This is a genomic window from Methanoculleus frigidifontis (assembly GCF_030464345.1).
Classification (GTDB): Archaea; Halobacteriota; Methanomicrobia; order Methanomicrobiales; family Methanoculleaceae; genus Methanoculleus_A; species Methanoculleus_A frigidifontis.
The window spans coordinates 1-57671 of record NZ_VCYH01000002.1; the positions used below are offsets into that span (position 1 = coordinate 1).

Genomic DNA, 57671 nt, shown 5'->3' on the forward strand with positions numbered 1-57671 from the left:
CCGAGCGGTAGCTCTCGAGAAAATCCAAAAGAACCCCTAAAGGCAAGAGTTCAGGAAGAAAGCGGCTCAGCAGTGGCGGAACGAAAGAGCAAATCCTTGATGGAAGAGAGGGTTAATCGCAATTCTCATCTGATTGATAAAAAAAGTCCTCGTTATGTGTCGCTCAAACACGTAACGATGAAGGGCTTGTTTCAAATATCCGATATTTGGCAACTAAATCGCGATTAAATCCCTATTGTGCCCCCCTACTTTTACATTGTTATGTGTGACGGGAATCCAGGATTCGCAATTCTCTCTCAAATGCCCTTGTAATAATGGCGGCAAGTTGCTCACGGCTCATAATAGGGAGAGTAATGGGTTCATCGTAATTCCTACTTATTTATATTTTGATATCTCCAACTAACCATATGGATGTAATAATTCTTGGGGGGGGACTGGCAGGTTGTAGTACAGCATATTACCTTAAACAAATGGGGAATGAAGTTACCATAGTTGAAAAAAATAGAATTGGAGGCCTTTTAAACCAAATTCATTTCCAAAATTCAGAATGTTATTGTGATTTGGGCCCTCATTTTTTATTTTTAGACAAAGACATTGATGATGTAAGAAAGTTATTTTCGCAATATTCAGAATTAATCAAGGTAGAACCTTACGCATGCACGTTTCCCACGGGTAATTTAACAGAACCTCATGATTATCCAATATCACATTCAAACATTGAGAGATGGATCGATAAAGAGCAAATAAAAAAAGAAATTAATCCCACCCCTAATTCATCAAATTTTGCCAATTTCAAGGATTTCGTGGTACAACAATGCGGTATGACACTATACTCGCGGTATTTTCAAAACTATACGAAAAAGTTCTGGGGAATGGATCCTGCTGACGTTGTTGGAGATTGGATTGGAAAAAAAATCAAGTTTCCAAGAGGGGCTACACCTTTTTTCGGCGAAGATGAGGTCTTTTATCCAAAGGAAAAATATGAAAATATATTGAGCAATATGATACAGGACTGCAACATAATATACAATGAAGTTGACAAAATTAAAACTTCACAAGGTAAGATTGTGTCAGTTGCAACAAAAGAAAAAAAGGAATTAAAAGGCGATATTTTTGTATCAACGGTCGAACCAAGCATCCTTGTAAATGATAGATTCCATATCCCTGAGTATCGCTCAATGATAATTGTTGCAATTTTAGTTAGTATTAAGTCAGACAAAATATTTAATGAAAATGTATTATGGGGATACTTTCCTAATCACTACCACTTCACACGATTAACCAATTATGCCCATATAGCTCAGATTCATAAGAGTGACTTAACTCTTGTATCCTTTGAATTCCCATGCTTTTTTCGGGACGGTTTGTGGGGAAAACCTGACGATTGGTTTCAAAGTTACGTAACACTTTTTTTAGCTAATCAAAACGTGGTGTTTGAACTCATTGAGTGCAGTGTTCAACGAATAGAAAAAGCTTACCCGATTCCCTCCATCAGTGAAATAAGGAAGTTTAATGCAATAGAAGAATATTTTCAAGATTTTTCAAATATTTCTTTCATTGGAAGAATAGGCAGTTATAAATATACTTGGATGAGAGACATAGTTCAAGAGGCAAAAGCTCTCAGTGAGCACTTAACCTCCAGGTGAATCAAGTGAATTGTCTTGTTACTGGTGGGGCCGGCTTTATCGGTAGCCACATTGTTGATCAATTAATTGGAAGTGGTCATTCAGTTACAGTAATAGATGATTTATCTGGGGGCTATCTGAGTAATATCAATGAGAAAGCAAAACTCATCCAAAAGGATCTGACAGCCCTAAAAGCAGATGACCCAATTCTTAAGGACATTGAAATTATATACCACTTGGCTGCATTTCCTGCTGAAGGACTAAGCGTTTTTACGCCAGAATATGTGACCCAACGTAATTTAACCGCATTTATAAAACTACTTACCGCATCCATTAATAATCAGGTAAAAACATTTTCCTTTGCGTCAAGCATGTCGGTATACGGAAACAATCCGAATTGTCCTTTTGATGAAACCCATCCGCGAAATCCAACTGATCCTTACGGAATCTGCAAGGCTTCGTGTGAGCGCTATCTAGAGATATATGGGGTCGAATATAATTTTAACTATAACATAATCAGACCCCATAATGTATATGGCATTCGGCAAAACCTGAATGACCCTTACAGAAACGTCATCGGCATCTGGATTAACCGGATTTTAAATGGGAAAAATCCTATAATATATGGAGATGGAGAACAACTTCGCGCTTTCAGTTATATTCAGGATGTTGCTTCTTGTATGGCGGAGAGTGTATTTATTGAGGATTCATTTGGTGAAATAATAAATCTTGGAGGAGCTAAGCCCTATAGAATTGTTGATGTTTGTTATTCAGTTATCGATGCTTTCAAATTAGATATCGAACCACTGTTCTATCCTCCACGACCAATGGAAGTAAAGAATGCTTATTGCACTACTGAAAAAAGTGAAAAAATTCTTGGATATAAAGAAAGCAAAAACCTTGAGGAAGGCATAAGTGAAATGGTTGCTTGGGCAAAAACGCTCCCAAAACCAAAATTCAAGTATTTGAGCAATAAGACATATGAAATTACTGAACATATGCCAAAGACATGGCTGAACAGGGAAATGTAATAGACTTATCCCTATACATGAGATCATGAAGACAAAATGCCAATAAGAATCTATTTGTTTTACAGTGGGGAAAGGTAACCATGAAGATGATTTTTCTTTGCCATGACTTCACTGGTTCACCTGATATATATGACAGCACTCTTTGGAGTACAATAATGAATTGTCATATGGGTGTTCCTTTAGACATTAACGGTACTTCGTTATTTGAAAATTGGAGAAAATCGCTGGATTCATGGTTTTCACAATATTCCAAATATTCACTATCGTGTACAGGTTACTGTCATCTATCTGGAAGCGTATTTCAAGATCATGTCCTAAACAGAGAAGAGAACTATACGCCCGATATAATGTTGTGTGAAAGGTTTGGGGGAAAAATTGTTTCTTTGGATGACTATGATATTATTTTCATCATATGTCAATCGGCACTTTATGGATATATCCGATATATCCGCTCAAGGTACCCTAATAAAATAATCATTGGAATTCAAGATGATTCTCTTCAGGAATTGCAGCTTTTTGATACGAAAGCAAAAATTGTAGTCCATGACGCACTCTGCTCTCTCGATGGGTTCATTGCATATAACACGCAGATGAAGAGCTGGATGGAGGGCTTTGACACTAACACAGTCCTCTGTCACCATCCGATAACAAAACAGTACATCGAGCAAATCCGGGATAAAACGGCATCCATTCATAAACAAGATCGAATATGCCTAGGCATCACCAACTGGAACTATGATCACACGAACTTTTTATCTAATATTGTTGTCTTAAAAAATCTCCGCAAAGACTATCCAAGTCCATTAAAAGGCGAATTCATTGGGGTAAAGGACTACAAAATCGCTGATCTAAACTTGTTTGCATCGATATGCCCAGACATTGAAATTTTGGGATATCTAAAGGAAGATTATTATCAAACGTTGAAATCATACAAACTGATCATTCAGATGGGGACACGCGCGGTAGCAGGAAGACCGTGCGCTGAAAGTGCTGTTGTTGGCACACCTATGATTGGAACGAGGAATGCAGATATGCAAGAATATTGCTGGCCAGATATATCAATCAATGAATTTGATATAGCGCAGGCAATTACATTGGGAAAAAAGTTACTAAGCGATACCGAATTTTATGCGCAGATATGCGAAAAAGCATATGAAAATTTGGTACTTTTAGCCAAGGACACCCAATTATACACTAAAATGATTAATCAATGGATTGCAGATGATATGTCACTTAAATAAGAGGTAACTGATCTCAACCAGAAGATTGTCACTTTAAGAACTCTCATTATCTTCCTCGGCTTCACTATCGTACTTGTATGAGACATATAAGTGATAATAATTAGTACCTGGCCATAGCTGTCCAATATGTTGTATTACACCTTCATTACGAATGTTGTTATCTCTAGAGCGCGGCGGATATTGAAATTGTCGTATGTTCTTAAATATCTTTAGTAAATCTTTAACTATCATCAAAATTTTTTTGACGTAAAGTAGCAATAAGTTTATTTATTTTACCCTCCGTTTGCGCTACCCTCCTGTCAACGTCGGAATATCATTCCTCGCCCCACTTAAATGCATCGTCAATTTTCTGCTAACCATTTGGAAACCTCATATCTGCCAGTTTCTCCTGCTCTGTCCATAATTTGTGCTTTTTCCGGTCTTTCATGCGATAACTCTCCCCGGATATTCACGGTGGTACAGCGATGCAGGATCCGATCGAGCAGTGCCGCGGCGATGACATGATCCTGGAAGATTTCTCCCCATCGGCGAACGTGTCACCGTCGGGATAAGATTCCCCAGTTTCGTCGGTGTAAGATTCCCCACTTGCGTCGGAATAAGATTCCCCAGTTTCAGCGGAACAGCATTGCCCCGTCCGGTACCACAGAGTACCGGGTTGAAGCCGCATGGTCGACGCGGAGGATTATTTCATGCTCAAGGATCTCGCTCGTGAACAGGAACAGACGACAGGACGGATCAACATTAGCGAACTCTCCCGTGAGACCGGATTCGATCGCAAAACCGTGAGGCACTACCTCGCTCGTGCCAGTCGGTAGCGTCTCAAATTTTCTGTAATTTGCCCTGTGCCTTGAATCGCCTCTGATCATTCCTCGTCCATTTGCAAATACTTTTTGCCGGTGACCCAGTCCTCATTGACGTCCATGAGGATCGAGCCTACCAGTCGAAAGAGTGATTCTTCATTGGGAAATACCCCGACGACCTTTGTTCTGCGTTTCAGTTCCCGGTTTGTCCGTTCCATCATGTTCGTGGTTCGGATCCGTTTCCAATGCCGTTTGGGGAATGCGGTATAACTGATGAGTCCCGGGAGGAACCGCTCGATGGTATTGGCCGCCTTCCGGTATCCGCGTTCGTTCAGATCATCGGCGGCGTCCTGGAGTTTCTGCTCATCACCGTATGCTTCCCGCAGACGTTCAACCACCTCTTTCTGGCCTTTCCTGGGAATATTCTTCAGAACCGCCCGCGTGCAGTGGACTTCACACATCTGCCAGGACGCCCCGAGGAAGGCGGCCTCGGCCGCTTTCTGGATGCCGGCATGGCCGTCGGAGATGATCAGCTGGACGCCGGTGAGTCCCCGGTCTTTCAGGTCTTCGAACAGTCCCGACCAGAATTCCTCATTCTCGCAGTCGGTGATCCGGGCTCCCAGGATCTCCCGGTAGCCGTCGTCACGGACGCCGGCAACCACCAGAACTGCTTTGGTGACGTATCGCGCTCCGTCGCGGACTTTGAAGTAGGACGCGTCCACGTAGAGGTAGGGGATCGCCTGCTCGATCGGGCGCATGAGAAATTCGCTGACTTGGTCGTCGAGTTCTTTTGCCATCCGGGAGACGGAGGCAGACGAGAGCTGTTCAATGCCAAGATGCTGGACGATAGCCTGAACGCGCCGGGTCGAGACACCCTGCAGATAGGATTCGACAACAGCATTCACCAGTGCCTTCTCCACCCGGGCGTAGCGCCCGAAGACCTGCGTCTCAAACGGAAATTCACGAAACTGCGGCTTTTTCAGCGTTGCATTCCCATACCGGGTCTTTAGAGACCGTTCTTTGTAGCCGTTGCGGTGAGCCTTCCGCGTCTCGGATCGTTCATATTGCCCTGCTCCGACCTGCTGGTCGGCCTCATGCCGCAGCACCTGGTTCAGGAACCACGTGAGGACACTCAGCATGCCGGCCTGCTCATCGGAAAGATAATCTTCTATGAATGCTAACGGTATCATTGCCCTGTTTCTCCTTTCTGCAATTCAAGGTTGGATTCAGGGCATCTTTACTTTCCATGAAAAACCCGGTACATCGGTGAACTCTCTCATCTGCTTGTGTTGGCCATGATCTTACGTTGTTCCTGGGTGAAACTTATGTGGATAGAGCTGGCACTGACGAGCACGACTATCATTTCTCCTGGAAACAGTTGTTCTAGGAGAGAGCCTTCACTCAAGCAGGCAACCGGATTGAGGTTTCTCCTCAAGACTCCCGGATAAAACTTTGTCAGGCTGGATCCGGATCTCGCTTATTGAGGAGATGTACTGCCTCTGCTACCATGCCGAGCACCTCTTCGAGCGTGTAGTGTGGTGAGACAGGAATACGAATCGTGTGGACCGTTTTGGTTTCTGTCTGGCTGGGATCACTATACCTATCGACATACTCCTCATCATTGACGATGAGATGCCAGATGATGACGATCATTTTACGTGCCAATGCAATGGTTGCTTTCCCTGCTCCGATCACGCGTTTTTTCGTTTCATACCATTCACGGAGGAGATTCTTCCGTGATTTTGCAGCAGCGTGAGCGGCCTGGGTGATCATCCCCCGTGCATGGCGAGAACCTCGTTTCGTAATGGATCGCTTCACGATATGGTTTGCGGATTGATGGACTCTCGGTACAATGCCAATCCAGCTGGCAAGTTTCTCACCGGAGATGAAATCCCTGAAATTTCCGATCTCAGCGATAAGAGTGATAGCAGTGATATCCCCGACTCCGGGAACCGTTCGGAGAATTGCATACTCTCGGGGATAGTTTTGAAGCGTATATGCTTGAACCTCTTCGGTAATCTGGCCAATTTCTTCATCAAGGTGTTTGATGACACGGAGGCAGTGACGCAGCTGCAGGAGAGCACCGCGTGACATGTTCTGATCGATCAGTGCACGAATCTCATTTTCCTTCTTTAACCGTGTCCGCAGTGGAATGGACTTGAGAATCTCGTCAGCAGATGCACCACGAAGGATGCCATGCAGAATGCGCTGTCCCGAAACACCAAAGATGTCGGTGAGAATCGTTGCCAGAGGAAAGAGTTCACCGTCAAGAATACTGTGGATCCGATTTTTGATATCTGTCCGTTTTTCTACAAGAAAATGTCTCAGCCGAACCATCTTCCGGAAATCGCGATGGTAGCGAGGCATCACCCGAGAGGGGGAGATCATCCCTTTGAGGGCAAGCTGCGCGATCATCTCGGAGTCGATCTTGTCGGTCTTCTTGTGGGAGAGAACTTTGATGTCGTGAGCATTTCCGACAAGCACCGGAACGTGATCGATCAAGAGGTCATAGATATGAACCCAGTAGTCGGATGTGGACTCACAGGCAACCACATCGCATTTATGTTCGAGGATCCAAGCCTTCAGTGCAAGTGAGTCTTGCACAGTTCGTTCAAACCGCTGCTGGATCTTGGTTCCATTTGCCCAGAAAGTGTAGCTACGATGAACTTCTTATGGATATCAAGGCCAGCGGCGACATGATAGTCGCGTGGTGTCACGTTTTATTCCTCCACGGAGAATGTCTGGGCAGATGAATTTCCTTGAAGGTCCCTTTTCCATACGCGATCCTGGTCGCAGTTCAGCCTTCGAAGCAATTCAACGGTTAGTTTTACAGACGGAGTCATGCTCCCAAAGTAAAGCAACCTGCTCTGCCCGGAAAGGGAGTATGTGTACGGGGGTTCTTGTGGTTTTTCATCAGTTAAGCCTGAGGCTCCCTGCCTCGTAAGGGTTTTACAGAAATTTCGTTACGCTACCTCCTGGGCAATACAGACGTCCCTGAAGACGGTATGCTGTTTCCATCGCCGAACCTCCCGCTTTACGGTGGAGTAGCTGATCTCTGTGCCGGCATACGTGAGTAGCTGAAATATCTGGTGTGCATTCAGTCGCTGTTTCTTGGGTTTTTTCTGATTTTCTTCAAGATACCTATGTATTTTAGTGACGACAGCATCAGACAGTGCCGGTTTTGTTCTGTGCAGATTTCTCGGTGAGGGAAAGATCCTGTTGCCAGTGTCGTTCTGACAATCTTCAAGTTTATTCAGATATTTGGTGACGGTATTTCGGGAAATTCCCATGATATTTGCCACTTTTCTGCATGACCCGGTTTCCTGATAGAGCTGACGAATGCGGTCAACATCTTCCATTGTTTTCACCTCCGTGAGTATGTTTTGCAGGCAGTTTCAGTTACTGCCGGTGGTACTGAGGTGGATCACTTTTTAGTGAGCGTTTTCGCGAAAAGTGGATCAATTCTTAGTGAGCGTTTACATATGACCAGAGAACCCTCTCTGAGCCGGTCGCGTGACTGCCGATAGGTCTTCTTGAAGTGGGTCTGGTCATTGAGATTGCCGGGTTCGATCGTCATCCCGATCGGGACATTGATCGGGTCGGCAAGTTCTGTGACGCCGACGGTGATCTGTTTCTTATCCGGCCGGTGATCCCGGCTGTAGCCATACTTTCCGAGCTTCGCCGCAGTGCCGTGGAGGACGATGCTGGTCCAGTCCATGTTGATGTCGGTATGCTCAAAGTCATACCGCGCAAAAAGGACGTCCTGGATGTCGGAGATGATCTCATCCCGGTTGGCACCCAGGGTTTCAAGGACATGGTAGAGGGTTCGTTCGCTGAAGGATGGGAGGTTGAATTCGGCACGAACTTCCGGTCGGGTGATCCAGTCGTGGGATCGCTTGATGCTGAAGTTATCCGTCAGTTTGTAGCTGATCAGGGCGCGAAGCAAACTATTGATATCGATACCCCGCGTCTTGTGTTTCCCGAAAACATCATGAAAGTTCAGGACGTCATACAGCCGTTCAACGAGGAAAATGGTGCCGATAGGAAAGGATATATTGTCAGTCGGCTCAATGTCATTGGTTCTTAGTCGTGTTTGCATTTTAGTCGATCAAACATCACTGAGAACACTCTTATGTCTTGCCAACTGGCAAAGTTGGGCTGCAGGATCTCACGGATCGTATCCATGACTGCAAGTAGGTCGACGAAACTGCGATAGTCCAGTTCCAGATCTTCTTTAAGCAGCAAGAGAACCAGCAGTTGGTGCTGGGTGTAGGTTTTCTTCGAGTATTTGCAGGAATAGAGCGGAATGTGGGACGCCTTGACGGCAGACAGAGCTGCCTCGGTTAATCTGATATACTGGGACGATGACACTAAGAGTAGCTCCTTGCTTTTGTCTTTGGTCGGATAAACAAGGAGCTCCCATTCTCATAACAACTTCGCTGAACTCACCGGGCAAGCCCAAGTACGATTTCTACAAAGCCAATATTTCTTTCAGTATCCTTGAAGCTGCATATCTAATTGCTGGATTATCATCTTCTAGCCCCTTTTTTAAATTTTCTTTTCGATTTTCACTTCCCTTTAAATGATTTGTCGCCTTACAATTTGAGCATGTTTGACATTCAATGTAGTTTCTTGTCCCACAGATGTAGCAATCATACCACTTCATAGAATCACCTAGTATGGAGATAGCAGTTGACCACAGCCAGCCTCAATATTCAGTCCAAGGCTATCAAATACAACTGTTATTATCCCGTTGTTTTCCAATTCTTCTTTAAATAGATCTCTTTTTTCAATTGGACTCTTTGAAAGATTAATATTCGGAATTGGATTGTATGAGGCAAGAGTGAGGATAATATCCCTGTCACGCAACAGATTAATTAAATTTTCCAAATCTGTTCTCTCATCATTCACCCCTTTTATCATAGTGTAGTTTAGACGTACCCACGTTCCGGTCACTTCTGAAAAGTAGTCGAGAGAACTCATAAGTTCTTCTAATGGATAGATTCTATTTATTGGAATAAGTGCATTTCTTGTCTCATTATCAGCTGCATGCAGCGATACTTGAAGTTTAATATGCAGCTTATTATCTGCCAGTTGTCGAATTTTTGGTGCCACTCCAACTGTTGATATGGAGCAATACAAATCCTCATCAATCGTATCCCTAACAAAATTCATGGCTTTAACTAATTCTTCGTAGTTATTTAGTGGTTCACCAATGGAATCAAAATGCCACTGATTATCAAGAGTAGTGGGAGTCAGTAAATCAAACATTTGAATGTACTGATCAGCAATTTCACTCCATTGAAGGGGTCGGACATATGGGTAATTGGATGTAGCACACATCTTGCAGTTTAAATTGCACCCAACATGGGTTGACGAGCAAAAGTGACTCATAAAGTCATCCCATATTACAACTAAACTCTCAATTTGATGACTATCTGACGTCTCCCAGATGAATTTAACGCACTGATCTGATGAGTTCAGCTGCTTTTTCAATTTTAATCTGTTCATAGAAAAAAAACGGAAACTCTGTATTTAATAATTACGAAATGCGTGCCCTATATAATCTCGGCTGCTTTGTTGCACAATCCCCCAAGGGTTCCTCAACAGATATTCCTGCGGCGGCTTCGCTCGAGCCACCGTAGCAAACAGCGTGGTGTAAAAGTTTACTTTCATCCTAATCTCACGGAACATTCTCTCCCGGAACTTTGCGCGCACCCCTTCCCCACAATTCGTTTGAAACTGAAGAAGTCCCTTTTGACCCGAACTCCGCATGATTTAGGGCATATACTTCCTTCTTCGCGTTCTTTTTCGGCATTCCCTGATGCAGAAGGAAAGATCTATATATTCATAATCCCTAATATTATATCATATGGATGCGTGGGTCCGGGCATGGCTGGAGGAGCAGCGGCGGCAAGGGGAGAGGTGCCTTGAGATCAAGGAGATCCAGGGCAAACCCTACGTCTACCGGTCGACGAGCGTTTACGACAAGACAACCAAATCGCCGAAGAAGGTCAGCACATACCTTGGCAGGCTCACGAAAGATCAGGGTCTCCTCGCCAAAGGAAAAAGAGGGCAGAGCATCCCGATGTCTCCCCGCAGCGTTCGTGAATACGGGAATGCCGCTCTGATGGCCGAGGAGTTCGGGGAGGTGCTCCCGGTTCTCCGGGAAGCGTTCCCGACCTGCTGGCAGGAGATCGTTGCTCTCACCTTCACCCGGATCGCCGGGTATACCCCACTCTCGCGAGTGGGGGATGCCTGGGAGAAACTCGACAACACCCTTGCCCTCTCCGCGGACTGCGACCCCCGCACCCTCGCCCGGGTTCTCACCGAAGTCGGCGGCGACCGCGCCGCCCAGCAGAGGGTGTTCCAACATCTCTCCTCGCAGGCGCAGCAGCTCGTCTACGACCTCTCGTTCATCTTCTCTCACTCCGATACCGTGAACCTCGCCGAGTTCGGCTACAACGCCGAAGGCGTCTGGTTGCCGCAGGTCAACATCGCACTCTTCAGCGCGACGGACACCGGCCTTCCCGTGATGATCCGTGCCCTGCCGGGCTCGGTCAGGGATGTCGCCACCCTCGTCGGATCCCTCGCCAAGATCGATACCGCCAGGACGACCCTCGTCCTCGACCGGGGTTTCGTCTCGGAGAAAAACGAACAGATCCTGACCGAGGCAAAGATCCCGTTCGTCCTCCCCCAGCGGCGCAACAGTGTCCGGTATGCAACGCGGATCCATCTCACCGACCACTTCTTCTACCACAAACGGCTCATTCATGCCGGAAGATGCGAGGTTGATGGCTTGACACTCTACCTCTACGAAGATGCCGATCTCGCGGTGGAAGAGCAGAAGACCCTCTACCGCCTGCTGGAGGAAGGAGAGATCGATCGGGAGACGTTGAACCAGCGGCTGAAGCGTGCCGGCAGGGTCCTGATCCTCTCCTCGATCACGGCACCGCCGCAGGAGATCTATGAACTGTATAAGTCCCGAAATATGGTCGAGAACCATTTCGCTGCGTTCAAGAGCCTGATTCAGGCAGACAAACTCTATCTCCGGGATGCCACGGCAGTCTTCGGCCATGTCTTCATTGGATTCCTCTGTCTCTATCTCTACTGCCGGATCCTGAACCGGATCAAGCAGGCAGGGCTGTCAGCCCACCTCTCACCACAGGGACTGCTCCTGAAACTCTCAAAGGTGTATGCAGTGATCTACGAGAAGGAGAGACGGATGACCGAGGTGCCAAGACAGGTGCGGGGAATCGCCGAGAAGCTCAACCTCGGCATATTCCCTAATAGGTGAGGAGTTTGGGTTCTATCGTATGCACCACCTATAAGCACCTGATATAACGGTGCTCCTCGCTGCAGTGGTGCTGCACCAGGTCAAGAAGGCAGGTGAACATCCGATCGTCCTGCACCAACTCGTCGGGGATTTCCAGATCGAGAACCCGAACGTGTACGACTGCACAGCATAAAAAACGAGGGAGGAGGGCATCCCCCTCGCTCAGACTCATGCCCACCGCCCATCAGAACAGTATGGGCATGAGCCGTATTCTATCGTGTGCCCGGGAACAGGAGATGCTGCTCGCTTCCGCAAAACCCAAAAAGAGCCCCCGCATTTCATCGCTCTCATCAGGCTTCCGGCGGCCTGCCGGCATGCACCTTCCGGAGCAGGGCTCCCCCACCCTGTCCGCGCCCGCTGTTGCATGCCGACCCTGCCGTACATCAACCTCTCCCGGACACACACACCCTTACCGCACTCACTATACTTAAACGTTCAAGTGGCCTGGAAGGCGGGTTGCTCCACGACGACCCGGTGCACGGTGCAGGGACAAACCACCGGATACACCGGTATAGCAGGGAAAATACTCCCGAAAACAGCACGGACCAAAAAGGAGCGGCCACTGCAGTGAGTGCTGCAGCACGGGGGTGTGGGAATGGCAGAAGGCTGCCCTCACCGAAACCACCCGTGCCGGCCGTTCACAAACCGCGTATCAGCTCGTATTCGCGGCACCCATCGTCTCGTTCGCCGTCATATTCCCGGCACCGAGATCGACCGTCGGCGGAACCATCACCGCGTCGATGACGTGAATGACTCCATTGCTTGCCTCGATGTCACTCTGGATAACAATCGCATCGTCGATGGTAACAGCACCGTCCGTGGCGTTCACCGAGAGCGTGCTGCCCTCAAGGGTCTCGAGCGAATTCAACTGTGCAAGATCCGATGCCATATACCGGCCGGGTACGACGTGGTAGAGCAGGATCTGCTGCAGATCGCCTTCAGGGTCCTGCATCAGCTGGTCGAGCGTGCCCGCCGGCAAAGCCTCGAATGCGGCGTCCGTCGGTGCAAAGACAGTATACGGCCCTTCCTGGCTGAGAGCGTCGGTCAGGTTTGCAGCCTGAACCGCTGCAACCAGCGTCGAAAACTGAGGATCTGCGGCAGCGATCTCAACGATCGTCTGGCCAGTGGTTTCATTTCCGGTTTCGTTTGCGGGCTGCTCCGTAGTACACCCGCAGCATAGAACCAGCAGCCCGACAATCAGGGCTACCAGCACCACCATAGAATACTTCATTTCTACCCCCCTCCGTATCAAACGGATATACACTGCGCTACCATGCGCTCCTCATATAAAAGGGTGACTCCTCCGAAAGCGGGGAATGGTTGCTTCCCGGCACCGTCACACCCACGATGCCCTGCCGTTGTGCAGCCGGATCATCGATATCAAAATCCGGTAGTGCTCCAGCATATACCTGATACGTGATCTCAGAGAATCCGACCGAAATTACGCTATCCACCAACCCGCGTTCATGACAAAAAATAACCTGGGGGAAAGATTTCCATTATCGGGCTCTGGTGAAGCCCTATTCCGGCTGTCATTCTTCCCTGACGAGATTGATGCCGGACCAGGCCTTTTTTCTCACGCATGCCCGCATGCCGTGGACCGTGGTGGCTATCGCCATAGGGGTGGGGCTGACGGGGAGGGGTTTTCCCCTCCCCTGTCTTACGCAAAGATCCTCACGCCTCACCCCCCACCTCGCCCGGCCTCCGGCCTCCTCCCCCCTCCCCAGGGGGCGGGGGCAGTCATGGCGATACCCAGGGGAAAGCCGTGCCCCGGGGTGCAATCAATCGGGAACACCCGGATGCGATCGCAACAAAGGGAGTATCAGTTGTTTCGCAGGGCACTGCCCAACATCCGGACGAATACCATCTATTTCCAGATCGACAGCGTGGAGACAACGCGTTGATCGGGATCGTATACCCGGACGGCATGGTTGCCGGTGTCGACGATGTACCAGAGTCCCTGCAGGAAGACGAGATCGCCCGGCTCGTTCAACCGTACGTCACCGGCGAGCCCGTCGCGGTATCCCTGCGTACCGCTGCCCGCCATCGAAAGAACCCATGATGTCCGCGTATTGAGCCACTTCACCTTGTGGTTTTTTGTATCGGCAATATAGACTATGCCATCGGTGTAGGAGATGCCGACCGGGTGGTTGATCCGGGCCATCGGGGCGACGGTGTCGAAGTCTCCGAAGTCGGAGAGGGCGTGACCGATGAGTGTGGTTACCATTCCTCTGCAGATATGCCGGACCGCCGACGCATTGCTGTCTGCAACATAGAGCGTGCCGACACCGTCGGTGGTGATTCCGGTCGGCATGGCAAAAGCAGCGTCCACGAGCGGACCGTCCCGAAGGGCTTCCACTCCCGTGCCGGCATACGGCCGGATCTCGCGCGTTGCAAGATGCATCCGCCAGATCTGATCCGCACCGGCCATAGCGATATAGAGATACTCCCCGAGCAGCGTCAGATCCCAGGGGGAGTTCAGCGCAGCATCGGTGCCCCACCCCCCGTCACTTCTCTCCGCCGCCTGAAGACCGGTACCGGCAACGGTCTCCACCGTCTCTTCCTGCAGGGACACCTTTCTGATGAGGTGGTTGCCGGCATCCGCAACATACAGGGCGTCCTCACCGGCATCGTAGACCAGACCCTGAGGCATGTACATCGCCGCGTCGGTGAAACTGCCGTCCTGTCTCCCGGGCCTGCCCGAACCGGCAGCTGCGAGGATTCTTCCATCCGGCCTGACGGCAAGGATACGGTGATGATTCGAATCGGCAATAAAGAGTCTGCCACCCCCCAGATCCGCTGCAATCTTTCCCGGATAGTACAGCGTCCCCCCCGCTGCCACGTCCTTTATAAGCCCGAACTTCATCCGTTCCGTATTCAGGATTCCCCGCTGTGCAGATTCCCTGCTCACCTTCTCGACCATCGGGCCGAGCCGCTCATAGACGCCCTCCCCGACCATCTTGCCGACGACGTTTCCCTCCGGATCGATCAGAATAAATGTAGGCCATGACGATATCCCGAACTGCCGCCAGAGGGTCAGATTGCGGTCGACAACCACCGGGTGCTCAAAATGCGCATGGAGAATCGCCTCGCCGATGTTTGCGGTCACCTTCTCACTCTCATACCGCGTGGAATGCACGCCGATAACGACCAGCTCGGGATAGTGTTCTACAAGCCGGTGGAGATCAGGCATCATCTGGATGCAGCTGACACAGCTGAATGTCCAGAAACCGAGAAGCACAATCTTACCCTGCAGATCCCGCAGATGGAGCGGCCGGTCAGTATTGAGCCACTCGAGATCGCCGGCAAATTCAGGGGCAGACAAGAGGTTCATGGGGAGTCTCTACAGGCAAAGGATTATATGAATGTTGGGTCGGCACGCAGCGTGCAGATGAGAGAGCCCGGGCATTCATTGCAGACAGGATGGCCGAGGATGGCCGCCATCCCGCCACCTGCTCCTCCCGAGACGGTACAGACCCGATCCGTCGTTCGGCGAAGGCATAGCTGCATGGCGTTTCATCGCGGAAACAGTTCTCTCTCTGCACGATGCAGCATTCCACGGCAGAACCCGATGACACTCTCTACGCGGCTTCGCTGATAGACATCGGGTTTGATGAGATACTCGCGGGGTAGTGCACGGATAGAGACGAACACCCTCTCCCAGGGGATTTCCGCCGCCTCGTGCAGCTCACGGCCGTTCCTGATATGAAACCCCCGGAGCGATTCCGCCGGTATGATCTCAAGGTCGTTGATGAGATCGCCTCGCGCAGCTGCATGGAGTTCCCGCAGATTCAGGGCAACGCCTGCAGTATCGACGATCTCCGGACAGGTTGCGGCAAGAAGCGTCCAGAACGACCGGAGCTGGCTGCCGGTGGAGATGCTCTGGTCGGCCCGGTTCACCAGGAGCAGCAGCGGAGCGGCACCGAACGCACTCTCAAAGACACCGGAGAGGAGAATCATCGCCCGAAGGAGAACCGACCCGGTATTCTTCCGGTCCCCAGGGTAGATCTCGATCGCATACGGCGGCGTACCGAGACGGTCGGCAACGGCAAGGAGCATATCCGTGTACTCACCCGCCCAGGCACCGTCATACCACCGGAGCGGGGGCGTAATCCGCCGTCCATGCCGGTCAACCCTGGGAATAGCGGGATCGGTATGGAGGCTGTAGCGCAGATCTGCAGGAAGCGATATATCCTGCCGGTAGAGACATTCGATAGACGACCGGGTGAGAAAATCCCCGATCTCCTGTCCGGTGCGTTCCACTTCAGTTCTATTCTTGATACGATCGGCCGGCACTTCAACGACACTGCAGGAGAGAGCCGTTGCCGGACCCCAGCGGTCAAGGAGGCCGCCCCGCTGCTCCGTTTCGGTGACGTTCGGATAGACGTACTGCGCTTCACCCATCATGCATCGGGCTACCCCATGCAGGAAGAGAAGAAATACATTGGCATCGGGGCGGGAAGATGAGAATATCGATACGAAATCAGGCTTTCACGGTGAAAACAGAACCTGAAGACAGACCGGTTGCGGATCGACACGGCACGCCTCCCCCCAGCAGGCAAGGGCACGCGTATCAGGGATACCGGTGATCCGGCCGGATCAGTCCTCGTAAAGATCCATCGCTTCAAAATCGTCTTCGAAATCATCGGGATACGGAACATCGACGACGACTGCACCGTCTTCGAGGACGTCCCCGATCTCAAAGTACAGGCCGGTCGGATACTCCCGTTCTTCCATCTTTCCGTTCGATTGTTTGACGAGCAGCCACATATGCTACCTCCGTATCGCAGGCTGGCAATCAGAGCCGTAGCGCGATGCTATATTCTTGTATCAGCTGGATGATGGATAAGGACTTTGCGATCTTCGGCGCAACAATTCACCGCGCATATCATATGTTTAAAAGCCACCAGGTGTTCTGCCGGGAATAATACCGAAAAATAACCAGGTGAGCGCGGGAGCCGCCGAGACTGACGTGTGGCGGCAGAGAAAAAGCGCATTGTGATTGACCCTCGAAACAGAAGCTGCGCCAGGCAAAAGCCCCCCCGCAGGATCAGGAGTGGCGATGCAGAAGCACCAGAGCCTGCGCCATACGTCTGGACGACACGGTTATCGGCATTGATGCGTCCGACGGATATACCGAGCACATTCCAAAAGTACTCATGGATGGAACGATCGATCTAGATTGACACTACTCCTCTCTGGTATATCAGCAAAAAAGGTGCATCGGAGGCGCACCTGCAAGCACGGATATTCCTGGGATGTCGCGTGGGGGGAGGGTGCGGGAGGGGGGGCCCTGCCCCCTCCTGCTAGCGAGTATTAGGATAACCTCACCGACAGGGCTGGCATCAGCCCGATCGTTGAACGGATGGGGATCCGAAACAGGCGCATCGTATTGAACCGATCGGTCAGGTGCAGCGTCCCCGGATACGGTGAAGAGGTGTACATGTGCTCCAGGGCGTTGCTGCTATGAAGGTCTCACCGACACGCACAGAACCAACATTTATTTATCCCGGGTTCCGATCCGGGATCGAGTGAGACGATGCTCGTCGGATTGATCTCTGATACCCATGATAATCTGCCCCTCACCAGACGGGCGGTCACAGCACTCAACGATGCCTGCGTCGACCTTGTGCTGCACGCCGGGGATTACGTTGCTCCGTTCGTCATCCCGGTTCTGGCTGATCTTGATGCACCGCTCATCGGCGTCCTCGGGAACAACGACGGAGACCTGCCACTGCTGCAGGCGCGGTTTGCCAAGAATGCCGGCATGGAGCTCCGCGGCAGGTTCGCCTGTGTGACTGCGGATGATACGACCATAGGTCTGCTGCACGGCGACGAAGGCGAGCTCCTGCAGGGCCTTATCGAACGGGAAGCATTCGATGTCATTGTCCACGGCCATACCCACAAGGCCAGGGTCTCAGAGGGCAAAGCGACTCTCGTCGTCAATCCGGGCGAGGTCTGCGGCTACCTTTCCGGACAGGCGACTGCCGCTCTCCTCGACACCGACACCAACAACGTGACGATCCTGCACCTCTGAACCGGCAAAACACCCCCGGGACGGATATCCACATGAACGATCACCTGTGGCGATAGATTACCAACTCCCCCGGACAGAATCTCGCCGTGTCTCTACGAAAGGGTTTGCGGGGTGCGGCGAGGATTCTACCGGCCGTCCCTGCACGAGATCGGACACTTTGGAACATAATAATATTTTTATAAAACAGCACCCTCTTTTCGAACCGCATCAAGGGGGGAAGGAGTATGAGACACATTACGGCCTTGAGCATACTGCTCATCTGCCTGATGATAACCGCCGCTGCAACGGCAGTTCCCATGGCAGAAGAGAACGGAACGCAGGAGAACATGACCGCCGATCGGCAGGCAGGCAACCAGACTGCGAACATGAGCGTTCCCGACGTGATCGGGCAGCAGGAGAACCTGACAGTGTTCTATGACGCGATCAACGCCACCAACCTGACCGGGGCGCTCTCGATCGGCGGGCCGTACACCATCTTCGCACCGACCGACGAGGCCTTCGGGGCGCTCGGCAACGACACCGGGAACCTCACCGCGGTTCTGCAGTACCACGCCGTGGAGGGCAATTACACCGCCGAGCAGCTGCTGAACATGACCGCAGAGACCACGACCGGCAACCGGACACAGAATACGACCCGGCCGGTCATGCTGCAGACGCTGCTTGGGCAGAACCTGACGATCACACAGGAGAACGGGCAGGTAATGGTGAACAACGCCTCCGTCGTCCAGGCGGATCTGAACGCACGCAACGGCATCGTCCACAGTATCGACGCGGTCCTGATGCCCGAAGGGCGTGCACCGCCCGTGCCGAACTACACGTTCACCGACGAGGACAATAACGAGACGGTGGTGCTTCCACTCAATGCGAACGCAACCGTCCGGCTCGGGGAAAACCCCTCGACGGGATATTCCTGGAACGTGACGACTACCCGTGGATTTGTGATTGCCGGCGATGCATTCATCCCGACGACAACGAACGAGACGATCGTCGGTGCGGGCGGCATCCATGAATGGCGCCTGATAGCGAACAGAACGGGATTGCAGCAGTTCACGGCAGTCTACGAACGGGCGTGGGAGAATAGAACCGGGAGCGAAGAGCGGTTCCAGATCACGGCGCTGGTCGAGGACAACCGAACACATCTCTATTCCGCAGCTGATAACGGCACCACTGTGACGATCCCGCCCGAGACGTACGGCACCGTCAGGCTCGCCGAGAACCCGACGACCGGTTTTTCCTGGAACGTCTCGGCGACGGAAGGCCTTCTGATCACCGGCGATCTCTTCCTGCAGAATGAAACAGGTCTGATCGGCGCCGGCGGTATCCACGAATGGTTCTTCAGGACAATCGAAGAGGGAAACCAGACAATCTCGGCGGTCTATGCCCGGCCGTGGGAGAACGCTACCGCCGCTGCAGACAGGTTCGCGCTCGAGGTGAATGTGTCGGGAAACATGACAGGAATCTGAACCGGTCAGGCAGACAGCCCCGGCATTCGTTTTTTTTGCGGGCTGCCAAACGTCCATACGTTACCGTATGCGTCATGATGTGGTCGCAGGCGCAAAAAACGCTTTTTGCGCCCGCGCTGGATCCCCAAGATCGGAACCGGGCAGAAAAAGTAGGAATGCTATCCTTTCAGCGTCTCCGCAGGTAGAATATTCCACCGACGGCTGCTACTGCCAGAATGACCACACCGATGATCGCAAGCATCGGAACTTCTCCCTCGGGCGAAGACGTCCCAACGTCGGACGGAGTCGTCGTGTGGGTCGCCGTCGGCACGGAGGTGGTTCCCTCTTCCGTCGGGATGGCCGGCGTGGCCGGCGTGGTCGTGGTCACGTTCGTCGTGTCGGTCACAGACGTGCCGCTGCCGGATGAGCCACCACTGGTGCTGCCACCACCGGTGCCGCCTCCGCCACCGCCTCCGCCGCCACCACCGCCACCGGTCTGGGTCGGGGTGGGCGACACGCCGGGCACGCCGAAGAGGCCGAAGATGCTGAAGTGATCGACAACGCCTTCAACGTAGTTTGCGTCGGTATTGCGTGCGGTCGTGATGTCCTGCCAGGCCGAACCGTCCCACCAGTCGACGGTCAGGCTCGCCTCTGAGATGCCAAGCGCAGCGAGCATCTCGTCGGTATAGTAGAGCCGGAGCGTTGCTTTCGTGATCGCATCGTTCGGGACCGTCGATGAGATCGTGACGTACTTCATGCCGCTCATGCCAACGATTCCGGTGCCGGCAGGGTTCTTGTCGTTCGCGTACCCGGCGACGCTCACGTCACCGGTCACGTCGATTCCTGTCACAAGGCCGATCGAGAGGCCGGCGTTCGGGAACGATAACGGCACTTCCTGGCCAGCTTTCGCGTTCACGGACAGAACCTCGAGTGAATCCGGCGGGAATGCCGGGATGGGTTCCTTCGTGGTCAGGCTGTGGCGCGAGATCGCAGCACTCAGAAAGGTCGCCTGCTCGTTCGCCCGGATGCCGTTGACAAAGAATGTGATCGTATCGCCGTTCTTTTCGCCCTGCACAACGAGCATCGGCTCGTAAATCCGGGCATCGGAGCACCCGTATGACCCGGGCTCCGTTGTGATAACATTCCCTCGCTCCCCGCCGTTGATGTACGCAGCGATCTCCGTTCCCGCAGGGGCAGGGCTACCGAGGTTATCGGACACCGAGCCGTTGAACGCGTGCGGGAGGAGGGGATCCGATACATCCTGTGCTGTGGCACCGGCAACGAGGGCAAAGGATACCAGAAGGCATATCAGAATACTATATCCGCTTTTCATCATGCTCCATCCTTAAATAACAAAAAAGCGGGAACTAAAGAGTTCCCGCTTCTCTGCTCTTGTGTTCAGCTGTCGATTCGAGTGTTCCTGAGAACTCAGCAGTAGTTGCAGAGATCGCATGCCGGGATCTTCAGGGGTGTCGAACTGAAACCTCCAAGGGAGTCACAGTTCTCCATGAAGACCCAGTAGCCCTCTCCTACCTGCATCGTCGGTGCATACTCCTCCCCGATGGTGTAGACCCAGCAGCCGTCGCAGTTCACCGGCGGGCTGACGACCAGCGTGTAGCCGGTCAGGCCTTCCGGAGTCTCCGCAACAGAGATGAGCGTCTCATCAACCGGTTTGGTCTCCCAGTAGAGGCCGCCGAGGCAGGAGTCCCGGATAACCGTGTTGGAGTCCTGGTCAAGGCAGTACGCCGGACCGATCAGGTTCCAGCCGGGCTGGAGGGACTTCACGGGCGGGTTTGTGATCTCGGGGTTGATTGCAAGCGGCACCCGGTCAGACTTGTACATCTTGACGTAGATGGCGTCGAGCGGGTCAATCTCGGTAGAGCCGAGCACCTGCACCCACTCCTGGCACTCTGCGTCCCAGGTGTAGGCGATGCAGAAGTCAAGGCCGTCGCCGATGTTGCTGATCGATTCCCAGGTGCTGTTCACGAGCGAGATCGGCGTGGAGAAGGTGTTCCAGCCTGCTTCCAGGGCATAGCACTGGTAGCCGTCGTAGCCTGCGCCGTTAATGTTGTCGAAGCAGCAGGGGAGCTCGAACCCGAAGGAAGCCTTCTTCTCGCCGACAACGACCTCGAAGGGCTCGGTCAGCCAGGGCTCGTAGTTGCAGGTGCCGTAGACGGCATCGCCGATACCCGGTCCGAGGCCGGACGGGCCGCTGATGGCGCCCCAGTAGTTGTAGGTCGCGTCAATGAAGCCGAAGTACTCGGCCTCGGTCTGACCCATGGGAACGTAGAAGTCGATGGCAATCAGGCCTGCGTCGTCGCTGCCGACCAGGTTGTTGAAGGTGACGTCGCCGCCGATGGCGAGGACGCCGATACCGGCGGAGAACGCGAGCGTAGCCTCTTCAGTGCGGTAGCCATCAACGTCCGCTTCGGCAACGGCACATCCGTGGCCTTCGACGTTGTTCTGGGTGATCCAGGAGTCGATCTCCAGGATGCCGATACCGACGCCGGCAGCGAGTGCATAGCCGTCGGCGTTCTCAAGGAGCGCGTCGGTCTCCGCAATGGCGACCGCTTCGGCGCCTCCCGTGGCAGAGACGTCGTTGCAGGTGACGAAAGAGTCGAGCGAGAAGATACCGACGGCGAGACCGGCGGCGCCGCTGGCGGATCCAACGTAGAGCGAGGATGCTTCGTAGGTCTCCGCAACCGCACCGTCGACACAGGCGTCGACGCAGACGTCGTTGCCGTTAATGCACGCATAGGGTGCGATGATGCCTGCACTCACGCCGAGACCGCCGGCAAGGGCGATCGGATCGCCGATACCCTCTGCGTAGAGGTCAAGGCAGATGCAGTTTGTAACGTTCACATCGTTGCACTCAACAAGGTTGCCGTGGATGTAGGACTCCATCGTTGTTTCGTCGAAGTTGCCGATGTCGTCGAAGAGATTCAGCGTCACGATACCGACACCGGCCGAGCCAAGGAGGCCGAACGAACCGGCAAACTCATCAGGTACGCCCTCGATAGCGGCCGCCTCAAGGGAGCTGCAGATGTCGACGCAGACCGTGTTGTCGGAGACATCGTTTGCATAGGCAAGAGCGACGATACCGACACCGGCGACGCCGTCAAGGCCTGCGGCGATTGCGTAATTGGCGCCGATATCCTCTTCCGCGTATGCTGCCGCTTCAAGGATGCTGTTCACAGAGACGTCGTTCCCGGTGATTGCGGCGAACTCGCCGTGCGGACCGATAATACCAAGCCCGACACCAAGCCCTGCCTCAGCTGCCAGGGAATCTTCGATCTCGATCTCTTCTTCAGAGCAGGCAATTGCGGTGATCTCGCTGTCGACACAGACGTCGACGCAGTTGTCGTAGATGTCGGCGCATCCGTCCGTGTCCGCAACGATACCGGCGACGACGTTTGCCGAGAGCGCGGCAGCGAGTGCATCTGCGGAACCGATGATCGACCAGAGCGATTCGTCTGTAAGAACTGCCTGCTCCTGCACGAATGCACCCTGCACGGCGAGCTGTGCCAGCACGGAAGCGTCGTTGATCTCCTCGGTCGCGGTCGCGAAACTACAGAGAGCATTGCCGCCCGCAGCGGTGACGCAGTTTGCGAAGACAGAGACGTCGTAGGTGTCGTAGAGCGTGATACCGGAGACCCATGTCTCTGCAAGGCCGATCGCCAGGGCGTACTCCACATTATCGCCGGCAGCCGCGGCAACCTCGGCGTCGAGGTTCACGCAGACGGTGTTGTCGTAGACGTCACCGCAGTAGGTGTTCCAGACAGCGATACCCTCGACGAAGATGTCGGCAAGGGCAAGAGCGAAGCAGTTGTCTTCGTCGACAGCCTCAATGCAGACATCGACGCAGATCTCGTTGCCGTGGACGTCCGCCTCTTCGGTGCAGCCGATGTCAAGACCGGTCGCACCCGACAGCGCTTCGACAGTGGTGCCGGCCACGTTGTTGTGCATCTCTGAGATGGCCGCAGCCCGCTCGGAGGTCGCAGCATCGATCGCGCCGTCGATCTCCGCAGCACAGACACAGGCGTCCATGTCGACGCAGTTGTCTGCTATCTGGGGCTGGTAGCTGTCGTAGACATAGATACCTTCCATCCAGAATGCCGCACCGCAGCCCTCATTGATGGAATTGATGCCCCCGATGCACTCAAGGCACGCGTCGATGTCGACGGTGTTGCAGAGCACCTGCACCTTCTCGGAGGACATTACAATGATGCCATCACCGAATGCCTCACAGCCGTAGACCTCAATGCAGACGGTGTTGTCGAGGATCTGGCCCTTCTCGGAGTATTCTACCCAGATACCCCACGGGTTGACCCCAAAGGCCTCGGTGTACGAGCAGATCGAGTTGCCCTCGACCAGAACCTTCAGACCGGATGCGTAGATGCCATCGGCGTAGGCATAGAATGCAGCAACGGCGCAGACATCGACTTCGTTGCACGACACGACGACGTAGTCGCCGCAGGCATCAATGCCGATGACATAGGCCACGCTGAAGAGAGAGTCGTTCTCGTCTTCGCAGGGAACGCAGACGGTGACATCGTTGCAGCAAACCTCGTTGTAATCACCGTAGGCTCCGATGCCGACAAGCCAGGCAGCGGTGTAGCCGTCATCCTCATACTCGCAGGTTTCGCAGATGTCGACCACGTTGTCCTTGATACAGGCGTTATCGGCCTCCACAAAGATGCCGAATACATCAGGCCCATTGGCGGCCTCAAGGTTCTTGACGTTGGACACACCGACCGAAGCCTCCCGGAGGGGAGCGTCGGTGTCCGTGACCGTGACGACCTGTTCGCAGAAGAGATTAATATCAATGCAGTTAGATGTTACCTGGGGATTTGCGGATTCACCCTGAATCCAGATGCCGTCGGTATACCGTGAAACTGCATCGATGCAGATCTCGTTTCCACAGACAACAACGTTCTCAGAGTCATAAATCTCGATACCCACACCACACACAAGGTCGAGATCTATGCTGTTGTCGAGGATCTGCAGATTATCGGCATACTCGGCAAAAATCCCCCCTAAGTCGGCATTGATGATGCAGAAACCACTGACGGTGACATCCTTTGCATTGCAGATCTCAAAGCCGTAGTCTTCTCCGTCAGCATCGACGGTCGCGCCGTCCTTAGCTTCGACGGTAATGCCGTCCTTCGTGATCTTAACGGACTCTTCATACGTCGCTTTACCGACGTGAACAGTACCGTATTCTGCTACCGCATCAACACCATCCTGGATGGTCTTGAAGTGTGTCGCATCTTCAGTGTATGTCGGACAGACCCAGACCTCGCAGGGCGGCGTAGTCGCCTCGATGGTCAGGGCCGGGTCGGCAGTCGGGACACTTCCCACATCTGCCGCACTGACAGGCGCAAACAGCAGCGCCGCAATGGCCAGTGCAAGCACCGACCAGAGAAGCAACCCGTTTGAGTCGCCTGTTTTAGCCGTAGTCGTGTTTACTTTACCGAATTTCATACCCATCGCCTCAACGATGTTACCTGCGCATAGACGTATGTTATATTTATAAGTTTGCCAAGGAGGGTCACGAATGAGGTTTGCTTAAATACAATAACTGCCTGTCCGACCGCCCCTTTTTATTTACTGTCGATTAATAATAACAAAAATATACTTCGTGTAGTGGATATCCTTATATAGGAGTTCAATACATACGGCACGCCAATGAAACGGACACTTCTCGTGTGCCTGATAACTCTTTTCGTGATCTGCAGCACGCTCATCACGGGAGCAGGAGCGGAAAGGGTCATTATCGGCTTTCGGGACGATCCTGACCAGTCGATGCTCCACCAGGGCACCATACAACACGTTCATCGTGAGATCTCGGCAGTCACGGCGGACCTGCCCGGATCCGTCGTAGAAAAGATGGGACGAGATCCCAGGATCGCATTCATCGAACCCGATTACCGGGTTTCTGCACTTGCCGAAACCGTCCCCTGGGGCGTTTCCCGGATAGGGGCTCCGAGAGTGCACACCTCCGTGAACGGAGACGGTGTGCGGATCGCCGTCCTCGATACGGGTATCGACTACACCCACCCGGATCTCGACGAAAACTACCGGGGAGGGTACGATTTTGTCGGACACGATGCCGATCCCATGGACGATAACGGCCATGGAACCCACTGTGCAGGCATCATCGCCGCCGAAGATGATGGTTCCGGCATCGTCGGCGTTGCACCGGGAGCGGAGGTCTATGCGGTCAAGGTTCTTGACAAAAGCGGCGGCGGCTATATCAGCGATGTCGTCGCCGGTATCGAGTGGGCGATCGAGAACGACATACAGATCATCTCCATGAGCCTTGGGGGCAACTCCGACTCCTACGCCTTCCGGTCGGCATGCGACGCCGCGTATGATGCGGGGGTGCTCATTGTAGCGGCAGCCGGAAACGACGGCCGTTACAGCGGATACGGGGACACGGTCGACTACCCTGCCCGCTATGATTCGGTCATCGCGGTCGCGGCCACCGATCGGAGCGACCGCCGGGCATCCTGGTCAAGTACGGGGCCCGACGTCGAACTCGCGGCACCGGGCGTCGATATCTACTCCACCTACCCTGGCGGGTATAAGACGATCAGCGGCACATCCATGGCATGCCCGCACGTGGCCGGTGTTGCAGCGCTGCTGATGGAGGCGCAGCCGGGGTGGGGGAATGCCCAGGTGCGCGAACACCTCGCAGAGACGGCCGACGCGCTCGGAAGGTCAACCTGGTATGGCAACGGACTGGTGAATGCCGTCGAAGCCGTCGGCATTCCCGATGCGGATACCACCCCGCCTCTCATCTCGGATGTGGATGTGGCAGAGGTCACCGGCAGCAGTGCCGTGATCACCTGGCAGACGGACGAGGCGGCAGATAGCGCCGTGCACTACGGCGTATCCGCCTCGGATCTGAGCCGGAGTGTATCGGACTCAGCTCCGGTTACGTCGCACACCCTGCAGGTACCGGAACTCCTGAAGGAGACGACGTATTACTTCCGTGTCACATCCACGGACGCTTCCGGGAACGCCGCGACCGATCCTGAGGGAGGCGTGCCCTATCTCTTCTCGACTCCGGCGAATGACCCGCCCGTCGCAGACGCGGGAGAAGACAGAACGGCGAGCGATGCCGATGGCGACGGGGTCGAATCGATCACCCTCGACGGTTCCGGGTCCTACGACCCCGACGGCTCCATTGCCGCCTGGCAATGGACAGAGGGAGAGGTGCTCCTCGGCGACGGGGAAACCCTGACCGGCGACTATACGGTGGGCACGCATACCGTCATCCTGCAGGTCACCGATACCGACGGCGCCTCTGCAACCGATACGGTGACGGTGACGGTCGAACCCAACAGGCCGCCGGTTGCAGACGCAGGCGGCAATGTCGCTGCTGCCGTGGACGCAGCGGTCTCATTCGACGGTTCCGCATCCTACGACAGCGACGGCACGATTATAGATTTCGTCTGGGACTTCGGCGACGGAACGGGCGGCGCAGGGTCGACGGTGATGCACACCTACACAGCATCCGGCACCTACACCGCAACGCTCACCGTCGTCGATGATGGCGGAGCATCCGACACCGACACGTTCTCGGTGACGGTAACGGAGGTGGCAAGCGAACCCGAGATGCACGTGGAGCGGATCGATATGGGCATCCAGAACTTCTGGTTCCGGATCCGGGGCCTGGCCGCGGTCACCATCGCCGATGCAGACGGGAATCCCGTCAGCGGCGCAGAGGTCTCCGGCCACTGGAGCGGCCTTGGCCGGGGCACCGAACGAGGACTGACCGGCGCGGACGGGTCAGTTACGTTCACGTCGAACCTCGCCCGGAAGACCAGCGAGCCCTTCGTCTTCACGGTCGATGCGGTTGCCAAAGACGGTTGGGTCTACACCCCGTCCGCCAACCGCGAGACATCGGACAGCATCTCCCTCTAGTCCATTCTCTTTTTCACCTCTGCACGGGTGCATTTCAAAATATCTCCAATATCAGCCTCAAAAGGGAGATTTTACCAATATTTCGCGTCTTTTCCTGAACTGGGCTCCCCTTTGCCGATCTGCGGCCTGAAGGTGAAGCCGCCCCCACACCGTCCAGGACGGAGGGCACATTGGGGTTGTTTACCGATGTTCCCGGTTGTCCCGAAGGCCGGATTTCGCCAAACCGATTCCACGGAGAATTTTGCCCGGATTGGAGAAATACGGCATAATCCCAGGACCGTATTGGAGATAGGCAGCAGAGTGATTTTTAGAGGATGGAGACCAGAGCTCACGGTGAGATCGGCCGTCTGAAGGCTTCTGTGAAGGTCGAAATGCGGTGGAATTCTGCCAGGATTGCTATTATTTAAGGGTTGATGGACGGGACGGCGGCCGGCAGGCGGAAGGGGAATGGGGGGTACCCTCACCGCAACGGTTCAAGGCGCCAGACGGGAGCGGCGGTGCCAAGATTCGCCTTGAGGTATGCCTCTGAAGTATTCAGCGAGTCGGGAACGTCGAAGAAGAGGTAACCTGTATCGGTCTCTTCGATAGCAAGCACCCCGCCCGTATACGTCTCGCCCTCGGACGTCGCCGTCGGGATACCGGTCATCAGGGTGTATGACTCGCCGCCATACAGCAGCGTGAATGCAGATGGTGCCGGCAGCCGGATCGACGAGCTCTTTCCGTCCCCCCGAAAGCCGATATGAGCAGACCTGATGACGACGAGCAGATACGTCCGCCCGCTCTCCGCTTCGAATCGTTTCCGTGAACCGTCTTTTGCCGTAAACACATGGCGTTCCTCTGTTGAATCAACAATGAGCGAGAGGACGTTGCTGCCTTTCCCGCTCGGATACTCATGGCAGTGCCGCTCCATCAGGCCGAGCGCATCCGGGTATGCCGGCGTCGGCGAAGGCTCCGGTTCGACCAGCAGGAGAGACGGTTCGGCGGGAATGGCAATCAGCTCCTCGTTGTAGAGACGCATCGCCTCACGGAGACGTTCCGTCCCGAGTGCGATGTGGTCGAACGCCGTTTCGATGGCAGCCCGGTCAGGAGACGCCATACCCGCGAGCAGATCGCCAGCGGCGAGGAACTCCTCCATTGCAGCCATGTACTCCTCCCTGACCGATTCGTTCCCGGGCGAGACGTCACAGTCTTCGGCATCCGACAGGGCCGAGGCGGAGAGAGCAGAGAGTTCTTCTGCACTGTCGGCGAGGGAACCTGCATCCCCGTAATAGACAGCGTGGATGGTCTGAACAGAGAGCGCCGGGAGAGAGATACCGGTATCCGATATCAGTGCAGCCAGTGCATCGTCACCGGAAAGTGGAAGAGAGGAGTTTTCCTCCGGAATGAACGTCACGTTGTCTGCCGGTTCGTCACCGGGAGGCAAAACTGCGGTGAACAGATTGACCGGGAACGGCAGCTCAAGCAGATCGGCATCGGATGCCCCTGCGGAGGCATTCTGGATCTGCCGGGCTCCCTGATCGGCGCCGTGCGGCGCGAACAGGGCAACCGTCGCCCCTCCCAGAAGCCCGGCAACGGTGAGAACGATCAGAAGAACGTATCCGATGCGCATACCGCACAATGTTTGGAGACAATATATAATATTTGCGTCGGTCAGTGAGGCAGCACCGGTCTGCAGTTGCCGCCGCCAAAGTTCCAGGCTCACCTCCAGGCGTGCCGGGGGTGCAGAATAAACGTGCGACAGAAATAGGTTAATTCCATGAATTTAAAAGTGGAGATGCGGATCTATCCCGCAGAAATGCTCTTACAGTGTCCTTCCGAGCGCCCAGACAGGAGTTCCCTGATCGCCGAGATTAACCCGGACATATGCGTCGGCACTCTCGAAAGACGCCGGAACATCAAAGAGAATCACTCCTTCCTTCGACTCATACCGATCAAGCGTGCCTGCTCCGTAGGCGTCGCCGAAAGAGATCCGCGACGGGATCTTCAGAGGAGTGTATGTGGCGTCGAAATACTGGAGAGTAAACGCTCCCGGATCGGGTGTCCGAACGGTATAGGTTCTGCTCTCACCCTGGTGCCCGATATTGGTGACCTGCAGGGTGACCACGACGAACGCGCGTCCCGGTTCGGCGGCGACGGCGGCACCGTCTCCTCCAAGGACATAATAGACCCCTGTTTCCCGGGCTGACTCGAGGATGAGCGAGAGCATGTTTGCACCCGTCCGGTCGGTGAAGGTGTACCGCTGCCTGAGCGGGAGCGCGTTCTTGAATATGGGAGCAGACTTTGATCGCAGCGTGAACGCTCCGATAGCATCGATCTCCTCCGGGATCTGCAGGTCATCGGAGAGATTACCGACCGCGAGGCGCAGGTGCTCTGTCCCGTTTATGATGCCGTCAAAAGCCGCGTCCACCTCGGATGCATTCAGGGTGGCTCCATCTTTCATGACCGCACCGGCTGAGACATATGCATTGAGCGCAGCGACAAATGTCGCTTGCAGGTGCTCCTGGTCGGGTGAGATGTGAAGCGACCGGACCTCCGGCAGCAGCGCCGAGGCGGCGGCGTGGAGTCTGGCACCATCTGCATGCACGGCGGCCTCGTCCCAGTAGTACAACGAATAGATGCCCTGAACCGCGAGCATCATCAGAGAGACACTATTGTTTGCAATCACTCCCCGCAGAACCTCGTCGTCATACTCGGGTAGCGTGACGGTCGTGTTCTCGACGGGAAGCGGCGTCGTATTCAGGGATTCATTCTCCACCGGCGGCGGCTGCGAAATGGTAAATGCGGTTCCCGCATCCAGCCGGCGGCTCATGTCAGAGAGAGGAGACGATACGTTGCCGCTGAGAGACGGCTCATCAGGCCCCGGCTCTGCAATCGCCCCCCCGGATACCAAAGGCGGCGGGCTTACCGCGTATGAGATGAGCAGAAGCCCTACGAGGAAAGAGATGCCGGCAATTTTGGCGGCAGAGTCCCAGCGCTCCATGGAGGGGTACATGATCCGTCATGCCAGATAAACCTTACAGATCCGAAGAGGCATCCGGATGTGCGTTCACAGGGGAACAGCCTCCCGGAACCGGCGCACTGTGCATGCCCGGGCAGGAGTGGGAGCAAAAAAGTTACGGGGTGGGCTCGGCCAGGCTCCAGGCGGGCGCCCCGTTTTGGCCGAGGTCGAGATGCAGACTCGCCTCGGAGACATTCAGCGACGCCGGAACGTCGAAGACGAGATACCCCTCCTTGGACGCATACCGCTCAAGGCTGGATCCGGCGTATGATTCACCGAGCGAGGTCTTGGCTGGGAGATCGAGCGGCAGGTACTCCCTGTCGTGGCAGTGGAGCGTTATCGCCGCGGTCTCCGGTGTGTCCACCTGATAGAGGTCGCCGTTCCCCTTATGTCCGAGGTTCGTGGCCTTCACGACGACCAGAAGGAACTGCCGGTCATTTCCGGCTGCGACGGTCTCCTTCTCATCACCGGATGCGCAGGTGAAGGAATGTACCTTGCCGGTTGATTCGGCGATGAATGAGAGCATGTTCTCACCTTCGGGATCGTCGTAGCAGAACCGCTCAAGCAGTGCAAGGTGCTCTTTTGATGCATTCTCCTTCTGGACAGGGGCGGTCATCCCGACCACCGGAGCGGCAGATCCACTCCCCGTCTGCATGAGGAGCGCCTCCTGCCCCGGCCCCTGCATTGCCACCTCAAGAGAAGAGCAGCCTTCAGCGATACTGACGAGTGCGGAGGATACACCGCTGGCGTTCTCTGCCGTCAGAAGAGCGCCGGCTTTCTCGTACTGATCCAGCGCCAGCAGAAAATTCGCCTGCGTGGGCTGCAGCTCTCCCGATACCTCCAGCGATGCCGCTTCAGTGCGTGCATGCGCGGCGAGTTCGTGCATCTCCGCGGCAGCGGTCTGCATCCCGAGGGTGTCGTTGCATCGCTCGGCAGCCATGCTCTGCACGGCAAGTATCATAAGCGGCATGGCTGCATCGCTGATAAGGGAACGCATCCTTTCGTCAGCGGAAAAGCCGTTTCCATACGCTTCGCCGGACGTACCGGCGGCATCGAGATCGAGATCCATTTCAGAAACGGAGGTGTTCCCGGCGATTGTATCCCCGACAGGGCCGGCGTCTGCAGGTCCGGATAGGTTCTCCTCTGTCCCGGCGGAGACGTTGACCGGGATTTCAGGCGAAAGGTACGTCGAGAGCATGCCGACCACAGGGAGCGCCCCCATACCCTGGAGCGCCACGCCGTCCCGTTCGTACGAAACATTGGTTGCATTGGCGGAAACAACAAGCGCCGATGCAGAAAGCAGGAATCCCGAAAGTCCAAGAATTCCTACGATCAACAGTGCAGATACCAGGTGAACGCGCATACCAGATTATTTTTCACATTAGTATATAAAAGTATTACAATAAAAATAACCGAATTAATACCGGCATTCAGCCAAACCGGACATGTAACCGAATGCTCAGGGATACAAACCGTGTCTGGCCGGCACGTTCGGGATCAGGGTACCGCAAATCGGTGTTGGACCACACAGAAGATTCATCTGTTCCAAAGTCCGACACCGGCACCGATGCCGCGAGTTACTGCCGCATGGAACGGGAAGGTCATCGCCGCGAGCAACAATACGATCGTCATTGAAGGGAATCATTACTTTCCGTCGGACGACGTAAACCATGAATATCTCCGGGAGAGCCGGACACAGACGATATGCGACTGGAAAGGTGTTGCACAGTACTATGACATCATCGTGAATGGAGAGGTCAATGACGATGCAGCATGGTACTATCCGGAGCCAAAACCGGCAGCGCAGAACATCCAGAACCGGATTGCCTTCTGGCGGGGCGTGAAAGTTCTCCGTGAAACCGGATAGTCCTCCAGGAAACACCAGATAAGCCTCGTGCCGGTGGACGGATAGGTTGTGCGCCTCCATAGACACACCCGGATTCCCGGGAATCACAGCCGATCGGGACTATAGCCGATATGGCTGCATCGTCGGCTTTTGGGGATATACGCCTGGTGCATCATGATCGCACAGAACAGATCGGGTTATCCCGGAGACTGCTTTTTCAAGTTCCCTCCAGGAGCACTCCCGGAAAGCCCGCTGATGAGAAGATGGGCGCGTCGGCGCTATAAAAGAAACCTTTAATATGCCCTCCGGCAATCCCTCACAGTGAGGGATGCTCTATGGAGATTGTAAAAATTCCCCAGATGGACAAAGCCGAATACGACAACCTCATCGAAGAAGGATATCTCTCCAGGATTGCATTCCAGGGGAATAAGTATCCGTATATCGCACCGTTTCTGTATGTCTTCGACGGGAAGTTTCTCTACTTCCTGGCCACCAAGTACGGAAGAAAGAACGACCTCTTCCGCCAGCACCCCTATGTCTCGGTTGAAGTCGAACGCTATACAAGCGATCTCTCCTCGTACACATTCGTCACCATGCAGGGGTATCTCGTTCAGCTGGAGGATGCGATAGAGAAGAAGATCATCAGGCAGAAGTTCGTCGATATGATCAAAAGCAAGAACCTCTCGCAGAATATCCTCGCAGCGCTCGGCCACAAACCGGAAGAGCCGATCGAGTCGATTGCATCCGAGGAACGTTCGAACATCTGGAAGCTGACCGGCGTCACCGACATCGTCGCCCTGAAAAACCTGTAACCATCTCGCACCTTTTTTTGCCGCCTGCAGGAGCCGGAGAGACCGCCGCGCATGAAGAGTCCGCGGCGATGCCGCCATGTATATATACTCGCCCGGCCCGGCAAGGGCTATGACCACCCGGAGCGGTATCCTTGGTATCATCATCTGCTGCTGCATCCTGCTGCCCGCAGTGTCTGCACACGTCCCCATTATGGTGGAGGGCGACACCGACCGGTTGTCTGCTGCGACCATCATCGAAGACCCCACCAAGTCCTGGGTGGTCTATGCACGTCTCAGTGGAAACGACACCGTCGACTACTACCGCTTCCGGATGGAAGAAGGTGACCTGATCCGGCTCTCTCTCCAGACGCCCGAGGAGGGAGCATTCGCGCCCGGCATGGTGCTGATGGGGGCCGGGATCACTGAAGCCGGTGCAGCACCGCCGGCCGTTACGGTTCCCGGCGGCGCAGGGGCGACGGCCATTCCCGGAACGAGACCCGACCAGCCCTTCTTCGAACCCTTCACACCGGCAAAGTCCTACAGAACTGCCGAGGTCTCCCTTGCCGCGCCCGAAACCGGCGACTACGTCGTCGCGGTCTACGCCACAGAAGGCTCGGGGCCGTACGCGCTCGCCGTCGGCACCCGCGAGCAGTACACGCTCACGGAGTGGCTGACCATACCTCTCGACGTCATCGCTATCCACCTCTGGGAAGGCCAGTCACTCGCGTTCATCCTCTCACCGCTCGCTGCAGTGGTCGCTCTCGGCGTCGCACTTATAGCCTGGCAGCGGAGAGGCGCGCTCTCCGCCTTCGGATGGACGGCTGCGCTCGCCGGTCTCCTGTACATCGGCAGCGGGGCGATGACCCTGACCCAGCTCGTCATCGCCCTGATGGGCCCTCCCCTGACGGCGGCGGCACTGGTGACTCTGATCGCCGCTCTCATCCCCATCCTGCTCGGCGCCCTCATGCTGGCGGTTGGACTCCGGCGCAGCGCCGGCAGCAGAACGGATCGCATCATCGTGGCTGTGCTGGGAGTCCTCGGTCTCGCCACCTGGGCGGGCGTACTCGCCGGGCCGGTGCTCGCCGTCATCGCTGCGGTGCTGCCGGCGAGCAGGAAAGGGAAGACGTAAGACCCCGGTCACCCGGGGACGAGGAGGGCGCGGGCCACCTCCACCATATCCTCAAGCCGCTCGGGCGTCGCAAAACCCCTTCCCGACCACCGGATGATCCCCTCGCGGTCCAGGAGATACACGAAGGCCAGATTCCGGTCATCGATACCGAGATCACGCAGGTACGGATCGAGGTCGCCATAGTAGGTGATGACGTGACTGTGCTGCGCCGGGGGAATCCCGCCTCGCATCCCGGCATCGATGCTGCCGGAGAAGACCCTCGCCATCAGTCCGTCCATCATGGGAACCTCGTAGACAGTGCACCGGGGATTGTCACCGAATGCCGCCGTAAAACGATCCGTCCACGAGTCGATCTGCTCCTGCGCCCGCCTGACAAACGCAACGGCGACGAGCGCGACCAACCCTTTCGCTGCATCCGGGAGCGTCACCATATCGCCCGCAAGCGAGTTGGCGGCGATCGTCGGAAACCGTCGCCCGACGATCGCCGCGCCAGCATCACCACGCAGCATCCCGTTCATACGATCTTCCTACCGGTACTCCGCAAGGATCGTCCGTGCAATCTCCAGGAGTCTGTCGAACCCTTCAGGGGTTGCCGCGCCCTTCTCCGCCCATCGGATCACCCCTTCTCCGTCGACGAGGTAGAGATAGGCAAGCGATATGTCGTCGAGCCCGAGCTGCCCGGCGTATTCGTCCAGATCTCCGGCATACGTCAGCACCCGACCGTGCCTCTCCGGCGGCAGAACGCCGCGAAGAGCTTCATCGACCCGGTCGGCGAGTGATGCCTCCAGCCTCCCGGCGACGGCGACGACCATGTACGCTTTCACGCGGGGGTTGCCGGCAAAAGCCTTTTCGAACGGTCCTGTCCAGGTCTCCTGGACCGGCTGCACCCACCGGGGAAAGGCAACAACGATGAACGCGAGGCTTCCCCGGAGATCGTCAGGCAGCGTCACTGCCGTTCCATCGAGCGACGTTGCCGAGAGATGCGGGAACGGCCGGTTTTCAACCGCGAAGATCGGTTCAGTGGAGCCAGTTCTTCCAGCCATGCCCCTGCAGTGGGAGAGGGAGATGATAAATACTCTGCTCAGTCGCCATATGCGAAGGTTCATCTGAACCAAGCGGCATGATCCGATAAATGAACGATCCCGGGCTTTCCATCGGCGAAGGATGGCAGGATCTCGTCACGGTGCTCGCATCAGAACCAGCGCCGCAGCGGACATATATCATCGGGGGAACAGACAGCGGCAAGAGCACCCTCTGCCGGTATCTCACCCGGGAACTGAATGCATACGGCACCACAGCGTATATCGACTGCGACACGGGACAGTCGGCGATCGGACCGCCGACGACGGTAGGCCTCGCGATCACGGACAGGAATGTGCCCGCCACTTCTCTCCTCCGCTTTGTCGGCGCCACCTCACCCCGCGGCCATCTGCTCCAGACCCTGACCGGTGCAAAAAGGCTGCTCGAGACGGCGGTTTCGGCAGGCGCATCCGCCGTCATCCTCGATTCACCGGGCTACATCTCAGGGGATGCGGCCTTTGAGTTCCAGTTCCAGATGATAGACCTTCTGCAGCCGGACCATATCGTCGCCCTGCAGCGTGGGCGGGAACTTGAGCGGCTGCTCGCCAATTTCCGCCGCCATCCCGGGATCCGGATCCATCGCCTCGGGATCTCGCCGGCGGTCATCACGCGCCCCCCGGCAGAGCGGCGCCGATACCGCGAAGAAAAGTTCCGCGCCTACTTCGTCGGTGCAGAGGTGCACGAAGTATCGCTCCGCCGTCTCGGTCTGCACGGGAGAGTTCCCGACCTTCGAAAACCGGTACAGGTACACCGCCGCCTCGTCGCCCTCTGCGACCGGTGGAACTTTGCCATCGCACTGGGGGTGATCGGATCCGCCGATCCCGAAACGCGCCGGATGCAGGTCCTCATGCCGCCTGTCGATCGGAGCAGAGCTGCCTCGATCCAGTTCGGATCACTCTATCTCGACCTCGCAGCACCGCCGGGCGAGATGGAGTCGTACTCCCCCTTCGAGGCTACCAGGGGATGACCGCCAGAAAGAGCCAGTACACCGCAGCCTGCAGGAGCGTCAGTGGAATGCCCACTTCCGCAAACTCCCGAAACGTCAATGTCATGCCGTGCCGTTCGGCGTTCTGAATGATGATCACGTTGCTCGCCGCCCCCATGATCAGCATGTTCCCCGCAATGGTGCTCCCTGCTGCAAGAGCAGCGAGCTCCCGGGAGGATACACCGATCTGCGTGAGAATCGGGAGATAGAGGGCAACGAACGGGACATTCGAGACGAACTGCGAGAGAATAACGCTCGCTGCAAGTATTACGGGGACGGCGGTGAGATCAAATCTCGCATTGTCGATAAGAGGCTGGAAGAAGCCCGACTGCCAGACGCTTCCCAGCAGGACGAAGAGGGCGGCAAAGAAGAGCAGTGTGCGCCAGTCGATCGAACGCAGCACGTCTAGCCGTTTTTCACTTCCAATGAGCACGGGAAGCGCTGCGATGAGCGCGACGTAGGGGAGGGGAATCGCAATCTGCACCCCGAGCAGCACGGCGACGACCTTGATGCCGATCAGCAGCACGAGCGTCGTGAGCGAGATGCGTGCGAGAAAGGCAAGCCGGGCGTCCGTAATCTCCTCGCAAAGGTGGACAAGCGGAATTTCGGGGATCTCATGCCGAAACCTGAGTATGAGAACGGCATATGCCAGCAGCAGGCAGAGGACGGTCGGGACCGCAAGGTAGACAAAGAATGTGACGAACGGATTTTCGAGCCCGCCGTCGAGGGCGATCAGGAGGTTCTGCGGGTTCCCGATGGGGCTTGCGACACTGCCGGTGGTCACGCCGAATGCCAGCGCGAGCAGCAGAAGTTTCTCCGAGATGCCGAACCTGGCCGCATAGTAGAGCATCAGCGGCGTTGCAACGATGGCGAGGGTGTCGTTCATCAGGAGCGCAGAGAGGAGGCCTGTTGCGATGATGATCAGAAGGACCAGCCGCCGGACGGTTGTCGCCCGCCCGAAGATGCGGTATGCGACGTGAAAGAGGTAGCCGCTTCGTGAGAGAGCCTCGCCGATGACGAATGTCCCGAAGAGAAAGACCAGGAGATCGGTATTGATCGCTGCCAGCGCGTTCTGAGCGGAGATCTGCCCGGTGAGCAGAACGGCAAGGGCTCCTCCCACGACAATCTGCCATATCTGAAGGCGGACCGCGCCCACCTTCCGGACGGCGATCAGAAAGAGAACCGCAAGAAGAACAGCAAGAGGAACGACCGAGCCCATGAAGACGTATCACCGGCAGCAGGCGGGCAGCCGCCCGCATCAGTGCTGCTATCAGGTAGACTGCTCCGGAGAAAAAGGAGGAGGGTGCGGGCGGCAGATGGCCGAATCAGGACTCGTTTCCGATCAGGTGGTTGATGATGTTTTCACAGATGTCGCCGGAGTATTCACCGATCCTCCGGGTGCTGTCGGATATCGAGCCGAGAGGTATGGCGGTGACCGCTTCGTACCGCAACGTCCGGCCGCTGATCTTCCGGGACTGTTCCTCAAGGTTGGGGATCAGTGCCAGGATCTCGTTTGCTTTCGCAATATCACCGCTGTAAAACGCTTGCATGCTCTTCTGGAAGACATCAAGAGCGTACGTGCTGGCTGCCTCGATCAGGGAGAGCAGCTCATCGTCGACCTCCCTATCGGCAAGAAGCAGGGCGTTCTTCGCGACCTGCGTTGCGTGATCCCCGATACGCTCAATGATCCTGCTGATGAGGAAGTAATGGAGCGCTGTGCCAATCGGGATATTCATCTTCCGCGAAAGCGTCATATCGAGGAGGATGAGCTGGTTCTGGCGCGCTATCAGCCAGTGCAGGCGATCGACCTCATTATCCCTGGCGATCACGTCCTCGGCAAGGGGTGAGTCGCGATTCCGCAGAGCCACAATGGCATCCTCCTGCATCGCTCTGACGATGACCGACATCCTGCGGAGGGTGTTGGCAAACGGCATCTCCGAGGGATTGAGGAGATCTTTTATGGTGATCGAATCGTCCGTCTCATTCACCACTTCCTGACCGACCGCCATCTGCGTAAAGTCACGCACGAGCTTGCGGATCAATGGCGGGAGACGGCCTTTCGACGTAATCCGGATCGAGGTGTAGCCGGCGATATACGCACCCACGAGATACCGAAGCAGAAATGCAGGATCCGTCCCTGCATTCGCCTCAAACTCTTTGACGCGCTGGACCTGCTCGCCGCGGATCTTGGGCGTGATCAGGAGCGAACCGTCCGGCTGGGTAATCAGGCCGACCGGGTCGTTCTTCTGAATACTTGCAGCTTTAACCCACGTTTTCGGGAGAGAGACAATATATGAGGAGCCACCGGTGATCTGAACTTTCCTGATTTCCATAGACTCCTGTACGGTGGGTTCAGAGAGGATATATACATTCCGTAGGAGTATATACGGCAATAGCGTATATTGGGGATACATATACCCATATATTTTCTTTCGAGAACGAATTTACCACTTTCTCCCCTTGTTTTAGCAGGTGAACGATCGTTTATGAACTCTGCCACAGAACTGCGTATGCTCTGGAATATATGTCTCCTTCCTACCCGCTCCGACAGGCACCATGCTGATGCGGGGAAAGGCGTGTCTGAAGCATGAACCGGAGGGACGGTGACCGATCCATGCAGAAGAGACAGGCCGCAGTACCGAATGGGAACGGGAAGACCCGGACAGGATCGACTATCCCGGAACTCCCCTCCGTCATCGGAGACGGATTCGACGCTCTGCACAATAGTATTACCGGCAGAAAATACAGGAACCTGCGGGAGAATGGCATGCGCTCCCTCTGGTTCATCACCGCCATCTTCGCGGTTCTCGCCATATTTTTTATCCTCTTCTTCCTCGTTCTGAACGCGTACCCGATCACCGACAGCGTCAGCATCTATGAGTTCCTTGCCGGAGAGACCTGGAATCCGAGCGGCGCCTCGCCTGCCTACGGCGTCTTCACCCTCATCATCGGTACGCTCCTGGTGACCATAGGGGCAATGGCGATTGCCATCCCCCTCGGGATCGGCAGTGCCATCTTCATCGCCGAACTCGCGTCCCCGCGGGTGAAAAACATTGCAAAACCCGCGATAGAATTGCTTGCCGCCATCCCCTCCGTCGTGTATGGTTTCTTCGGCCTGATCGTCCTGACGAGCTGGCTTCGGGTCACCTGTAACGTTCCTTCCGGCGAGAGCTGGCTTGCAGGATCCATTCTTCTCGGGATCATGGCTCTCCCCACAATCGTCAGCGTCTCGGAGGATGCGATCGCCGCTGTCCCGCGCGGCTACAAAGAGGGGTCGCTTGCGATGGGAGCGACACACTGGCAGACAATCCAGAGGGTCATCGTTCCGGCTGCGTTCTCGGGCATCACCGCAGCCGTCATACTCGGGATGGGGAGGGCTATCGGAGAGACGATGGCTGTCATCATGGTGGCCGGAAACGCAGCCATCATCCCTGACCCGATCTGGAACGTCCTCTCTCCGGTGCGGACGCTCACCGGCACGCTGGGCATCGAGATGGGTGAAGTGGCTGTCGGGAGCGCTCACTATCACGCCCTCTTCGGTGTCGCGGTCGTGCTGCTCGCCATCGCGCTCATCGTCAACCTGGGTGCACGGGTCATCCTCAAAAAGATCCAGGAGAAGCAGACAGCAACAGGAACGAGGCGGCAGTGGCTGCGCCCTGCAACAAAAGACGCAATCAGACCGTATGCCTATGCAGGTATGGGGGCCGCTCTTGCCGCCCTTCTGCTCCTCACTGTCGGCGCGGCAGCAACCGCCACCACCATTGCCATCGTCCTGGCCCTTGCTCTCGTCAAGAGAAAAATATCCGCAAAGACCGGGCAGAAGGTGGCGTTCGGGCTCGTATACGCCTCAATCACCATGGTCATGATCTTTCTCGGGATCATCCTCTTCGACATCATCACGAACGGCATTCCGGCGCTCAGCTGGGAGTTTCTGACCGAACCTCCCCGCAACCTCGGCCGGGAGGGAGGGATCGGCCCGGCGATCGTCGGTACGCTCTACCTCGTCGCCGGCGCAATCCTGACAGCGCTCCCCATCGGCATCGGTGCTGCAATATACCTGAATGAATACACAAAAGGAGGCAGGATCCCCGAACTCATCCGTGCGGGAGCCGATCTTCTGAACGGAACGCCTTCAATCGTCTTCGGTCTCTTCGGCTTTGCATTCCTGGTTCTCTACCTCAACTTCGGAGTGTCGCTCCTTGCCGGCATGATAACCCTCGGCCTGATGATCCTGCCGACGGTCATCCGTACAACCGAGGAGGCCTTAAAGAGCATCCCGGACTCCCTGCGTGAAGGAAGCTTCGCGCTCGGAGCAACCAAGTGGCAGACCATCTGGAGATGCGTGCTCCCGCCGGCGGTGCCCGGCATCCTGACCGGCGCCATCCTGAGTATCGGCCGGGCCGCTGGCGAGACCGCGCCGATCCTCTTTACAGCGGTCGTTTTCTCAAAACGCTTCCTTCCGACCTCCGTCACCGAACCGGTGATGGCACTCCCCTACCACCTCTTCATCCTCGCAACCAATGTGCCGGGGGCCAGCCAGAACCAGTACGGAACAGCCCTCGTGCTCCTGCTGCTGGTGATGGGCATCTACCTCATCGCAATCGTCATCAGAAACCACTATCAGAAGGCCATCACGTGGTGAATCATGCAGAACAACGGCAATATCCTCACTACCAGAGACGTAAACCTTCACTACGGTGAAAGTCAGGCGCTCATCGATGTCTCGATCAGCATACCCAAAAACAGGGTCACCGCTCTCATCGGCCCATCGGGATGCGGCAAATCAACGCTCCTGCGCTGCTTCAACCGCATGAACGACCTCGTAGCCAACGCCAGGATCACCGGCGAGATCCTCTTTGAAGGAACGAACATCACCGGCCCGGAGACCGACGTCGTCGAGCTGCGCAAAAAGATCGGGATGGTCTTCCAGAAACCGAACCCCTTCCCTGCGTCGATCTACGACAACATCGCCTACGGCCCGCGCGTCCACGGAACGAGAGATCGTAAAAAACTTGATGCGATCGTCGAAGGCAGCCTGAAGAAGGCAGCACTCTGGGATGAGGTCAAAGACCGCCTCCATGAATCGGCCATGGGGCTTTCAGGCGGGCAGCAGCAACGCCTCTGCATCGCCAGGACACTTGCCGTCGAACCGGAGATCATCCTCATGGACGAGCCCTGCTCCGCACTCGACCCGATTGCGACCGCGAAGATCGAGGACCTTATCGACGAGCTCAAAAAGAACTACACCGTCATCATCGTGACGCACAACATGCAGCAGGCCGCCCGTGTCAGCGACTATACCGGTTTCATGTACCTCGGAAAGATGATCGAGTTCGGCGAGACCGTTCAGATATTTGAGTCACCGCAGGAAGAGATGACGAACAACTATATCACAGGACGCTTTGGGTAGGTGGGAAAACGTGACCGAAAAATACCGCGACGATCTCAAAGCCCTCAGGACATCGGTTCTCGACCTGGGCACGCTTGCAACGGATATGCTCCATAACGCAATGCTCGCTCTGAAAAACCAGGATCCCGACCTGGCGGAGCGGGTACACGCAAAGAAGGCGGAACTTGCAGACAGGAATAATGATATTGAAGAGCAGGCACTCAAGGTTATCGCCCTGTATCAGCCGATGGCACAGGATCTCCGGGCAATCTCCTGTGCCATCGGCATGAACGACTCGCTCTACCGGATCGGCAGGTTCGGCAAAGACATCGCCAATATGGTGGACGGGTTTGCAGGCGCCCCGCATCTCGCCAATATGATGAATCTCCCCCACATGGCGGATCTGGTCTTTTCCATGATCGACGACGCCCTGAAAGCATACCGCTACGAGGATATCGCGCCGCTTAAGGATTTCACGGAGCGGGACGACATCGTCGACAACATGCGCTACTCCATCTTCCGCGAGAGCGTCACCTACATGATGGAAGACCCGAGGAGCATCACCCGCTGTATCGACTACGTGATGATAGCGCGGTATCTGGAACGTTCCGGCGACCATGCCTGCGACATGGCCGAAAAGATCTATTATATGGTCACCGGGGAGCGCCAGGAGATCAAATAACGCTCCCAACCCGACACCCTTTCTTCCTGCTCGCCCATTACCATTCCTTCATACGAGCGGCCCGCCAGGGCCGACGAACAGGGTGACTGCGACCAGAAGACCGATGAGAACAGCGAGTATCATCGCCGATCTGAAGACGTACTTCCCGGCCGCAATCTGATCCCGCGACTCTCGCGGCCCGATCTTCAGCACCAGGACGGCAAGGAGCGCCCCGGCGATCAGACCGACGATCTCGTCGACGACCAGAACGGCGGAGGAGAGGAGGCTGACCGGCTGAAGCACCAGAACGATACCGCTGACCACCACCGGCGGAAGCAGGGCGGCCGCAATGGCCACACCGGCTATGACCTCGGGCGTCTCCAGGGTGTACGCCAGCACGGCAGCGAATCCGAGCAGCACCGCCATGATGATATAGATCGGATTTGTGACGATACGGCCGGTGATCTCCTCAGTGATGGGAAGCGGTATGAACGGATTGATGACGAAGGTGGCGATAGCCGAAAGGAGAAAAACGGCTCCAAGCAACGCCAGAAGGACACCGACGCTCCGCAGAGCGTCCCCCGGTTTGCCGAGGGCTATGTTGACGGAAAAACTGTAGATCGGCCCGATGATCGGCGAGAGAAGCATCGCACCGATGATGATGACCGAGTTGTTCAGGAAGAGCCCGAACAGGGCAACGAGCCCGGCGATGGACGTCAGTGAGACTTTTTCAAGGTCGAGCTCCGTATACGGTTTCACCGAATTCAGGAGCTTCTCGACCGGCGCGTTCTCCTCCTTCTCTTCTGCCTTCTTCTCGGCACGCTGCAGGTACGTCGATACCACAAACTCGGGGCGTGAGACCTCGATCATGTTCTCATTATACCGGAGATCGAGAGCATCGCGGATCTTCTCAACGAGGTCATTGACATCCTCGTCGGGGGCGAAGAGGATGAACTCGTTGACGTCACCTACGTGGTCGGTGACGTAGTACAGCCCCTCGAGGGTATTCACAAGGGCATCGTAGTCTTCGTCCCTCACATGAACAAGGATCTTTTTCATGCTGCCGGCAGTGTATCACAGGCTGATAGAGCATAATGCTTTTGGCGAAAGCAACGGTGACGGCACACCTTTGAAAAGAGCATACACGAACAATCGCCCCCCTAACCCGGGAGCTACAGCGGCAATCGCGTGGGGGAGGGCGTGCCGGGACTCGGACAGCGGACAAAGGGTGCGCCATCCGGACAGAGCAGCGTATCCGTGACGAACGCAAAGTCGATCACGACCGCGTGAGTTCGGTCGGACTCTTCCACAGTGATCTTCAGTTCCGCGCTGCAGCACTACCGGAACGCCAGCCGTCGGGCATCTGCAGGAGGTTATCCGTATCCGGTGATCTCGTAGTCGATGGCGGTCGAGCTCCGGATACACTCCTCGCCATGTTCGAGGAGGTCTTCAATGCGTTTTTCCAGCATGGCGGGGTAGACTGCCCCTACGAGCTCCGCAACAGGGCGGCCTTTGCAGAAGAATTTAAACGTCGGCGTCCCCCGGATTCCATAGCGCTCCGCCGTCCACAGGTTTGCGGCAGAGTTTAACCGGGCGAAAACGATTACCTTGCCGTAGCGTTCCGCCAGCGTTTGAAAATACGGCTCCATCGTGCGGCAGTGGGGGCATTCAGGGCTGTAAAACATAACAACTGCCGGCATTTCTCCTTTTTCAATCATCGTCTCCCAGGTGGCATCCGTTGCCTCGACGATCTCTGCGCTCATCACCAACACCTTCCAGTGCCACATATACCGGGAGAGATATTTGATACTTTCCGGGAACTATCTGTCCTACTGCTCCTCGCTCACGAGATAGTTTATCACATTCTCGGAGATGTCTTTGGAGTACTCGCCGAGTCGTCGTACGCTCTCGATGATGTACCCGACGGGAATTGCAACAGGGCTCCGCTGTTGAAGCACGTTGTGGCTGATCTCCTCGCAGCAGGAAACAAGCCCGGCGACAGCCCGGATATTATCGTTTGATTCCAGTATGTCCTTTTTGAAGAACGACCTGATGCTTGCATTAAAGATGGAGAGGGCGCTCGCGCTCGCGCTCTCGATATCCGTGATCAGCAAATCATCCAGATCTTGCTCCATCAGCGCAAGCGCATTGGTCGCGATATTGACGGCATGATCCCCGATACGTTCGACGATCCTGCTGATCATCAAGTAGTTGGTTGCCGTCCCGACAGACATCCCCATCCGCTTCGAGAGGTTTCCATCGGTTACAATCAGGTGATACTGCCGGGCGAGCAGCCACTGCAGGCGGTCGATTTCATCGTCCCTGGCGATGACGTCCTCTGCAAGTGCCCGGTTCCGGGTGCGAAGGGTACTGATCGCGTCCTCGTGCATTCCCCGGGCAAGAATGTACATCCGTTTCAGTGTATTGTCAAACGGCATCTCCACCGGGTTGAGGAGATCCTTGATGGTGATGGATGCATCGCTCTCCTCGGCGACCTCCTGCCCGATGGCAATCTGAGTGAAATCACGTACGACTACACGCACTGCCGGGGCAATGCGGCCGGACGATGTTACCATAATGGTCGTGTATCCCATAATATACGCAGCGATCAGGCAGCGGAAGAGGAAATCAGGGTCGCTTGAGCGGCTGACGTCAAACGTCTTGATGCGCTGAACCATCTCGCCCGAGATCTTCGGCGTGATGAGCAGCGTCCCGTCACTCTGCCGGATCAACCCCAGCGGGTTGTTCTTCTGAATGTTCAGCGATCTTGCCCAATCTTTGGGAAGAGAGATGACATAGGATGAGCCACCGGTTATCTGGACCTTCCGAATCTCCATAGTAATCATACCGCCCGTCACACGATCAGAGACTATGATAAGTTACCATATCACTCTATATAAACATGCCACACTATAGATCGGTCAGGATGCACCCGGCCTGAAGATTCCGCGCACGCAGAACGCCGCGGCAGATGATCAAATACCATACTGCGCCGGGGGACTGCTGCCGCCGTAGCCTACGGCGTTTCGAGATCCCGGAAGAGAAATATGATCCGCCAGTCCTGCTGCTCCCGCAGCGTCACCTCGTTCGCTTCCTTGAGAAGGGCATCGAGCTCGACTCTCGTCTCTGCCCGCTTGATCTGGCTGCTGATGGTGGAGAGGTGCTGCACCATATGCGCATATCGTTCCGCATTTCGGAGATACTCACGCTGCACCCGAATACCCGCAAGAGCGGCACCAAGGGCGGGCAGGATGATGGTAATCGCCACCAGGGAATAGGGGTGGTCCAGCACCGGCACCGCCGACGGAGGGTGGAGCCCTGCAGCGTGGATTGCAGCCGCGACGAGCGTGACGGCAAAGAGGATCTCGCCGATCTCTGAAATAATGATGTAGCGCTGCCGGTTCCGTTCACTGTGCCTCATAAAGCAGGCGAGCCTGTTGTCGATCCAGGCGGCCAGGAGGAACGTCTTCAGCGGCTCGAAGGGTATCTGGATGGAGCAGTATTCGAGCGGGCGCCGGTCTAAAATTCCCTCGAACGCCAGCAGCATCCAGTCGTTCGAACGGTGCGAAAGGCTCAGGTGGCGCGGTGTCGCCGGCTTTTCGCATCGGACGCAGAGGATGCTCATAAAGAACCCCGCCCTGATCCGCTCCGTCAGGAACCGGTAGTCGATCCATTTGCGGTGCCACTCGCCGATCCGTGATGCCATCAGCAGGAGCAGGATAATGCTGATCTCAGCAACCTCAAACCAGAGCAGCCAGGGGTATTCAGGGAAGAAGAGCGTCTGCGTGGTGACCGTAGCGACGGCAAGAGCGGCGAGGGCGTAGACCGCAGTCCCCGCACGCATATACCTTTTCTGGTATCGCGCGGAGAGGAGCCGTGCACGGGTGTAATCAGGGAGCATCGTCCGGGCGAGAGGTTTTACGAGCTCGGCGGGAAGACCGGAGATCTGCATCTTCCCGGCGAGCCAGCGTTCCCGCTCGGCAAGGGCACGCGCCATCTGCGCATCGGCAACTTTCTCGCTGTTGTATGCGTTGAGGTCCTCGAACGATTCGAGGATCCCGTCTCCGTGCCGCTCCTCCACCACGTTTCCGGTCACGGAGTGGATCCAGAAGAGCGTCCGCCCGATCGTCCGTGCGTACCGGACGAGACGTGCGGTGCCGCCCGGTTCAGGGCTGTTCACGCCGTCCCATACGGCGAGGAGCACGTCACAGGAATTAATGATATGCTTGCCGATCTCCTCGTGAGGGGCAGGAACCTCCTTCTGGCCCTCAAACACATCGACCGATGCAGCCCGGTTGAGGAGGCGCGTCAGGCACTCGCGCTCCCGGTCGGTCTCGAGCTGTGCGATGCACTCGGCCGGAGAGACGGAGAGGACTGCCGTGTACCGGGACTGCTGCCGGTGCATCTCGACAGACTCTGCGAGAATCTCCTCAACAACCGGCTCGAAAGCCTCGTCGATGCAGGATGATACTACGGTGAACGAGTGTGGTGTCCGACGCAGGATCTCGTCCAGCCGGTGCAGCACCGTCCGTACCCCCGCCCGTACATGCTCCTCGCCAGGAGATGCAAAATGCCCGACGACACCGAGCCGGACGGCAAACGGTATCCGAAAGTCGATCCGGGCATCCTGCGCAGCCTCGTCCGCTGGATGAACCGACACGCCGTATCACGTATACTGTGGTATTTTTCTCTGAATTCCATAATGGTTTGGGTGAACGGGGAACCGTGCGCAGGACGAGCACCGGCTTCTGCCACGCCCCGGTTCACACAAAGCTCCCCCGGTGCAGAACGGCATACAGGGCAGACTCCCGGCCGAGCGCGGGTGAGAGAGATCGTGCGCATTACACCAGATCGGCAGCATGCACCGATAAAGACCAAAGAATTTCAGAGAAACAGAACAATGCCGGGTATAGAGAGAATCGGATTCGCAAGAAGACGACGTCAAGGGGGGAAGTGTCTTACAGGGATCCAGTATTCTCTCTAAGTCATAGGTTTAGACACATCCAGTATAAAAATATTCTCATCCAGCGAAAAAGAGAAACGGAATGGTTTGATCCGCTTATCGGGGCCGAAACATCTCACCGGGACGGCGCAGCTGCAACAGGCTTCTTTCTCGCCTCTCTGCCCTCAACGGTTTCATTCTCCGGGTATGCGGTCCATTCGGTGTACGAGCCTTCATACAGCCTGACATCCGGGTACTCGAAGTACCACTTGAAGAGGAGGAACTCGTTCGTCGCCTCCCGGCCGGTTCCGCAGGAGCAGATGATCGTCTTGCTGCGGTCGATGTTGTGCTGCTCCAGAATATCGATCACCGCGTCGTTCGGCTTGAGAAGCATGGGGTTGCCGTCGTCCATCAGGCTTCGCCACGGCAGGCTGATCGCGCCGGGTATATGTCCCGGTTTCCTCCACGGCCCCTGCCCCTCGTAGACCTTCGCCGGGCGCGCGTCGAGAACAACGACATCGTCGCGGTCTTTCACCTGCTTAAAATCCTCGTAGCCGATCGGATACTCGCCACGCACCTCGACGGTGAACTGCGAGGGATCGACGGCCGGAAACTCCTGGGAGAGCGTCCGCCCCTCGTCCTTCCACTTGTCGATGCCGCCGTCAAGGACATAGACGGTGTTGTGGCCGAATTTTGCAAGGGAGTAGGCCATCATGGTCTGTGCAAGGCCGTCACCTATACCGGAGAACGCCCCCTTTCCGGTATAGACGACGACCGGAGAGTCGGCAGCAAGGCCGACGCGGCGGAACGACTCCTGCATGCAGGCCTGCGGCCCGTACGATGTCGGGAACCCGTGGGCGGGCACGCGCAGGAAACCCTCGTTTAAGTAGATCGCGCCGGGAACGTGCTCCTTAATATAGTCGTGGACATTCGGCTGGACATCGAGTACCGTCATGCCCCTCTCCTGGAGATGGTCCTCGAGCCAGTCCGTGGTGACCAGTTTGACCTTTCCGTCCCCGGGAGGGTACGGCGGACTCTGCCGGGCCGTCGCCGACTGCAGCCGCTCCTCGCCGCCGGGTGTGGTAAATTCCTTTCTCATACGCATTTCCTCCGATTCATCGTTCTGTACGCGTCCCCCCTGAACATTCACTGCATATATACTTATGCGGCACCGGGGATCCGCACAGAAACAGAGGGGCACCGAGCCTGCACTGCTGGAATGCTGCAGAGGAGGCTCCCGGATGTGAAAAAAGGCCGACGCCCACTTTCCTGCTCAACATCGAAAATGGAGGTGTCCATGTTGCAGGCAGGCATCTGCTTCGGGAACATGACGCCGCAGATCAAATGGAGCGGAAAGGTGCTCCGAAAATGCCGCACATGGGGGTGGTTTTCAGCCCTTTCCAACCACCTGCTGCAGGACCCGTTGCAGCATTGTCATCGTGTAGGGCTTCGGGAGCACGCCCCGGAACCCATACGAGTGGTACTCCGACATCACGGGATCATGCGAATAGCCGCTGGACACAATAGCCCTGACACCCGTATCAAGCGATTTGAGGTTTACCAGGGTCTCTTTCCCCCCAAGACCGCCAGGAATAGTGAGATCCAGAATGACGGCATCAAACGGGCACCCCTCCTGCATGGCTTTCCGGTACTGCTCGATTGCCTCCGTCCCACTCTTTGTCGGCACCGCTTTGTACCCCAGGCGCCCGAGCATGAGAGCGGTTACATCGAGCAGCGCCTCCTCGTCATCCATGAGAAGGACTCTCCCTGACCCGGACTGCAGGGCTTCATCGGTGCAGCCGGTGCCTTCGGTTTCTTTGACGCTCGCAGGCAGGTAGAACGAGACTGTTGTCCCACAACCTGCCTTTGATTCGATCTCGATATGGCCATTGTGTTTTCTGATGATCGATCGAGCTGAAGTGAGGCCCAGACCAGTCCCCTGCTCCTTTGTGGTGAAAAAGGGATCAAAGATTTTGGATACCTGCTCCGCCGGTATACCGGCACCCTGATCCTCGATCGTTGTGCAGACATACCGTCCCGGCTTCACGGACGGCAGGTCCCCGTCCTCCACAATCCGGTTGCCCGCCCGGATTGTAACCGTGCCGCCACCCGGCATGGCCTCCCGTGCATTGATGAGGATGTTCGCAAGCGCCTGGCTGATCTGGCCTTCATCGATCTCCACATCCCAGAGACCCTCCGGGATCTGATACGAACCGTGGATATAGGACTCCCGGAGGGTACTCTCCGCGGCATTCCGGATGATATCGGCGAGAGGGAGAACTTCTTTGACGGGCATTCCACCCTGTGAAAATGTCAGCAGCCGTTGGGTCAGTCGTTGTGCCCGGAAGAGGTCCTTCTCCGCCTCGTTAAGGCGATCCGCGGCCGTGCCCGGAGGGATATCCATTCCGGCAACGGTGATGTTTCCCATGACCGACGTGAGGACATTGTTAAATTCGTGAGCGATACCCCCGGCAAGGGTTCCGATAGATTCGAGTTTCTGCGATTTGAGGAGCTCCTCTTCATGCCTGCGCCTCTCCGTGACATCCTGCAGGATCAGAAGGATGCCGAGAGGGACATCGTCACCTTTGCAGATCGTGGATACCGTGAGCGCGATCGTTCGCCTGGCACCTTCGCGCGCGACAAGGACAAGTTCTTCATCCGCGGTCTCGCGGTCGGCGCGATCGAGATAGTCAGCAAGGTTCATCGACCCGTGCGCTCCCGTTACCGCCAGCACGTCCTCGACTAATCTGCCGAGGGCCTGATACTGCCTGCACCCGGTCAGGATTTCGGCACCCGGGTTCATCAGGACGATCCTCCCGGAGGGATCGATCACGATAATACCGTCGGTGATGGAGCGGAGGACAACGTTGAGGAAATCTTTCTCGGCAAAGAGATCGGCCTCTGCCTTCTTTCGATCGGATATCTCGCACTGGAGTCTCCTGTTGGCTGCAAGAAGCTCGGCGGTCCGTTCCCGTACGACCTCCTCAAGGCCGTTTCGGTATTCGTCCAGCTCACGCTCGATGCGCCTTCGCTCGGTGATATCCTGAAACACAAAGACAGCACCCTGTACAGTGCCCCACCTGTTCCGGATCGGTGCTCCGTTCACCGCTACATCGCGTTTCGTTCCCTCCCGTGGCAGCAGCACCGTTCTGCCCGGGAACATGGCAGAGCCATGATTCTGCATCACCAACGAGAACAGGTCAAACTGCCGCTCTCCAGCCTCGTCAGCGCTGATCCGGAAGATTTCACGGAGGTGCTTTCCACGCACCTCGTCCTGCTGCCAGCCGGTCAGCATCTCAGCAGCGGGATTCATGAACTTTACAATGCCATCCCGATCGGTGGCGATGACACCGTCGCCGATGCTCCGGAGCGTCGTCGAATACCACTCTCTGCTCTCGCTAACGGCGTTCTCGAGCCTGTGCCGGTACAGGGCAAGCTCGATAGTGAGGAGGAGATCGCGCTCTCCGAACGGTTTGATCAGGTAGCCGAACGGCCCGGTTCGTTTTGCCCGGTCAAACGTTGCTTCGTCGGCAAACGCGGTCAGATATACAACGGGTATATCATGCTGATCCCGGATCTGCTGCGCTGCCTCGATACCGTCCATGACCCCCTGCAACCGTATGTCCATCAGGACGAGGTCGGGGCGCGTGGCTGCCGCCACGCTGATTGCATCCTCGCCGGACTGGACAACAGCAGGGACGCTGTATCCCGCTCCCATCAGTTTTTTCTCGATCACCCTGGCCACGATCGCTTCGTCTTCCACGACCAGGATCGATGATGTCATTCTTTCTTCCTCCTACCCTGCTGATACCATTCGGGAAATGCAATCTCAAACGACGTACCCGCTTTCCGCTCACAGGTGAGCGTCCCCCCGAGCTGCCGGGAGAGGATGGTCACCAGTTCAAGTCCGAGCGACTCCGACCGGGGCGCAAGCGGATCCAGATCTTCCGGCAGCCCGACACCGTCATCACGGACGCTGAGGACGATCCGGCCGTCTACAATACGGTGCATTCCAACCTCCAGCGTTCCCTTCTTTCGACCTCTGAATGCGTGCTTGAGAGCGTTCGAAACGAGCTCGTTGATGATGAGGCCGCATGGGATGGCAGCATCCAGTTCCAGCGACAGATCTTCGACGTCAACCTGCAGATCGATATCTGCCGACAGTGTATAGGAAGCGACCAGCTCCCCGACCAGCATCCGGACGTACTCGGCGGCATAAATCCGGGCAAAATCAGCCGACTGATACAGGGTCTCGTGAACGAGAGCCATCGACTTTACCCGCATCTCGCTCTCCCTGAGAGCATCGACGATCTCATCGTCGCCGGTGGCATATGCCTGCAGGCTCATCAGGCTTGAGATCACCTGCATATTGTTCTTCACGCGGTGGTGAACCTCCTTCAGGAGAATCTCTTTCTCCCGGAGGGATCGCTCCAGCTGCTCGCTGTATCGCTTCAACTCGCTGATATCCCTGGCGATGCCCTCCAGGGCAACGAGTCTGCCAGCATCATCATAGATGGGTACATTCTGCTGCTCCGTCCAGATGACTGAACCGTCTTTCTTCACCCAGCGGAGCGCCAGCGGCTCGTCCCACGATAGCCTGCCGTCAGCAAGCGCCGTGAGCAGGTGGCGGTCGTCCGTGTGCACCATCTTCCACCCGAGGTCAGGATCGGCGTAGTGCTCTTCCGGAGAGTAGCCGGTGACGGCGGTGGCCGCAGGACTGACGTAGGTGAACCGGCGCTCCGGTACAAAATCGATCCGGTAGATAAGATCGCGTGCGTTCTCCGCAAGGAGGCGGAACCGCTCTTCGCTCTTACGAAGATCCTCCTCGGCAAGAATCCGGTGGAGCGCATTCCCCATCTGTGCAACCATCGTTTCAAGATCGTCGCGCACGGACTGCGGCACCTCGTCAAGGGTGTGCGAAGCAATGAAGCAGCCTCCGACAACGTCATTCCGGCTGAGTATCGGGAGCAGTGCAAACGAGCGGATCCCTTCACGCAGGGTCACATCCAGCATCGACGGGCTGACATCCAGCGACGTGCCATAGATGGGCGTCCGGTTCTCAAACCGCTGCGCACATTCACACTCCCCCGGGAGGTCTGATACCATCTGAAGATACTCCTCGGAAAGATTCACGTTTGTGACGAGCAGATACATGCCAGTTCCTTCGTCTTTCCGGTAAATCATCCCGGAATCGACGCCCAGAACCTGGATCGCCGTCTTCAGGCAGAGCGCCATCGCATCATCCCGGGAGGAGACCGCCGCCAGGTGCAGCCCGAAGTCGCGCTGGATGCGAATCTTCTCCTCGGCCGCCTTCCGTACAGAGATGTCCCGCGCTACGGAGAGGACTGCGGGCATTCCCTGGAAATGGATAATACGGCTCGAGAGCTCGATCGGAAAGACCGAACCGTCGGCCCTGACGTGAGCCGATTCGAAGATGGCATGTCCGTTCTCCTTAAGCTCGCGGATCCTCGCCGGAACTTCCGATGCATACTCAGGCGAATCGATATCCTGAATCGACATGCCGAGCAGCTCGTCGCGGGAGCAGCCGAGACGATTGATCGCAGCATCGTTCACCTCAAGGAACCTTCCCCCGAGATCGTGAATGAAGACTGCGTCGGCCACGTTCTCAAAGAGCGTCCGGTAGCGGTCTTCGCTCTCACGGAGCGCCCATTCCGCCCGGGTGCGTTCGGTGACGTCTTCCACCATACCGATCGCAAACTGCGGGGCGCCCGCGGCGTCCCGCACGAGCGAAACGGTCTTACGCACCCAGATCGCCCCCCCGTCCTTTCTGATGTTGCGCTTGTCCACCTGGTAGCGATCCAGTCGCCCTCCGACGAGATCGCGGTAGAGCACCATCTCCGGTTCGGTATCATCAGGATGCGTCGCCTCGCCGAAGTGCAGCCCGATGAGTTCTTCCCGGGTGTAGCCCAGAACCTCCTGCAGCATGGGATTGCACTCGACGATCCTGCTGTCGAGATCATACCGCGCCATGCCGATCCCCGCACCCTCAAAGAGGGCCTGCAGCGTGGCCTCACGTTCCTGCACCTTCGCTTCGGCGCGTCTCTGGTCCGTGATGTCGATGGTGGTGCAGACGATCAGATCGTCGTCCATCACCGCGGCGGAGAGCAGGACACAGCGGACATCTCCGTTCTTTCCGGTAAAAGCAGCCTTGAGATCCGCAACCGGTTCGCCCTCCTGCACGGCGGAGAGATGTTCCCGCGCCGCCGGTGCATCCTGCCAGATACGGCCGATCTCCATCCCCTCCACTTCACCGGGTGCAAACCCGAGCTGATCCTCAAAGTGCCGGTTCGCCTGGAGGATTGTGAAGGTATCTCTTCTGATAAGGAAGATGCCCGCTCCCGACGTATCGAAGATGCTGCGGTAGCGGCGTTTCTCCCGGTTCAGGGTCCAGGAGAGAAACGAGACGGTGACGGCGATCCCCAGAAAGATGCTCACCCTGATGGCCGCCGCCGCAAGTGCGTCGAATCCGGGCACCAATGCGGCATGCATGCCAAGGTAGAGAGCACTCACAGCAACGGCAAACGGGACGCCGCTCTTTGGATAGCGATAGGAGACAAGAATGATCGGAACGTAGAAGAGATGGGGCGCTACAATCGTGACGCCCCCGATGAGAGCGACGAGATTTACGAGTATGCTCGCCAGAACCGTGACAACGATAAGATAATCAAAGAACGAAATGCGAACGACACGCCGGCCTATTCTGCAGAGCTGCGATTGACGCGTATCATCCGGCATGGTTCATCCTTTCTCCAACGTATCTCATCCATAAGCAGGTAGACAGATAGATCGCCTGCAATGCGCACTTCCACTACCCCGGCAAGAAGCCGGATCGGCTTTCGCAGAAGGTACCTCCCGCCTCCCTCACAATATCAGGCGTGAGTTGACCTGCGCCATGCAGATCCGACAGCACCGCGACCAGGCCGGGGCGGAAGTTGCAAACCGGCACAGGATGTGCCGTTGCATCCTGAAATGCAGATCAAATAAAGCAGATCGGGAAGAGAAGGTGTCCATCCTCACCGCACCTTGCCGGCCCCGATCCGCTCACATGTCAGCGTTACTGACAACCTCCCTCATGATCTTCTGGATGTCGATCCAGATGATCAGATCGCTCTTTGATTTTCCATCGGAAGACTCCTGCTCACCAATCTTGATGATTCCCTTGACATATGCCTCGTTTGAAACCGCGTCGTCGATCTGCTCGATATCGGTCTCAGGCACCTGGATAACGCTGTTCACGTCATCGACGATGATGCCGACGTTGGATCCGTTTGCAGCCTCCGATACGAGTACGATGATCTTCTGAACCTCGGATTCACCCCGGGACTCCAGCCCGAGGAGCGTCTTGAGATCGATGATGTTGGTGATCTCGCCCCGCAGGTTTATGATCCCGGCGATATACGCGGGTGCCCGGGGCACCCGCGTGATTGGGATCATCTCCACGATTTCACGTGCTATTTGAATATCAAGTGCATACCGGGCGCTACCGATCTCGAACTCCACCACATCAATGGTTGTGACCATAGTGCACCCCGGCTTTAGACCCTGAACTTGCCCATGGTCTGCTTGAGACTGCGTGCCATCGCATTGAGTTCGTGGGCTGCGCTGCCGATCTCCTCGGTCGAAGCACTCGCCTCTTCGGCAAGCGCTGCAAGATCTTCGACCTGCGCCTGGTTCTCCTTGGTCACCTTCGTGCCCTCGGCCATTCCCTGCCCGACCTGGTTGGTGACATTGGCCTGATCCTCTGTGGCCTTGGCAATTTCACCGATACCGTGTGCGACGACCTCTGCCTCGGTGATAATGCCGTCCAGAGACTCAATTGCATTGTTGACGCTGGCGACACCGGAACCGATCTCGTCATGCGCCGACTTTATGGCGGCTGCGGTCTTCTCGCTGCTCACCTGGATGCCGCCGATCGCCTTCTCGATGTGGCCGGTCGCGCTCTTCGCTTCCCCGGCGAGGTTGCGCACTTCACCGGCGACGACCGCAAACCCGCGGCCGTGCTCGCCCGCCCGGGCCGCTTCAATCGCCGCGTTCAGCGCCAGCAGGTTGACCTGGTTGGCGATATCGGTGATGAGCTTGACGATGTTGTTGATCTCGCGCATCTGGCCGTTGAGCTGCTCGATCTCGGCAACACTCTGCTCGGCGATACGCTCGACGAGGCTCATCTTATTCTTCGCGTCCTGGCCTAACTTCTGTGCTTCCTGGCCGCGCTGTGCAGCATTCCGGGCACGGTCCAGCACATCCTGCGAGGTACTGGCAATCTCTTCGTTCGAGGCGGAGAGATCCGCGACCTGCCGGTCGATCGTCTCGATCTGTCCGAGGAGCTGCTTGGAGAGATCGGCACACCGCTGGCTGGTGATCGCCACCTGCTCTGCGGCTTTGGCAATCTCGTCAGAGCCTTTGCTCGCCTCGTTTGTGCCCTCCTCGACCTGCTCGATCGCCCTGTTGATCTCAAGCACGGTCTTTGAAACCTGGATGCCGATGTTGTTGAGTGCCTCCTTGAACGCTATGAAGTCGCCGGCGACATGCAGTTTCTCATCGACGCGGGCCGCGAAGTTGCCATCTGCATATGCTTCGGATACCCGCATTGCCTCGTTGATCGGGCCGACAACCGCGTCAAGCGTGTCGTTGACACCCCCGACAAGCTGCGTCCACGCACCATCAAACTTCTCAACATTTCCACGGATCTCAAGTTTGCCGTTTACGGCCGCCTGCGTGAGCGTGGCAACCTCACCCAGCAGCCCATAGAGGACTTCATGGCATTTATTGATGCTGTCCTTAATGCGGGCGTAATCACCGTGATATTCACCGGTAATCTTCTCGATATCCTTACCCATCGCAACATCGCCGATGAAGTCTGCTGCAATATTCAGCGGGCCGATGACCGCGTCAAGCGTGTCGTTGACGCCTTCCACAATCTTTGCAAAGTCACCTTTGTGCTTTGAGGCGTCTGCACGGGTGTTCAGACGTCCTTCAACGCCGGCTTTCGCCAGCATATTCGCGTCCGCGACCAGCAGGTTCACCGCATCGATGCAGGCGTTCAGGTTGTTCTTGATGGCGTTGAAGTCGCCGTTGTACGAATCCGTGATCTTCGGCGGAATGTTTCCGTTGCTGATCCGGTCGACGTAGTCGGCGGCGACGTTCAGCGGACCGATGACCGCATCCAGCGTATCGTTGACACCCGCGACGATCGTGCGGTATTCACCTTCATGCTTGCTTGCATCCGCACGGGTCTGCAGACGCCCCTCAACACCGGCTTTCGCCAGCATATTCGCGTCGCTGGTGAGGCCCTGGAGAGCCTCCAGGGTCCGAATGAATCCGGGCACAATTCTGTCCTGTTCTGAACGGCGCTTTACCTGCCGGTATTCCTCCAGTTCCGAGAGGTCGCCGTGGCTGATCTTGTCGATCGAACCTGCGACATGATTTACACGGTCCTGCACCGCATTGACGGCGGTCGCCACCTCGGCGAAGACTCCCCGGTACTTCCCGGTCATGCGGAGCGTGTGGTCGTTGACCGCCATGCGCTGGAGCGACCGGTTTGCCTCGACAAGCCCCTGGAGGCCGTCGATGCACTGGTTGAGGTTGTTCTTGATGACGTTGAAGTCACCATGATACTCATCGGTGATCTTCTCCGGGACATCGCCATTGCTGAACCGGTCGACGTAGTCGGCGGCGACGTTCAGCGGACCGATGACCGCGTCCAGGATAGTGTTGATACCCTTTGCCATCTCCAGGAAGTCGCCTTCGTGGAGGGCGAGATCGGTGCGCGCCGAGAGGTTCCCCTTCTCCGCCTCGCCGGCGACCCGCAGGATATCTTTCACAGCATTCTTCTGCCCGGTCACGTCAGGGAAGTATTCGATTGCGCCGATGATCATCCCATACTCGTCCTTCAGGGGGGCGCCCGTACAATCGATAATAAGATCCCCGCAGGTATTGTCGCACCGGTACGTGGTGTTCTTCTCCATCGCAACCCGGCACGGGCACTCGTGCGTGTTGCAGTTTGCGGTTTTATAGAGCTCGTGGCACTTCCTGCCGATCGCCTGTTCTTTTTTCATTCCCAGCAGATCGGCCGCTGCCTGGTTGATGAATGTGATCCGGTAATCCTTGTCTATGAGGTGCATCGGAAGAGAGACAGCATCCAGCCCCTGTACCAGGAGCTGCATATCGTCCTGTCCTGATCCCGTATCCTGCACCGATTCAAATGAAGGCTCGTGCGAGCCAACTGCATCGCCATTGTCTGCCATGTAGTTCACCTCACCAGGACATCCGTGACGTCCTCTGTCGTGCTCTGATCTCCACCAGGAGATCCTCAAACGTCACTGCAGGCTTTTTTTCCGCGGCCCCGTGCTCCAGGGCGTGCGTTCTGCTGATACGGATCTGCTGCG

The 57671-nt window shown here is 56.2% G+C and carries 46 protein-coding genes and 3 pseudogenes (1 of these 49 running past the window's edge); 16 read left to right on the forward strand and 33 right to left on the reverse strand.

Translation table 11 applies throughout. From position 1 onward, the window contains the following. The 4 genes from FGU65_RS02970 to FGU65_RS02985 all read left to right on the forward strand — a co-directional run. Positions 1 to 228 (forward strand): hypothetical protein (locus FGU65_RS02970; protein WP_301662930.1); only part of this gene is annotated, 228 nt, incomplete at its 5' end. Positions 229 to 407: 179 nt separating this feature from the next. Next, entirely contained in the window at positions 408 to 1646 is a 1239-nt protein-coding gene (locus tag FGU65_RS02975) for a protoporphyrinogen/coproporphyrinogen oxidase (protein ID WP_301662931.1), read from the forward strand. A gap of 5 nt (positions 1647 to 1651) precedes the next feature. Beyond that, complete coding sequence (locus FGU65_RS02980; protein ID WP_301662932.1) at positions 1652 to 2656, forward strand: NAD-dependent epimerase/dehydratase family protein; 1005 nt, start codon at positions 1652 to 1654, stop codon at positions 2654 to 2656. An 80-nt stretch (positions 2657 to 2736) separates the two neighbouring features. After that, positions 2737 to 3897, forward strand: coding sequence for a hypothetical protein (locus FGU65_RS02985; protein ID WP_301662933.1), 1161 nt, complete (start codon positions 2737 to 2739; stop codon positions 3895 to 3897). 341 nt (positions 3898 to 4238) lie between these two features. Here the strand turns inward: FGU65_RS02985 and FGU65_RS15980 are convergent, their stop codons facing one another. The 10 genes and pseudogenes from FGU65_RS15980 to FGU65_RS15990 all read right to left on the reverse strand — a co-directional run. Continuing rightward, positions 4239 to 4412 (reverse strand): ATP-binding protein, encoded by a 174-nt coding sequence (locus FGU65_RS15980; protein ID WP_437344434.1) that lies wholly within the window; start codon positions 4410 to 4412, stop codon positions 4239 to 4241. Positions 4413 to 4508: 96 nt separating this feature from the next. Continuing rightward, complete coding sequence (locus FGU65_RS02995; RefSeq protein WP_301662934.1) at positions 4509 to 4763, reverse strand: hypothetical protein; 255 nt, start codon at positions 4761 to 4763, stop codon at positions 4509 to 4511. Further along, positions 4760 to 5887: an IS256 family transposase gene (locus FGU65_RS03000; RefSeq protein ID WP_301662935.1), complete on the reverse strand. Its 1128-nt coding sequence runs from the start codon at positions 5885 to 5887 to the stop codon at positions 4760 to 4762. Before FGU65_RS03000 ends, FGU65_RS02995 begins: the two co-directional genes overlap by 4 nt. A 265-nt stretch (positions 5888 to 6152) precedes the next feature. After that, positions 6153 to 7414: pseudogene (locus FGU65_RS03005) on the reverse strand (IS110 family RNA-guided transposase). Positions 7415 to 7660: 246 nt separating this feature from the next. Further along, positions 7661 to 8056, reverse strand: coding sequence for a helix-turn-helix domain-containing protein (locus FGU65_RS03010; protein WP_301662936.1), 396 nt, complete (start codon positions 8054 to 8056; stop codon positions 7661 to 7663). 65 nt (positions 8057 to 8121) lie between these two features. Next, entirely contained in the window at positions 8122 to 8643 is a 522-nt protein-coding gene (locus FGU65_RS03015) for a hypothetical protein (protein WP_301662937.1), read from the reverse strand. 253 nt (positions 8644 to 8896) lie between these two features. Next, a pseudogene (locus FGU65_RS15985) lies at positions 8897 to 9002 on the reverse strand (IS5/IS1182 family transposase); the annotation flags it as partial. Positions 9003 to 9168: 166 nt separating this feature from the next. After that, positions 9169 to 9363 (reverse strand): hypothetical protein, encoded by a 195-nt coding sequence (locus FGU65_RS03020; protein WP_301662938.1) that lies wholly within the window; start codon positions 9361 to 9363, stop codon positions 9169 to 9171. A gap of 8 nt (positions 9364 to 9371) precedes the next feature. After that, the gene (locus FGU65_RS03025; RefSeq protein ID WP_367652349.1) at positions 9372 to 10208 is read right to left on the reverse strand and encodes a radical SAM protein; all 837 of its coding nucleotides are present in this window, start codon (positions 10206 to 10208) and stop codon (positions 9372 to 9374) included. Between the two features lie 123 nt (positions 10209 to 10331). Next, positions 10332 to 10424 (reverse strand): annotated as a pseudogene (locus FGU65_RS15990) (IS5/IS1182 family transposase); the annotation flags it as partial. Between the two features lie 145 nt (positions 10425 to 10569). On the opposite strand from FGU65_RS15990, the gene FGU65_RS03030 reads away from it, so the two are divergent. Further along, a complete protein-coding gene (locus tag FGU65_RS03030) occupies positions 10570 to 11994 on the forward strand; it encodes a transposase (protein ID WP_301662939.1) in 1425 nt (474 codons plus the stop codon). 49 nt (positions 11995 to 12043) lie between these two features. After that, entirely contained in the window at positions 12044 to 12166 is a 123-nt protein-coding gene (locus FGU65_RS03035; RefSeq protein ID WP_301662940.1) for a hypothetical protein, read from the forward strand. A 519-nt stretch (positions 12167 to 12685) separates the two neighbouring features. Here the strand turns inward: FGU65_RS03035 and FGU65_RS03040 are convergent. From FGU65_RS03040 to FGU65_RS03055, 4 genes are all read right to left on the reverse strand, one after another. Then, on the reverse strand, positions 12686 to 13264 hold the full coding sequence (locus FGU65_RS03040) for a fasciclin domain-containing protein (RefSeq protein WP_301662941.1): 579 nt from the start codon (positions 13262 to 13264) through the stop codon (positions 12686 to 12688). 636 nt (positions 13265 to 13900) lie between these two features. Then, a complete protein-coding gene (locus FGU65_RS03045; RefSeq protein WP_301662942.1) occupies positions 13901 to 15367 on the reverse strand; it encodes a thioredoxin-like domain-containing protein in 1467 nt (488 codons plus the stop codon). A 182-nt stretch (positions 15368 to 15549) separates the two neighbouring features. Continuing rightward, entirely contained in the window at positions 15550 to 16440 is an 891-nt protein-coding gene (locus tag FGU65_RS03050; RefSeq protein ID WP_301662943.1) for a hypothetical protein, read from the reverse strand. Positions 16441 to 16632: 192 nt separating this feature from the next. After that, positions 16633 to 16803, reverse strand: coding sequence for a hypothetical protein (locus FGU65_RS03055; protein ID WP_301662944.1), 171 nt, complete (start codon positions 16801 to 16803; stop codon positions 16633 to 16635). A gap of 769 nt (positions 16804 to 17572) precedes the next feature. On the opposite strand from FGU65_RS03055, the gene FGU65_RS03060 reads away from it, so the two are divergent. Beyond that, positions 17573 to 18070 (forward strand): metallophosphoesterase, encoded by a 498-nt coding sequence (locus FGU65_RS03060; protein WP_301662945.1) that lies wholly within the window; start codon positions 17573 to 17575, stop codon positions 18068 to 18070. Between the two features lie 224 nt (positions 18071 to 18294). Beyond that, entirely contained in the window at positions 18295 to 19533 is a 1239-nt protein-coding gene (locus FGU65_RS03065; protein ID WP_301662946.1) for a protease inhibitor I42 family protein, read from the forward strand. A 166-nt stretch (positions 19534 to 19699) separates the two neighbouring features. On the opposite strand, the gene FGU65_RS03070 is transcribed toward FGU65_RS03065, so the two are convergent. After that, complete coding sequence (locus tag FGU65_RS03070) at positions 19700 to 20848, reverse strand: hypothetical protein (protein WP_301662947.1); 1149 nt, start codon at positions 20846 to 20848, stop codon at positions 19700 to 19702. A gap of 92 nt (positions 20849 to 20940) precedes the next feature. Continuing rightward, positions 20941 to 24996, reverse strand: coding sequence for a NosD domain-containing protein (locus FGU65_RS03075; protein WP_301662948.1), 4056 nt, complete (start codon positions 24994 to 24996; stop codon positions 20941 to 20943). A 204-nt stretch (positions 24997 to 25200) separates the two neighbouring features. Between FGU65_RS03075 and FGU65_RS03080 the strand changes: the two genes are divergently transcribed. Continuing rightward, positions 25201 to 27444, forward strand: coding sequence for a S8 family peptidase (locus FGU65_RS03080; protein ID WP_301662949.1), 2244 nt, complete (start codon positions 25201 to 25203; stop codon positions 27442 to 27444). Between the two features lie 460 nt (positions 27445 to 27904). On the opposite strand, the gene FGU65_RS03085 is transcribed toward FGU65_RS03080, so the two are convergent. The 3 genes from FGU65_RS03085 to FGU65_RS03095 all read right to left on the reverse strand — a co-directional run bounded on the left by FGU65_RS03085 (position 27905) and on the right by FGU65_RS03095 (position 31805). Then, positions 27905 to 29053: a hypothetical protein gene (locus tag FGU65_RS03085; RefSeq protein WP_301662950.1), complete on the reverse strand. Its 1149-nt coding sequence runs from the start codon at positions 29051 to 29053 to the stop codon at positions 27905 to 27907. 192 nt (positions 29054 to 29245) lie between these two features. Beyond that, the gene (locus FGU65_RS03090; RefSeq protein ID WP_301662951.1) at positions 29246 to 30436 is read right to left on the reverse strand and encodes a DUF4352 domain-containing protein; all 1191 of its coding nucleotides are present in this window, start codon (positions 30434 to 30436) and stop codon (positions 29246 to 29248) included. A 121-nt stretch (positions 30437 to 30557) separates the two neighbouring features. Continuing rightward, positions 30558 to 31805, reverse strand: coding sequence for a hypothetical protein (locus tag FGU65_RS03095; RefSeq protein WP_301662952.1), 1248 nt, complete (start codon positions 31803 to 31805; stop codon positions 30558 to 30560). A gap of 204 nt (positions 31806 to 32009) precedes the next feature. On the opposite strand from FGU65_RS03095, the gene FGU65_RS03100 reads away from it, so the two are divergent. The 3 genes from FGU65_RS03100 (at position 32010) to FGU65_RS03110 (ending at position 34208) form a co-directional block, all read left to right on the forward strand. Beyond that, the gene (locus FGU65_RS03100; protein ID WP_301662953.1) at positions 32010 to 32309 is read left to right on the forward strand and encodes a DUF427 domain-containing protein; all 300 of its coding nucleotides are present in this window, start codon (positions 32010 to 32012) and stop codon (positions 32307 to 32309) included. A 314-nt stretch (positions 32310 to 32623) separates the two neighbouring features. Next, positions 32624 to 33100 (forward strand): pyridoxamine 5'-phosphate oxidase family protein, encoded by a 477-nt coding sequence (locus tag FGU65_RS03105; RefSeq protein ID WP_301662954.1) that lies wholly within the window; start codon positions 32624 to 32626, stop codon positions 33098 to 33100. A 109-nt stretch (positions 33101 to 33209) separates the two neighbouring features. Next, the gene (locus FGU65_RS03110) at positions 33210 to 34208 is read left to right on the forward strand and encodes a hypothetical protein (protein ID WP_301662955.1); all 999 of its coding nucleotides are present in this window, start codon (positions 33210 to 33212) and stop codon (positions 34206 to 34208) included. An 8-nt stretch (positions 34209 to 34216) separates the two neighbouring features. Here the strand turns inward: FGU65_RS03110 and FGU65_RS03115 are convergent, their stop codons facing one another. Both FGU65_RS03115 and FGU65_RS03120 read right to left on the reverse strand, forming a co-directional pair. Then, on the reverse strand, positions 34217 to 34726 hold the full coding sequence (locus tag FGU65_RS03115; RefSeq protein WP_301662956.1) for a hypothetical protein: 510 nt from the start codon (positions 34724 to 34726) through the stop codon (positions 34217 to 34219). 9 nt (positions 34727 to 34735) lie between these two features. Continuing rightward, positions 34736 to 35251 (reverse strand): hypothetical protein, encoded by a 516-nt coding sequence (locus tag FGU65_RS03120; RefSeq protein WP_301662957.1) that lies wholly within the window; start codon positions 35249 to 35251, stop codon positions 34736 to 34738. 89 nt (positions 35252 to 35340) lie between these two features. Here FGU65_RS03120 and FGU65_RS03125 point away from each other — a divergent pair, with 89 nt between their 5' ends. Beyond that, the gene (locus FGU65_RS03125; protein WP_301662958.1) at positions 35341 to 36255 is read left to right on the forward strand and encodes a Clp1/GlmU family protein; all 915 of its coding nucleotides are present in this window, start codon (positions 35341 to 35343) and stop codon (positions 36253 to 36255) included. Here the strand turns inward: FGU65_RS03125 and FGU65_RS03130 are convergent. Both FGU65_RS03130 and FGU65_RS03135 read right to left on the reverse strand, forming a co-directional pair. After that, positions 36242 to 37492, reverse strand: coding sequence for an SLC13 family permease (locus tag FGU65_RS03130; RefSeq protein ID WP_301662959.1), 1251 nt, complete (start codon positions 37490 to 37492; stop codon positions 36242 to 36244). The two genes, FGU65_RS03125 and FGU65_RS03130, sit on opposite strands and share 14 nt — an antisense overlap. Before the next feature lie 106 nt (positions 37493 to 37598). Next, positions 37599 to 38606, reverse strand: a complete 1008-nt coding sequence (locus FGU65_RS03135) for a phosphate uptake regulator PhoU (RefSeq protein ID WP_301662960.1) — start codon at positions 38604 to 38606, stop codon at positions 37599 to 37601. Positions 38607 to 39040: 434 nt separating this feature from the next. On the opposite strand from FGU65_RS03135, the gene pstA reads away from it, so the two are divergent. From pstA to phoU, 3 genes are read left to right on the forward strand one after another with little or no spacing between them, the layout of a single operon-like run. Next, the gene (gene pstA, locus FGU65_RS03140) at positions 39041 to 40915 is read left to right on the forward strand and encodes a phosphate ABC transporter permease PstA (RefSeq protein ID WP_301663285.1); all 1875 of its coding nucleotides are present in this window, start codon (positions 39041 to 39043) and stop codon (positions 40913 to 40915) included. Positions 40916 to 40918: 3 nt separating this feature from the next. Beyond that, complete coding sequence (gene pstB / locus FGU65_RS03145) at positions 40919 to 41683, forward strand: phosphate ABC transporter ATP-binding protein PstB (RefSeq protein WP_301662961.1); 765 nt, start codon at positions 40919 to 40921, stop codon at positions 41681 to 41683. Positions 41684 to 41693: 10 nt separating this feature from the next. Then, entirely contained in the window at positions 41694 to 42344 is a 651-nt protein-coding gene (gene phoU, locus FGU65_RS03150) for a phosphate signaling complex protein PhoU (protein ID WP_301662962.1), read from the forward strand. 48 nt (positions 42345 to 42392) lie between these two features. Here phoU and FGU65_RS03155 read toward each other — a convergent pair whose 3' ends face one another. From FGU65_RS03155 to FGU65_RS03200, 10 genes are all read right to left on the reverse strand, one after another. Next, complete coding sequence (locus FGU65_RS03155; protein WP_301662963.1) at positions 42393 to 43382, reverse strand: TIGR00341 family protein; 990 nt, start codon at positions 43380 to 43382, stop codon at positions 42393 to 42395. A gap of 314 nt (positions 43383 to 43696) precedes the next feature. Next, the gene (locus tag FGU65_RS03160) at positions 43697 to 44086 is read right to left on the reverse strand and encodes a thioredoxin family protein (protein ID WP_301662964.1); all 390 of its coding nucleotides are present in this window, start codon (positions 44084 to 44086) and stop codon (positions 43697 to 43699) included. 66 nt (positions 44087 to 44152) lie between these two features. Then, positions 44153 to 45160, reverse strand: a complete 1008-nt coding sequence (locus FGU65_RS03165) for a phosphate uptake regulator PhoU (protein ID WP_301662965.1) — start codon at positions 45158 to 45160, stop codon at positions 44153 to 44155. Between the two features lie 179 nt (positions 45161 to 45339). Beyond that, the gene (locus tag FGU65_RS03170) at positions 45340 to 46983 is read right to left on the reverse strand and encodes a hypothetical protein (RefSeq protein WP_301662966.1); all 1644 of its coding nucleotides are present in this window, start codon (positions 46981 to 46983) and stop codon (positions 45340 to 45342) included. 418 nt (positions 46984 to 47401) lie between these two features. Beyond that, on the reverse strand, positions 47402 to 48364 hold the full coding sequence (locus FGU65_RS03175; protein WP_301662967.1) for a sulfurtransferase: 963 nt from the start codon (positions 48362 to 48364) through the stop codon (positions 47402 to 47404). Between the two features lie 291 nt (positions 48365 to 48655). Then, the gene (locus tag FGU65_RS03180) at positions 48656 to 51049 is read right to left on the reverse strand and encodes a hybrid sensor histidine kinase/response regulator (RefSeq protein ID WP_301662969.1); all 2394 of its coding nucleotides are present in this window, start codon (positions 51047 to 51049) and stop codon (positions 48656 to 48658) included. Continuing rightward, entirely contained in the window at positions 51046 to 54021 is a 2976-nt protein-coding gene (locus FGU65_RS03185) for a PAS domain S-box protein (protein ID WP_301662971.1), read from the reverse strand. The genes FGU65_RS03180 and FGU65_RS03185 overlap by 4 nt, the downstream gene beginning before the upstream one ends. 306 nt (positions 54022 to 54327) lie before the next feature. After that, entirely contained in the window at positions 54328 to 54807 is a 480-nt protein-coding gene (locus FGU65_RS03190; RefSeq protein ID WP_301662972.1) for a chemotaxis protein CheW, read from the reverse strand. A gap of 14 nt (positions 54808 to 54821) precedes the next feature. Then, positions 54822 to 57530, reverse strand: coding sequence for a methyl-accepting chemotaxis protein (locus FGU65_RS03195; RefSeq protein ID WP_301662973.1), 2709 nt, complete (start codon positions 57528 to 57530; stop codon positions 54822 to 54824). Between the two features lie 10 nt (positions 57531 to 57540). After that, positions 57541 to 57671: the 3' portion of a hypothetical protein gene (locus tag FGU65_RS03200; RefSeq protein ID WP_301662974.1), read on the reverse strand. The gene runs 7 nt beyond the window's last position; the window shows 131 of its 138 coding nt (coding positions 8-138); its start codon lies off the right edge, out of view; it ends in the stop codon at positions 57541 to 57543.

Bases quoted from the DNA above. Each gene is read 5' to 3' on its own strand.
- FGU65_RS02975 (WP_301662931.1), top strand. From the start codon at position 408: ATGGATGTAATAATTCTTGGGGGGGGACTGGCAGGTTGTAGTACAGCA.
- FGU65_RS02985 (WP_301662933.1), top strand. From the start codon at position 2,737: ATGAAGATGATTTTTCTTTGCCATGACTTCACTGGTTCACCTGATATA.
- FGU65_RS02995 (WP_301662934.1), bottom strand. From the start codon at position 4,763: ATGATCAGAGGCGATTCAAGGCACAGGGCAAATTACAGAAAATTTGAG.
- FGU65_RS03000 (WP_301662935.1), bottom strand. From the start codon at position 5,887: ATGATACCGTTAGCATTCATAGAAGATTATCTTTCCGATGAGCAGGCC.
- FGU65_RS03010 (WP_301662936.1), bottom strand. From the start codon at position 8,056: ATGGAAGATGTTGACCGCATTCGTCAGCTCTATCAGGAAACCGGGTCA.
- FGU65_RS03020 (WP_301662938.1), bottom strand. From the start codon at position 9,363: ATGAAGTGGTATGATTGCTACATCTGTGGGACAAGAAACTACATTGAA.
- FGU65_RS03025 (WP_367652349.1), bottom strand. From the start codon at position 10,208: ATGAACAGATTAAAATTGAAAAAGCAGCTGAACTCATCAGATCAGTGC.
- FGU65_RS03030 (WP_301662939.1), top strand. From the start codon at position 10,570: ATGGATGCGTGGGTCCGGGCATGGCTGGAGGAGCAGCGGCGGCAAGGG.
- FGU65_RS03040 (WP_301662941.1), bottom strand. From the start codon at position 13,264: ATGAAGTATTCTATGGTGGTGCTGGTAGCCCTGATTGTCGGGCTGCTG.
- FGU65_RS03045 (WP_301662942.1), bottom strand. From the start codon at position 15,367: ATGAACCTCTTGTCTGCCCCTGAATTTGCCGGCGATCTCGAGTGGCTC.
- FGU65_RS03050 (WP_301662943.1), bottom strand. From the start codon at position 16,440: ATGATGGGTGAAGCGCAGTACGTCTATCCGAACGTCACCGAAACGGAG.
- FGU65_RS03055 (WP_301662944.1), bottom strand. From the start codon at position 16,803: ATGTGGCTGCTCGTCAAACAATCGAACGGAAAGATGGAAGAACGGGAG.
- FGU65_RS03060 (WP_301662945.1), top strand. From the start codon at position 17,573: ATGCTCGTCGGATTGATCTCTGATACCCATGATAATCTGCCCCTCACC.
- FGU65_RS03065 (WP_301662946.1), top strand. From the start codon at position 18,295: ATGAGACACATTACGGCCTTGAGCATACTGCTCATCTGCCTGATGATA.
- FGU65_RS03070 (WP_301662947.1), bottom strand. From the start codon at position 20,848: ATGATGAAAAGCGGATATAGTATTCTGATATGCCTTCTGGTATCCTTT.
- FGU65_RS03075 (WP_301662948.1), bottom strand. From the start codon at position 24,996: ATGAAATTCGGTAAAGTAAACACGACTACGGCTAAAACAGGCGACTCA.
- FGU65_RS03080 (WP_301662949.1), top strand. From the start codon at position 25,201: ATGAAACGGACACTTCTCGTGTGCCTGATAACTCTTTTCGTGATCTGC.
- FGU65_RS03085 (WP_301662950.1), bottom strand. From the start codon at position 29,053: ATGCGCATCGGATACGTTCTTCTGATCGTTCTCACCGTTGCCGGGCTT.
- FGU65_RS03090 (WP_301662951.1), bottom strand. From the start codon at position 30,436: ATGTACCCCTCCATGGAGCGCTGGGACTCTGCCGCCAAAATTGCCGGC.
- FGU65_RS03095 (WP_301662952.1), bottom strand. From the start codon at position 31,805: ATGCGCGTTCACCTGGTATCTGCACTGTTGATCGTAGGAATTCTTGGA.
- FGU65_RS03100 (WP_301662953.1), top strand. From the start codon at position 32,010: ATGCCGCGAGTTACTGCCGCATGGAACGGGAAGGTCATCGCCGCGAGC.
- FGU65_RS03105 (WP_301662954.1), top strand. From the start codon at position 32,624: ATGGAGATTGTAAAAATTCCCCAGATGGACAAAGCCGAATACGACAAC.
- FGU65_RS03110 (WP_301662955.1), top strand. From the start codon at position 33,210: ATGACCACCCGGAGCGGTATCCTTGGTATCATCATCTGCTGCTGCATC.
- FGU65_RS03115 (WP_301662956.1), bottom strand. From the start codon at position 34,726: ATGAACGGGATGCTGCGTGGTGATGCTGGCGCGGCGATCGTCGGGCGA.
- FGU65_RS03120 (WP_301662957.1), bottom strand. From the start codon at position 35,251: ATGGCTGGAAGAACTGGCTCCACTGAACCGATCTTCGCGGTTGAAAAC.
- FGU65_RS03125 (WP_301662958.1), top strand. From the start codon at position 35,341: ATGAACGATCCCGGGCTTTCCATCGGCGAAGGATGGCAGGATCTCGTC.
- FGU65_RS03130 (WP_301662959.1), bottom strand. From the start codon at position 37,492: ATGGGCTCGGTCGTTCCTCTTGCTGTTCTTCTTGCGGTTCTCTTTCTG.
- FGU65_RS03135 (WP_301662960.1), bottom strand. From the start codon at position 38,606: ATGGAAATCAGGAAAGTTCAGATCACCGGTGGCTCCTCATATATTGTC.
- pstA (WP_301663285.1), top strand. From the start codon at position 39,041: ATGCGCTCCCTCTGGTTCATCACCGCCATCTTCGCGGTTCTCGCCATA.
- pstB (WP_301662961.1), top strand. From the start codon at position 40,919: ATGCAGAACAACGGCAATATCCTCACTACCAGAGACGTAAACCTTCAC.
- FGU65_RS03155 (WP_301662963.1), bottom strand. From the start codon at position 43,382: ATGAAAAAGATCCTTGTTCATGTGAGGGACGAAGACTACGATGCCCTT.
- FGU65_RS03160 (WP_301662964.1), bottom strand. From the start codon at position 44,086: ATGAGCGCAGAGATCGTCGAGGCAACGGATGCCACCTGGGAGACGATG.
- FGU65_RS03165 (WP_301662965.1), bottom strand. From the start codon at position 45,160: ATGGAGATTCGGAAGGTCCAGATAACCGGTGGCTCATCCTATGTCATC.
- FGU65_RS03175 (WP_301662967.1), bottom strand. From the start codon at position 48,364: ATGAGAAAGGAATTTACCACACCCGGCGGCGAGGAGCGGCTGCAGTCG.
- FGU65_RS03180 (WP_301662969.1), bottom strand. From the start codon at position 51,049: ATGACATCATCGATCCTGGTCGTGGAAGACGAAGCGATCGTGGCCAGG.
- FGU65_RS03185 (WP_301662971.1), bottom strand. From the start codon at position 54,021: ATGCCGGATGATACGCGTCAATCGCAGCTCTGCAGAATAGGCCGGCGT.
- FGU65_RS03190 (WP_301662972.1), bottom strand. From the start codon at position 54,807: ATGGTCACAACCATTGATGTGGTGGAGTTCGAGATCGGTAGCGCCCGG.
- FGU65_RS03195 (WP_301662973.1), bottom strand. From the start codon at position 57,530: ATGGCAGACAATGGCGATGCAGTTGGCTCGCACGAGCCTTCATTTGAA.